The following is a 57,671-nucleotide window of genomic DNA, read 5'->3' as shown; positions in this document are numbered from 1 at the left end:
AATTGCGACAGTCCCCGCACGAAGCCGTCCGAGGTCGCACTCGGGACGTCGGGCCGGTCATCGTTGGGCGGTTGCGCGCTCATGTCTTGGCATCATGCCGCATGAAGCTCGGAGATCGGCGGCCACCCGGGCGCGGCACACCGATGGATAGTCAATGAAAAAACGGCGCCCACCTCAAGGAGGTGAGCGCCGTTCGAGCCGGGGGAGACATCAACCGCCGTTGTTGTTTCCGCCACCGTTGTTGTTGCCACCGTTGTCGGTGTTTCCGTTATCGGTGTTGCCGTTGCCGGTGTTGCCGTTGTCGGTGTTGCCGTTGCCGTTGCCGGTGTCGCCGGTGCTGTCCTGGTTCTGGCAGAGGAACGACAGATCGCTGTCACAGACCTTGCTGTTGTCCTCGACCGGCTGCTCCACGGGCGGGGGCGCCACACCGTTGCCAAGGGAGTCGTCACCGCCGGGGATACGGTCCGGGAACTTCTCCTCGTCCCACTTCTTCTTCTCGGCCACCGTGTCGATGAACTGCTTCCAGATGTCGGCCGGGGTGCCACTACCGAACATCTTCGAGTCGTCCGAGTTTTTCAGCGCGACTCGGTTTCCCTTGCCGCCGACCCAGACAGTCGCCGCGAGTTGCGGGATACCCCCGACGAACCAGGCGTCACCGTTGCCGGAGCTGCCATCGCCGAGTTCCCATGATCCACTCTTGGCGACGGCCTGGCGACCGTTACTCAGGGGGTGCTTGGCGTGATCCGGGATCTGCTCCATGACGCCGGCCAGGTCGCTCATCTTGTCCGCGTCAAAGACCCGGACGCCTTCCTTGGTGATGCTCTTCAGCGTGCTCATCTTGCCGGTTGCCGGGTCAACGGCCTTGATCGCTTTAATGAAGTGCGTCTGGTGCCGGACGCCGCCGGCCACGATGGTAGCGACGCCGGTGGCATGGTCCAACGGGAGCACCCGGTACTGGCCGAAGCCCACCTCGGGCTCGAACTTCTTTTTCCAGCTGGCCTCGTCGGACGCGTTCAGGTCGACCCGCTCACTCTTCTTCTCGGCCCCGGTCGCGTCGGTCCACATGTAGTTGATGCCGGCCTTTTTCGCCGCGGCGATCACCTTCTGCTCGCCAAGCTGGGATGCGATCCAGTAGAACGGGAAGTTGTACGACTTGACAGTGGCTTGCTCAAGATCACAGTGCGTGATTGCACCCTGACAAGTTTGCCCCGGGTCCTGGCCAGCGTTGCTGATCTTCCGATTACCGGGCCGCTTCAGCTCACCGTTCCAGATGGTCTTGAAGGAATAGTTCGCCTGCAGCGCTGCGGTCAACGTGTAGATCTTGAAGGACGACGCTGGCGACTGGCCGCCACCGCCGTCGTTCTGCACGCCGGTGCCCTTGCCGTCCATGTAGCCACCGAAGTCGGTGCCGTAGGGGTCGTCACCCCCGTAGTAGCCGAGCACCTCGCCGGTTTGCGGGTCGATACCGATCACCGCGGACTGATAGGTCTTTGGCAGCTTGTTCATCGGCGAGCTCTTGCTGGCACGGGAGCCGGCTGCTTCGGCCGCCTTCTGCACCACCGGGTCGATCGTGGTGGTGATCGTCAGACCACCCTTTTGGATCATCGGGTCGGTGATACCGAGCTGGTGCATCTCGTACGTGACATGCCGCGAGATGACCCCCGCCGGTTTGCCGTCCCAGCACGTAGCGCATTTTGTGCTGGCCTTGCCGGTCAGCGGCTTGGGCCACGCGCGCTTGTCGTAGACCTCCTGGGAGATCCAGTTGTGGTCGAGCATCTGCTTCATGGTGTATTCCCAGCGGACCTTGGAGTCCGTGGGGTTGGTCACCGGGTCGTAGCCCTGGTGCGTGGCCGTCGGGTACGGCTGCTTGATGATCGAGGCGATCACCGCGGCCTGGTACGGGTTGATCTCCTTGAGCTTGCCGTTGCCACCCTTGACGATCGTTACGCCGTAGTAGCCCTGAGCGGCGGCCTCCGCGCCCAGCCGACCCTGACCGAGGTCGATGTAGTTCAGGTACAGACCCATGATCTGGTCTTTGTCGTACTTGGACTCGAGCTTGCGGGCGATGACCGCCTCGCGCAGCTTCCGGCTGTAGCTGATCTCCTTGAGATCGGCGACGTGCCGGGCGTACTGCTGGGTGATCGTCGACGCGCCCTGCTTGTCGCCGCCGGTGAAGTTGTTCCACGCGGCGCGGGCGATGCCCTTCATGTCGATGCCGTTGTGCGTGTAGAAGTTGCCGTCCTCGGCAGCCGCCACGGCGTGCGACATGGTCAGCGTGATGTTCTGGTACGGCACGTTGACCCGGGCTTCACCGGTCTTCGCGAGGACCTGGCCCTTCGCGTTGTAGATGACGTTCATCTGCTCCTCCGCCTTGGGCGTGGGGAGCTCGACGTCGTCGAAGAAGTAGGTACCGCCGACGATGCCAGCGCCGATCATGATGACCAGCACGGCCGCCGCGGCGGTGAGGATGTTCGCGCGGCGGTACTTCTTGTCCGCCTTGGTGCGCGGGCGCTTGCCGGAGCCACCACCGCTCAGGTTGCTCGGACCACCGCCGGAACCGGGCGGGGGCACCGAGGCACGCCCACCGATCGGGGCGCCACCCACCGCGGCACGGCCTGGCACGGCCGCGCCACCCACGGCGGCGGAGCCGACCGAGGCACGGCCGCCGACCGGAGCGGCGCCGCCGACCGAGGCACGACCCCCGACTGGGGCCGCACCGCCGACCGAGGCACGCCCTGGGGAGACCGAGGCGCGGCCGGGAGAGGCGGAGCCGACCGACGCGGAGCCGGCCGGGCGCCGATAGGCATCCGGGCCGGGCCGTTGTTCCTCGTCGTCCGGTCCGGAAGCAGCGGACGGCCCGGGCACTCTGGCCCGGGCTCGTGCGTTCTGCGGATCGCCGTACGCGTTCATTCCTTCACACCTACCGTTCGCGGTGGCGCGGCCGGGCTGTCCGGGAAGGACTCCCGGAGACCGTGCCACGAGCGGGCGCTTTGGGCTGCGTTTCCGGCAGCCGCCTGTTCGGACGTCTGAAATGACCGATTGCGGCACTGGCTGCCCGAGTCGGCCTTAAACGTGCCTACGTTATCGACATCGATCCAGTTCATCGCCGGGCCTCCCCGGCTTGTGAAACCGAACCTGTTTTCCACTGCATCGGGGACTCGTCCTCACCCAACGCGTCCCGGCCGAGCACGTAGCGCTCGATCAAGTGATTCCACGAGCACGAGCGGCAGACCTCGACCACGAAGACCTGGCACTCACGGAGCGTCATCGCGAGCACCGGCAACTCAGCGGCCTTGTGGGCCTGGCCGGCGGAGTTCTTGAGCTCGTCGCCATAGACGTAGTGGACAAGTGTCAGGTTGTCCACGCGGCAGATCGGGCACCGCTCGTCGGTCGGCTCGCCGTGGAAGGTCGCTGCGTTCTTCAAGTAAGGAGACGCGTCACACACTTCCAGGGCGCTGATCTGGCCATTTCGCACGTCACGCAGGACTGACCGCCTCTGAAGCGAGTAGTCCACCACCTGCCGCTGCGTGCGCATGGCGAAGAGAGTACGCGGTCACCGCTCCCACGGCGACAGTCATCACAGAGCGTGGCGTGGCGATAGCGCAGGATGTCCGACTTGCACGATGCGGCGTCCCGATCTACGGTGACGATGTATCGAGCCGATACATCGGGACACACGCTCAGGGAGGTCGAGGTGCTGGAGTTGGCGATCCTCGGGCTCCTGCAGGAAGCCCCGATGCACGGCTACGAACTCCGCAAGGAGCTGGCCACCAAGCTCGGCACTCTGCGCGCCGCCATCAGTTACGGGACGTTGTACCCGACCCTGAAGCGGTTGAAGCTGGCCGGCTGGATCAGCGAAGCCGAAGCGAACAACAACGAAATTGTTCCCCCGATGACCAGCAAACGGGGTCGGGTTGTCTACAAGATCACGGCCGAGGGCAAGGAGCGGTTCGGCGAACTGCTCGCCGCCACCGGGCCGGAGACGTACGACGACGCCGGTTTCGGGGTGCACTTCGCCTTCTTCTCCCGCACCGACCAGGCCACCCGGCTGCGGATCCTGGAAGGTCGCCGGCGCCGGATCGAGGAGCGCCGGGAGGGGCTGCGGGAGATCCTGGCCCGCGCCGCCGACCGCCTGGACGCGTACACCCTCGAGCTGCAGCGCCACGGACTGGACGCGTGTGAACGCGAGGTCCGCTGGCTGGAAGAACTGATCACCAACGAGCGGTCCGGCCGTACTCCGGCCTTCCGCCAACGCGCCGGGGTCACCGGCACGCACCTGAACGCCGACGCCGCTCCCCCGGCGCCGGAAATGAACTCCGCGGCCCGACCGGCTGCGGAAACACCCCCGGAAACACCGCGTCCGCGAACGGACCGGCCGTGATCAACAAGGAGGCAAACGCGATGGGTTCCGTCCGCGTCGCCATCGTCGGTGTGGGTAACTGCGCCTCGTCCCTCGTGCAGGGCGTGGAGTACTACAAGAACGCCGACCCCACCGACCGCGTTCCCGGTCTCATGCATGTGACCTTCGGCGACTATCACGTATCTGACGTGAAGTTCGTCGCGGCGTTCGATGTTGACGCCAAGAAGGTCGGCATGGACCTCTCTGAGGCGATCGTCGCCAGCGAGAACAACACGATCAAGCTGACCGACGTGCCGCCGACCGGCATCACCGTGCAGCGCGGCCCGACCCACGACGGTCTGGGCACGTACTACCGCGAGATGATCGAGGAGTCCTCGGCCGAGGTCGTCGACATCGTCCAGGCGCTGCGTGACGCCGAGGTCGACGTCGTCGTCTCCTACCTGCCGGTCGGTTCCGAGCAGGCCGACAAGTTCTACGCGCAGGCCGCGATCGATGCCGGTTGCGCGTTCGTGAACGCCCTGCCGGTCTTCATCGCCTCCGACCCGGTCTGGGCGCAGAAGTTCACCGACGCCGGTCTGCCGATCGTCGGTGACGACATCAAGAGCCAGGTCGGCGCGACCATCGTGCACCGCGCGCTGGCGAAGCTGTTCGAAGACCGCGGTGTCGAGCTGCTGCGCACGTACCAGCTCAACTTCGGCGGCAACATGGACTTCATGAACATGCTGGAGCGCACCCGCCTGGTCTCGAAGAAGATCTCGAAGACCCAGTCGGTCACCTCGCAGATCCCGCACGAGATGATCAAGAGCGACGTGCACATCGGCCCGTCGGACCACGTGCCGTGGCTCGACGACCGCAAGTGGGCGTACATCCGCCTCGAGGGTCGCTCCTTCGGCGACACCCCGCTGGTCGCCGAGCTCAAGCTCGAGGTGTGGGACTCCCCGAACTCGGCCGGCGTGATCATCGACGCGGTCCGCGCTGCGAAGATCGCCAAGGACCGTGGCATCGGTGGCCCGATCCTGTCGGCGTCGTCGTACTTCATGAAGTCCCCGCCGGTGCAGTACAGCGACCACGACGCGCACAACGCCGTCGAGGCCTTCATCAAGGGCGAGGTCGAAAGCTGACCAGCGTCACACCATAAAAAAGGGCCGGCACACCACGTGCCGGCCTTTTTCTATACCCGCCCGGCCGGCTCCTCGATCTTGCGGGCCTCCGAACGATCGCCGCCGCGCGGCTGGACCGGCACCCGGGTGCGATCCGCGTCACGTGCCGATGCAATCCGCAGGTCGGCGAAGGCCTGCTTCAGTGCCTTCCGGAGCACCGCGGCGAGCGGTTTCTCGGCCAGGCGGTACACCAGCCAGGCCAGACCGAGGATCAGCACGATCGCGGTGGTCACCAGCAGCCAGGCCGGCAGCCCGGTCGCCTCGTGAGCGTGCCGGATGAACGCGTACCCGAGCCGCTGATGCAGCAGGTAGAACGGGTAGGTCAGCGCACCGGCGGTGGTCAGCCAGCGCCAGCGGATCCCGTCGGCCCAGCCCAGCGCGATCGCCAGGACCGCGGCGTACGCCAGTGTGATGATCAGAACGCCGGGCCAGGTCGGCACGGAGAAGCCGGGGTTGACGTCGGCGACCCGGTCGGTGACGTTCTTGATGCTGATCAGCCAGGCAAAGGCGACGATCCCGAAGAGCAGCGGCGACCGGCCGAACCGGTGGATCAGGAACATCGCGATGCCCGCGATGAAATACGGCGCGTACTGCGGGATCGCCAGCATCTCGACCATCCGGCTGTCCAGGGTCGGCCCGATCACCGCGACGGTCATCCAGACCGCGCAGAAGATCACCACCCTTCGGTACGTCAGGCCGAACGCGACCAGCGCCGCGAACAGCAGGTAGAAGCGCAACTCCACGAAGAGCGTCCAGTAGACGGTGTCGACCGAGCCCACGCCGAGCGGCTCCTGCAGCATCGTCAGGTTCACCGCGATGTCCCGCAGCCCCGGCACCCCACTGACCGGCACCCCGCCCGAGATCGGCACCAGCGCGACCACGGTCGCGGTGATCAGGATGCAGACCCAGTACGCCGGGTACAGCCGGCTCACCCGTGAGGTGAAGAAGTCGCCGAGGCTCCGGTTCCAGCTGCTCATGCAGATGACGAACCCGCTGATCAGGAAGAACAGCTCGACACCGAGAAAGCCGTAGATCGACACGTGTGACACGTGCGGCAGGAAGTACTCCGGCAGGTTGTGCCCGTCGATCCGCCAGGACACCGTCAGGTGGTAGGCCGCCACCGCGAGCGCGGCGGTGATCCGCAGCGCGTCCAGCGCGGCGAGCCGCGGCCTGCGCCCGGGCTCGGGGGCAGACCCGTTTCGCGGCGCGGTCGGCCGTTGGTCAGTCAGCATCGCGACGGACAATAGCCGCTGGAACCAACTCCCAGCAGGCCGCTTGTCCGTACGGGCATCGGCCGGATGACCCGTCGGCGCAGGTCGGCTCAGCCCCAGGCGCGGGTCAGCGACACTCGCGCTTCCAGTTCCAGCAGCTTGCGCTTGCGCTCCAGCCCGCCGCCGAACCCGACCATCTTGCCGCCGGCGCCGACCACCCGGTGACAGGGCACGATCACCGGCACCGGGTTGTGGTTGCAGGCCGTGCCGACCGCCCGGGCCGCTCCGGGATCACCGAGGGCGGTGGCTATCGCCCCATAGGTCAGCATTTCCCCGTACGGAATCTTGGCGATCTCGGCCCACACCGCCCGCTCGAACGCCGACCCGCCGGGCATCTCCACCGGCACACTGAAGTCGGTCAGCTCCCCGGCGAAGTAGGCCGCCAGCTGCTCAACAGCCGGATGCGTCACCGCCGAGGCCGGCGCGGCAGCACCGAAGCGCACCCCCACCACGACGTCCCCTTCAACAACAACCCCAAGCAGCCCGATCGGTGACTCGACGACGAACATCCGCCTATTGTCCCTCGCGGGTCCGACAAGTTCGCCACGCGACTATTGCGGCGGATTCTCGGCGAGCAGATCGCGGCGCCATCGCGCGAACCGGCTCCGCATCTCGTCGAGCTCTCGGCCGGCAATGCCGTACTGGGCGAAGTCCGCCTGGTCCAGCAGATCAGCCTGTCCCAGGGCGCCGGCGAAGATGTGACGCTCAAAGCCGGAATCGGCCCGTTCGGCGAGCCACAGAAGGTCCTCGCCGGAGTACTTGCCTGATCGCATTGCGGCATCGATATCGATGAAGTCGCGGGCGAACGCCCGGCCGTATAGCGCGCTCATCTTGTTCGCAACCGCGTCGTCAGGATGCAGAACCGGGCCGATGGACATCAGGATCGGATCGTTGGCACGCCAGTCGACGCCGAGTTCCACCTTTGCCGTATGGCTGTTATCGGTCACCATCAGCCGGGCGAAAGTGTCGTAGCGCCGCTCGACATCAACCGTGACGCCCTCATCGCGGTATGCCTGAATAACCGCGGTCACCGCCGAACCGAACTCGTCGCGGCGGTCCCATGCGGTAAACAGATCGACGTCCTCGCTCGGCCTTTCAAGAAGGCCGGCCGCCTGCACCGCGTAGCCGCCGGCAAGGGCAAAACCGTACCTACCGGCGGCGCCGAGCCCGACACGAGCCAGTCGTTCGTGAAACGGATCCATCACCTATGCGGCAACCGTGCGGGCGGCGAGTCCCGGAAAGCGTTCCTCCCAGCGCCGCCGAAGTTGCGGCGGCAACCACAGGGTGGGCCAGACCTCGAGAAGCAGCTCGCCATCGAGCCACGTGCACAGGTCCTGGACGGTGCCGGCCTCGCTGAGCACCACCTTGTACATGCTGGCCAAGCGGCTGGGCCGGCTCAGGTCATAGTCCGCACGGCCGGACCAGTCGAGATGACGTGGCAGCGAAACCACGCCACGGGTGGGCCCCTTCAACGCGGCAAGAGTGTCGGCTACGACATACGGCTTTCGATCGCCATACGGAAGGTAGCCCACCGGCGGACCAGGCACAGCCGTGTCCATACGCTCGGAAAACTCGCTCACGCCTCCAGCCTACTTCCCTATCCGCGGCCGGTCGGTGATGTTCCTCCGACGGCAAGACCGTGACCAGGTACAACTCTCGCAGGGGCAGGGCTGCAGAGCCTGACCCTGCCCCCGGAGTTCGCCGGGCGGTATCTCGCCTTCGGACAGTGATCGGGATCTGCGTGCAAGGGTTTCGATCGCTGGAGCGTCTGTTCCGGTGGAGGTGACCGGTGAAGCAAGCGCTCGAAGCGGAGTTCACCGCATTCGTCGCGGATCGGGGGCAGGCGCTGCTCCGGATCGCGCATGCCTTGACGGGGGACCGGGAGTCGGCCGAGGACCTGGTGCAGGGTGCGCTGGCCAAGGCGTACGCCCGCTGGCCGCGGATCCACGGCGAGGCGGAGGCGTACGTACGAAAAATCATCTACAACGACCGGATATCGGCCTGGCGCCGTCCCATGCGCCGCAACGAAGTGACCGTCGCTGACCTGCCGGAACGGCCGCAGGCCGGACGGCACGACCACGACGTGACCGAGCGCCTCGCCCTGCGCGACGCGCTGCTGTCCCTTCCGGCCCGGCAGCGCGCCGTGCTGGTGATGCGCTATCTCGAGGACCGCAGTGTCGAGGAGACCGCGCAGGTGCTGGGCTGCCGCCCCGGCACGGTGGCCAGCCAGGCCTCCCGCGCCCTGGCCAAGCTGCGCGAGCTGGTCTCCGGCGTCGACGAGTGGACCAACCGGACGGGGGTCATCCGATGAGGCATTTCGAGGACAACCTGCGCGCCGCCGTCGAGGATCTGGCCCGCGCCGCGCCGCCGATGAACGACATGGCAGTGGTGGCCCGGATCCGCGGGCGCCGGATCCGACGCCGCCGGCAGGCCGTCACGGGTGCGGCCGTGATGCTGCTCGCCGGGGCGGTCATCACGCCCTATGCGGTCCTGGATGGACACCGGGACGGCCAACGACCGCAACCGGTCGACTCGGTGCCGACCAGCAAGGCCCCGGCGGTCCCGCTGCCGAGCGGTCCGGTGACCGTGCCGGCGATCCGCGCGGATTGGTGGAAAGCGCCGATCGAGCTGCCCGGCGGCGTGGTGGTCACCTCGGTCAGCCGACCGAACACCTACAACGATGACGGCACACCGACGTTCACCGGGGACACACCGCGGGACGGCAACGTGGCCCTGAACCGCCTCACCGGCCGCTACCAGGTCTTCCCGGTCAAGTACCAGGTGTTCGAGGCCGCACCGAAGGGCCACTACGTCCTGGTCGAGGACGAGAGCATGGCGGGTGGCTACGTCCCGGTCGGCATCGTCGACGCGGCCTACAACGGCGCCCAGGTGCTCACCCACGGCTCCGGCCTCGGCACCGAGTGGTCACCGGATGGCAAGAAGGTCGCGCTGACCACGTCGCTCGGCAACCTGAGGATCATCGACGCGAAGTCGGTGACCGAGAAGGAGCGGGAGATTCCGGGCGGCCGGGAACTCTGCCCGGACACCTGCACGTTCACCTGGCTGCCCGGCAGCAAAGAAGTCGCGCTCCCGCAACGCGACCCGGACGTGGCCGAGTCCGAGTCCGTGCCGGACACGATAAAGGAGATCAAGGTGTTCTCCGCGGCGACCGGCAAACTGCTACGCACCCTGCCAATCCCGGGTGTCCCGACCGGTTCGGCGGCCTGGTCACCGGACGGCCGCTACGTCGCGCTCCGGCCGGACGCCACCGCACCGGACGGCACCCGGATCGCCGAGGTGGCGACCGGTCGGGTGGTCACCACGCTGCCACGGGCCGGCCAGGTCCGATTCCTCGCCGACGACCAGGTCCTGGCCTTGAACGGCCTGGACGTGACGGTCTACGACCTGACCGGGACCGTGCGGGCGACCAGCCGACTACCGGCGGACTTCAACAACCGCGAGGTCAGCCTGGGCATCAGCTGATCAAACGGCGTCAAGAAATGTGGCCCTGTTCCCGGGCCCACTTGAGGAGCTCCGTCTCGGCCTCGTCGTGATCCAGCGGCCCCCGGTCGAGCCGGAGCTCCTTCAGGTATCGCCAGGCCTGCCCCACGATCGGGCCCGGCGGCACCCCCAGCAGCTCCATGATCGCGTTGCCGTCCAGGTCGGGGCGGACCTTGGCCAGGTCCTCCTCGGCCTCGATCCGGGCGATCCGGTCCTCGAGCGCGTCGTAGTCGGCGGCCAGCGCGGACGCCTTGCGCCGGTTGCGGGTGGTGACGTCGGAACGGGTCAGCTTGTGCAGGCGGGACAGCAGCGGGCCGGCGTCGGTGACGTAGCGGCGCACCGCCGAGTCGGTCCACTCGCCCCGGCCGTACCCGTAGAAGCGCAGGTGCAGCGCGACCAGCCCGACCACGTCGGAGGTGACGTCCTTCGGGTACTTCATCGCTTTCATCCGCTGCTTGGTGAGCCGGGCACCGACCACCTCGTGGTGGTGGAAGCTGACCCGGCTGTCCCGGCCGACCGCCTTGGTGGCCGGCTTGCCGACGTCGTGCATCAGCGCGGCCATCCGCAACACGAAGTCGGGCGAGTCGTCGCCCTCGAGCCGCATCGCGTTGGTCACCACGATCAGCGTGTGCTCGTAGACGTCCTTGTGCTGGGCGTGCTCGTCGATCTCCAGCTTCAGCCCGGAGAGCTCGGGCAGGAAGCGGTCGGCCAGCCCGGTGTCGACGAGCAGCCGCAGCCCGGCGAGCGGGTCGGCGCTGCAGATCAGCTTGGTGAACTCGTCCCGGATGCGCTCCGCGGTGATCCGGTCCAGATCAGCCGCCATGTCCCGCATCGCCGAAATGACCGACTCATCCACAGTGAACTGCAGTTTCGCCGCGAAACGGGCGGCACGCAGCATCCGAAGTGGATCATCGCCGAACGACGCCTGCGGGGTGGCCGGCGTCCGGATCACCTTCGCGGCCAGGTCCTGCACGCCGCCGAACGGGTCGGTGAACTCGTGGCCGGGCAGCGACACCGCCATCGCGTTGATGGTGAAGTCCCGCCGGGACAGGTCGTCGAGCAGCGATGTGCCGTAGGACACCACCGGGTTGCGGGTCACCCCGTCGTACGACTCGGCGCGGAACGTGGTGATCTCGATCCGCAGGCCGTTCTTCTGGATGCCGATCGTGCCGAACTCGCGACCGGTCTCCCAGATCGCGTCGGCCCAGCCGTGCACCAGGGTGAGCGTCTGCTCGGGGCGGGCATCCGTACAAAAGTCCAGGTCGTCGCCAAGGCGACCGAGCAGCGCGTCGCGGACGGAGCCACCCACCAGGTGTAACTCATGGCCGGCGGCGCCGAAGCGGCGCCCCAGCTCGTCGGCGACGGGTGACACGCGGAGCAACTCGGCTACCGCGTTCTGCTGGGCATCGTTCAACAAAGACATGGGATGACCAGGATATCGGCCATCGGTCCCGATTCGGGCGGTGGGTCTCCGCCCGATGGCGGCCGGCGACGCCGCCGGGCAGGATGGGAACGTGCCAGTTCCCGAGGCGCTGCGCCGACTGAGCCTGGACGCCGGGTTCTGGACGGGCGAGATCAGCGACGCCGAACTCCTCCCCGACCTGCTCCGAGTGTCCTTCCCGGTGCTGGACGGCTACGCCCTCATCCTCGAGATCGAGCTGCCCTCCGGCGAGCGCACGCTCGGCCTGCGCCGGCCGTCGTCCAGCGAGCCGATCCAGCTGGGCTGGGCGCCGGCCGGTGGTCCGTACCCGGCCGCGCTGCGCTGGTGGGAGCTGGAGACGTGCGCCCGGGTGATCGCCCTGGCCGACCCGACCCTGCCGCACCCGGGGCTGGTGACCGCGCTGCTGTCGCCGTTCGCCCCGGCGACCGCCGACGACGACGTGCCGTCGGTGGCCGGGATCCGCGAGGCGGCGTACCGGTCGCTGCGCCGCCCGGTGCCGCCGCCCCCGCCCTCCGGTCCGGAGCAGGACCCGCTGCCGCTCTTCCGCGAGGACCGCTGGTGGCCGGTGCCGCCGGCGCCCTCACCGCAGGTGCTGGACGAGGCCGCTATCGCGGCACTGAGCGACCCGACGCAGGCGGTGGACCAGGTCCGCGCGGGCAAGCGGTTCCCGCACGAGGACCTGGCAGATTTGGTACGACGTGCCACCGCCCATCTGGACGCCCTGCCCCGGCGGGACTGGTACACCCTGACCCGCCCGCTGGCCCGGCAGATCACCGAGACCGGTGACCTGACTCCGGTGCGTGCCCTGCTCGGCGCGTTGACCGAGGCCGGGTGCGACCATCCCACCGTCCTGGACGCGCTGAGTGAGCCCCTGGTGGCGCTGGAGGCATGTTGGATGGTGGAAACCCTGGCCGGGGCCGAACCGGGCACCCTCCTGCGTCACCACGTGTGACGTTTTCTTCTATGGTGGCTCCAACATCGGTACGGCTCTGGAGGCAAGGGTGAGCGGCGGCCTGTACCGCAGTAACCACGCGGCGGACGGTTACCCGCGCCCGGAACAGGGCGTCACGGTCGTCTCCGTCGATGAACAATCCGCCACGGCCAGCGGCGATCAAGCCCTGCCACCGGAGAACATCCCGCCGGAGAACGGCGACAGTGGCGGGAGCACGGCCGGCCAGAGCGTCATCATGGCGATCGGCAGCATGGTCAGCCGGGTGATCGGTTTCGTCCGAACCGCCCTGATCGGCATGGCCGTCGGCAAGGTAGTCGGCGACGCGTACACCAGCGCGCAGTTCCTGCCGAACCAGATCTATGAGCTGCTGCTCGGTGGCATCCTCTCCAGTGTCCTGGTCCCGCTGCTGGTCCGCCGCCGAAAGAGCGACCCGGACGGCGGTCAGGCGTTCACCCAGAAGCTGTTGACCTTCGCCATCGTGTCGCTCGGCATCGCGACGCTGCTGGTGGTCTCGCTGGCCTCGGTGATCACCGCGATCCAGTCCGGCAGCGACAGCACCGCGGCCTACCGCGAACTGGTCACCAATTTCGCCTACCTGATCCTGCCGATCATCTTTTTCACCGGTCTGTCCGGGCTGGCCGGCGCGGTGCTCAACGTCCGCGGGCACTTCGCCGCGCCGATGTGGGCGCCGATCCTCAACAACATCGTGGTCATCGCCACCTGTGGTGTTTTCATCCTGGCCTACGGCAGCAGCGGCGAGCTGACCCCGGAGAACATCACCGGGGCGCAGATCGCGCTGATCGGCGGCGGCACCCTGCTCGGCATGGTGGTCCAGGCACTCGGGCTGCTCCCGGCCCTGCGCAAGGTCGGCTTCCAGTGGAAGTGGAACTGGAGCCCGCGCTCGCTGGGCCTGCGCGAGGTCGGCCAGCTGGCCGGCTGGATGCTCGTCTACGCGGGAGCCAACCAGCTCGCCGTCTTCCTGGTGGTCCGGATCCTCAGCGACGTGACCGGCAGTCCGAACAGCGCCAGCATCCTGGCGTTCAACTACGCCTTCCTGCTGACCATGATGGCGCACGGCATCATCGGCGTGTCGGTGATGACCGCCCTGCTGCCGAAGATGAGCGCGGCCGCCGCCGAAGGCCGGTTCGACGAGGTCAGCGCCGACCTGAGTCGTGGGATCAAGCTCACCACCGCAGCGTTGGCCCCGATCGTCGTGGTCTACGCGGTTCTGAGCGCGCCGATCGCGGTCTTCCTGTTCCAGGGCGGCCGGTTCTCCAACGCGAACGCGCTGGCCACCGGAACGGTGCTGACCGTGGCTGCGTTCGCCGTGATCCCGCTCTCGATCAGCTATCTCTGCACCTACGCTTTCTACGCGTTGCAGGGGAACAAGACCGTCGCGCTGATCAACCTGTCGGTGGTGACGGTCCGGATCGGCGCCTACTTCCTGCTCGCCGAGGTGCTCAAGCAGTCGTTGCTGGCCGCCGGCACGACCGCTGCGAACGCCTTCTCCTATCTGGTCTCAGCGCTGATCTCCCTGGCCGTGCTGCGCCGCAGGATCGGCCGGCTCAATCTCGGTTCAGTGGCCGGATCGTTGGTCCGGGTGCTGATCGCCGCCGGGCTGGCCGCCGGGCTCGGGCTGCTCGTGCTGCGCTTCCTGCCCGGCTCCGGCGCGCCCGACGGCCGGGTCCAGGCTCTGATCCAGCTGATCCCGACCGGGGCAGTCATCCTGATCACCTACCTGGCCGCGGCGTACCTGCTGCGGGTTCGCGAGATCACCCAGGTCGTCGGCATGGTCCGCCGCAAGATCGGCCGCTGAATCACCCCGAGATCCACCAGACCGGCCCTGAACAGGGCCTCTTCCGCTGGACTGCCCGAAAAACCACCCGTTCGTACGGGGCCGCGCCCATGCCGCGCCGGGGGGACGACCTGCCGGACCATGGCTCCGTACGGGTATGGTCGTTCTCGGCATGTGCTCGGGAGCACCTTGTCCTGAGCACCAATACATGCACCACCTAGGGAGGACTGGTGACCCAGGTCGGCGAAGGCCACGAGACCGCGGCCGACGAGGCCGGACCGGTCTTGACCTTCGGTGCCCCCAGCGCCGGCGAGATCCTGGCCGAGCGTTACCAGCTCGAGCAGCACGTCAACAACGACAGCGCCGGCCGTCAGGTCTGGCGCGGGATCGACGTTGTGCTGCGCCGGCCGGTCGCGGTCGTGCTCCGGCACCCGGGCGGCGATTCCGCTGCCGAAATGCTCCAGGCCGCGGTCGCGGCGAGCCGGGTGCTCCACCCCAATCTGGTCGGCGTCTACGACGCGATCGACGAGCAGCAGCGGGCGTATGTGGTTCGCGAGTGGGTCGACGGCGAGTCGCTGCGTGACCTGATCGCCGCCGAGGGCCCGCTGGACCCGTCGCGGGCGATCACCATCGCCCGCTCGGTCGCCGACGCCCTGACGTCGGTGCACGCCACCGGCATGATCCACGGCAACGTGCACCCCGGCACCACGCTGATCGGCGACGACGGCCGGGTGGTCCTGGCCGACGCGCGCGCCGACGAGGCGGACAGTGTCGAGGCGGACATCCGCGCGGTCGGCGGCATCCTGTATTTCGCGCTCACCGGTCGCTGGCCGCACGCCGAGGTCGGCAGCTCCGCGCTGCCGGACGCGACCCGCGACAGCGCCGGCAACCCGGCCGCCCCGCGGCAGGTCCGGGCCGGTGTCCCGGCCTATCTCGACGACCTGACGATGGACCTGCTGGACCGGCGGGTCGCCCCGCCGGCCGCCGAGGCACTCACCTCCGAGCTCGGCCGGCTCGACTCGGCCACCGAGGACGAGGAGTTCGAGGACGTCGGCCCGCTCCGCTTCGTGCAGGGCGGCGGCGGTTCCGCCGAGCCGACCCGCAGCGCGCGGAAGATCCTGATCGGCGTCGGCGCCCTCGTCGTCATCGCCATCATCGGCCTGGTCTTCGGCATCAACGCGATCAACAACTCCAGCAAACCGACGGCCTCGGCCTCCACGCCCGCGGGCACCGACGCGGGTGCCCAGCCCGGCGCGGACGGCGACCCGTCCGCCGCTCCGCAGGGCGACCCGGTCAAGATCCCGCTGACCGCGGACATGGTCCGGATCGTCGACCCGCCGAAGGGCGGCCGTGGCGACACCGGCAAGTCGCAGTACGTGGTCGACGGCGACAAGAACACCGCCTGGGAGATGTCGTACTACAAGCAGCCGAACTTCGGCGGCCTGAAGGACGGCATGGGCGTGCTGATCCACCTGCCCAAGGCCCGCACGCTCGCCTCGGTCAGCGTCGACGTCTCCACCCCCGGCGCGGCCATCGACATCCGGACCGGCACCACCGACCCCGGTGACACCTCCAACGGCGACAAGCAGATCGTCAAGACCTACACCAAGCTCAGCGACGCCGACACCGAGGCGAACCCGGGCACCAAGGTGAACCTGTCCGGTTTCGACCCGGACAAGCAGTACCAGTACGTGCTGGTCTTCCTGACCAAGCTGCCGCCGAACGAGGACGGCCAGGGCTTCAAGGTCAACGTCAACGAGATCGAGCTGTACGGGTACTGAGACACCAGCCAGAAAGAAGAACAGGGCCGCCCGGCGACAAGGGCGGCCCTGTTTTCTTGGCCCAGGCCTGACCACCACGGGCCGCGCTCGCATGGCATACATTGCTGGCGTGACTTTCCGGGACGTACCGCCCGGCGGGACCGGCGCGGATGTGCCGAGCGACGCCGAGCTGGTGCGTGCCCACGTCGAGGGTGATCCGCAGGCGTTCAACGAGCTGGTCCGGCGGCATCGGGACCGGCTCTGGGCGGTCGCGCTGCGCACCATCGGGGACCGCGAGGAGGCCGCCGACGCGGTGCAGGACGCGCTGCTGTCGGCGCACCGCGCGGCGGCGAGGTTCCGCGGCGACTCGGCGGTCACCACCTGGCTGCACCGGATCGTGGTGAACGCGTGCCTGGACCGGATCCGCCGGCGGCAGGCGCACCCGACCGTGCCGCTGCCGGACGGCTCCCGGTTCGACGACGACCGGTCGTCCGGTCCGGAGCCGGCCGCTCCCGCCCCGGATCAGGACACCGTGCTGCTGGTCCGGGACGCCCTCGCGGCGCTGCCGGTCGAGCAGCGGTCCGCGATCGTGCTGGTCGACGTGCAGGGGTATCCGGTGGCCGAGGCGGCCGAGATGCTCGGTATCGCCGAGGGCACCGTGAAGAGCCGCTGCGCGCGTGGCCGGGCCCGGATGGCCCTCGCCCTGCGGGACGTGCGCGGCGAGGTCACCGGCGCGCCGAGTGACCCCGGGCACGGTGGGAACCGGAGCGACGGCGGCGACGTCTCATCCAGGTCGCGCGCGGTCACGCCGCTGCCGACCGGGCGTGAACGGAGGGAACAACGGTGACCGGCGCCGAGTTCCACGGGATCGACATCGACCTGCTGGCCGACTACATCGGCGGCGCGCTGGACGGCACCCCCGAGGCCGATCGGGTGGCCGCCCTGATCGCCGTCGAGCCCGCCTGGCAAGAGGCGTTTTCGCTGCTCGCGCCGGAGATGGCCACGGTCGGCGCGCTGCTCGGCGACCTGCCGGGCGAGCCGATGCCGGACGACGTCGTGGCCAGGCTGGACTCCGCGTTCGCCGCCCTGGCCCCGTCCGGCACCGCTCTCGGCATCGCGCCGGACGACGGCGGCGAGCACGTCGGGACCGCTCCGGACGTACCCAAAACGGTTTTGGATCTTGAAAAACACCGCCGTAGGCGCGGCAACCGCCGCTGGTTGCGCTTCGCCGCGCCGATCGGCATCGCGGCGGGCGCGATCGGCTTTTTCGGGTACGCCCTGACCGCCCCGCAGAGCGCGCACGACGACAGCGGCTCAGCCGACTCGGCAGCGGCACCCGCGGCCGGTGGCGTGATGGTGGCCGGGACCCCGGAGACGACGCTGGACAGCGGCACCGACTACACCCTGGGCACCCTGACCCAGAGCCTGAAACGCACCGCTGACGCCCCGCTGAGCGCCTCCGCGGACGTCCCGCAGGTCTCCCCGGACATTGCCGGTGTCCAGGAGCTGGACGTGCTGGCCCGGCTGCGGCTGCCGGCCGCGCTGCTGGACTGTCTCAGCGCGATCGCCCAGGAGAACAGCGGTGGCACCCTGACCGCCCAGTCGGTGGATTACGCCCGGTTCGACGGCGCGCCGGCCCTCGTGGTGCAGTTCAGCGCGGACAACGGCGAGTGGGTCTGGGCGAGCGGCGCCGACTGCGGATTGCCCGGTGTCGGCGCGGACACCCTCGGCCAAGTCCCGGTACGCTGACGGACACCCCCTGGCGTGAGGTCGGACACGAGCCGGACCGGGGGGAATGGTGAATGCCTAGCATGACGTTCTAGCGTGCGACGTCGCCGTGCCCAACCGGCGTGCAAACAGACTTGAGGAGTCGGCAGTGGACGAGGTCCGCAATCTGATCATCATCGGTTCGGGACCGTCCGGCTACACCGCGGCGCTCTATGCCGCTCGTGCCGAGCTGAAGCCCCTGGTGATCGAGGGCGTGCAGTCCGGCGGTGCGCTGATGACGACCACCGAGGTGGAGAACTTCCCCGGCCACCGGGACGGGATCATGGGCCCCGAGCTCATGGACAACATGCGGGCGCAGGCCGAGAAGTTCGGCGCCGAGTTCATCACCGACGACGTCACCCGGGTCGAGCTGTCCGACAAGCCGACCGAGGCCGGCACCGAGGGCCTCAAGACGGTCTGGGTCGGCGACCAGCAGTACTTCGCCCGCGCCGTGATCCTGTCGACCGGCTCCGCGTGGCGCCCGATCGGCGTGCCCGGTGAGCAGGAGCTGCTCGGCCACGGCGTGTCGGCGTGTGCCACCTGTGACGGCTTCTTCTTCCGCAACCAGCACATCGTGGTGGTCGGCGGCGGCGACTCGGCGATGGAGGAGGCCACGTTCCTCACCCGGTTCGCCGAGACCGTGACGATCGTGCACCGGCGGGACTCGTTCCGGGCCAGCAAGGTCATGCAGAAGCGCGCGCTCGACAACGAGAAGATCAAGGTCGAGTGGAACTCGGTCGTCGAGGAGGTCCTCGGCGACGACGGCAAGGTCGTCGGCGTCCGATTGAAGAACGTGGTTTCTGGGGAAACCAAGGTTCTCGACGTGACCGGCGTGTTCGTGGCAATCGGCCACGACCCGCGCAGCGAGCTCTTCAAGGGCCAGGTCGAGCTGGACGACGAGGGCTACGTGAAGGTGCAGTCGCCCAGCACCCGGACCAACCTCTCCGGCGTGTTCGCCGCCGGTGACCTGGTCGACCACACCTACCGGCAGGCCATCACCGCTTCCGGCACCGGTTGTGCCGCGGCGCTGGACGCCGAGCGCTTCATCGCTTCATTCGTCGAGCTGTAAGACCGGGAGGACCTGTCGTGGGAGCAACCAAGGTGGTCACCGACGCCACCTTCGCCAGTGACGTGCTGCAGTCCAAGAAGCCGGTGCTGGTGGATTTCTGGGCCGAGTGGTGCGTGCCGTGCAAGAAGGTCGACCCGCTGCTGGCCGAGATCGCCAACTCCGAGCTGGGTGAGCAGGTGGAAATCGTCAAGGTCAACATTGACGAGAACCCGCAGACCGCGCTCGCCTACCAGGTGATGTCCGTGCCCACCCTGACCATCTTCAAGGACGGCGAGCGGGTCAACTCGGTGGCCGGCGCCAAGCCCAAGAGCTTCCTGGTCAACTTCATCGAGTCCGCGCTCTGATCGTTTTCGTCGTCTTTCGCAGGCCCCGCGTCCCCACCGGGACGCGGGGCTCTGTTTGTCCGCCGGAGTACGCTCCGGGAGGTCGTCCCTTTCTCGCCCCCAGGGAGTCGTGAGTGCGGTCCATTCGACGCGGAGACACCGGTCCTGCCGTTTCCGAGATCCGGTCAATTCTGGCCGGTCTGGAGTTGCTCGCCGACCGCGAGCCGGACCTCTTCGACGAAGCCGTGGAGAACGCGGTCCGTGCCTTCCAGCAGAGCCGCGGGCTCGGCGTGGACGGCATGGTCGGCGACGAGACCTGGGGGGCGCTGGACGGCGCCCGCTGGCGGCTCGGCTCCCGTGCCCTGTTCCACTCGGTGCCGGACGCACTGGTCGGTGAGGATGTCCACGCCCTGCAGGAGCGCCTGCTGGAGATGGGCTACGACTCCGGCCGCGCCGACTCCATCTACGGCGCCCGGACCGCTCGCGCGCTCGCCCAGTTCCAGCGTGAGGTGGGCCTGGCGCCGGACGGGTCCTATGGCCCGCAGACCATGAAGGCGCTGCGCCGGCTGGGCCGCAAGGTGGTCGGTGGCCGGCCGCAATGGCTGCGTGAGGCCGAGGCGTTCCGGCAGTCCGGTCCAAACCTGGTGGGCAAGACCATCGTGATCGATCCCGGCCACGGCGGCGGTGACGACACCGGCGTGATGGTGCCCGACGGGCCGCTGCGCTGGACCGAGGCCGACCTGGTGTTCGACCTGGCCGCCCGGCTGGAGGGCCGGCTGGCCGCGGCCGGCATGCGGGTGCACCTGACCCGCGGCCCGCAGCCGGCCGAGCCGATGAGCGGCGCCGACCGCGCCGCCCTGGCCAACAGCCTCGGGGCCGACCTGCTGATCTCGCTGCACCTGGACGGGCACCCCACCGACGCCGCCGAGGGTGTGGCGACGTACCACTACGGCACCGGCAACGGGCTGAGCAGCACGGTCGGCGAGCGGCTGGCGGCGCTGGTGCAGCGCGAGATCGTGGTGCGCACCGGCATGCACGACTGCCGCACCCACGCCAAGACCTGGGACCTGCTGCGGCTGACCCGGATGCCGACGGTCCGGGTCGACCTCGGTTACCTGACCTCGCCGGCCGACCGCGAGCGGCTGATCAACCCGTTGTTCCGGGAGCAGATCGTCGAGGCGATCCTGGCCGCGGTGCAGCGGATGTACTTCCCGGTCGAGCGGGACGTGCCGACCGGGTCGATCGACGTGCGGCAGCTCCGGATGGCGCTGGCCGAGCGGGCCTGATCTTCAGCTCTCGGGCCGCTTCTCAGGCGGCGCGGCTTCGAGCTCTTGGGCGGCGCGGTTTCGAACGGCTCGCTCAGTTCTCCATCGAGCTGGTCGCGGGCATCGGGCGGAGGAGCTTCTCCGGGCTCATCGAGCCGAGGAGCTTCTCCAGCGCGTATTCCACGTCCGACTTCCAGGACAGCGCGGTGCGCAGCTCGAGCCGCAGTCGCGGATAGCGCGGGTGCGGCCGGACGGTCTTGAAGCCCACCGACAGGAAGAAGTCGACCGGGGCGACACAGCCACCCTCGGAGTCCTCGTCGGGCTTGGCGTCACCGAACGCCTCGATCGCCTTCACCCCGCGCTTGGTCAGGTCACGGGCCACGCCCTGCACCAGCATCCGGCCCAGGCCGCCACCGGCGAACGCGGGCACCACCTTGGCCGTGGTCAGAATCGCGGCGTCGGCGCTCACCGGTGAGGTGGGGAACGCCATCGACCGCGGGACGTAGGCCGGCGGGGCGAACATCACGAACCCGGCCGGCATGCCGTCGACGTAGACCAGCTTGCCGCAGGAACCCCACTCCAGGAGGGTCTGTGACACCCAGGCCTCCTTGTCCAGACCCGGGTCACCGCTGGCGCAGGCGCGCTCGGCGGAGACCGGATCAAGCTCCCAGTAGACACACTGGCGGCACGGGCGAGGAAGGTCCTCGAGGGTGTCGAGGGTGAGATTGACCAGGCGGCGCGACATGGCGAACCCCTTGCGCTGGACTCGGAGCGGACCGGTGGGTAAGCACGGTCGCTCGTCCGCGCCCTGGGAAATCGTACGTCGCAACCCCCATGAACGGGAGCAGGTCGGACAACAGCTGACCCGTACGGACGGGTTCCGCCAATGTCCGCGCCGTTTAGGCTGGTCCCGAGCTGGTCGCAGAGATCAGCCGTTTCGTAGTGAGGTGAGAGCCGAATGACCGGTACTACCCAGGACGATTACACCGATCGGTACGCGCGCCGGGTGAGCGGGATGACCACGTCCGAGATCCGGGCCCTGTTCGCCGTCGCCAGCCGCCCCGAGGTGGTGTCGCTGGCCGGCGGGTCGCCGTACATCGCCGCGCTGCCACTGGACGCGGTCGGCGAGATGATGCAGAAGCTCGCCGCGCAGCAGGGCACCACGAGCCTCCAGTACGGCATCGGCCAGGGCACCGTCGAGCTCCGTGAGCGCATCTGCGAGGTGATGGCCCTCTCCGGCATCACCAACGCCTCCCCCGACGACGTGGTCGTCACGGTGGGCGGGCAGCAGGCCCTCGATCTGCTGGCCCGGCTGTTCCTGGACCCGGGTGACGTGGTGCTCGCCGAGGGGCCGACCTACGTCGGCGCACTCGGCGTTTTCCAGGCTGCCCAGGCACAGGTGCACCACGTGGCCATGGACGCGGACGGCCTCATCCCGGAGGCACTCGAGGAGGCGATCGCGTCGCTGGCGCTCGCTGGACGCCGTGTGAAGTTCCTTTACACGATCCCGACGTACCAGAACCCGGCCGGCGTCACGCTGTCCGAGGAGCGTCGCGAGCGGGTGCTGGACATCTGCGAGCGGGCCGGGTTGCTGGTGGTCGAGGACGACCCGTACGGAATGTTGTCCTTCGAGGGCGAGGCCCCGCTGCCGCTGCGAGCCCGGCGCCGGGACGGGGTGTTCTACTGCAGCACGTTCTCCAAGACCTTCGCGCCGGGGCTGCGGGTCGGCTGGATCCTGGCGCCGCACGCCGTACGGGAAAAGCTCGTGATGGCGAGCGAGGCCAACATCCTGTGCCCGAGCGCGTTCGCGCAGGGCGCGGTCACCCAGTACCTGACGACGATGCCGTGGCAGGAGCAGATCAAGGTCTACCGCGAGGTCTACCGCGAGCGCCGGGACGCCCTGCTAAGCGCGCTGACCGACCTGATGCCGGCCGGCACCACGTGGACCCGGCCGGCCGGTGGCCTGTTCGTCTGGGCCACCCTGCCCGAGGGGCTGGACTCGAAGGCGATGATGCCGCGGGCCATCGCGGCGCGGGTCGCCTACGTGCCAGGAACGGGCTTCTACGCCGACGGGACCGGGCGGGGCAACATGCGCCTCAACTTCTCGTTCTCCGCGCCGGACCGGCTGCGTGAGGGCGTGCGGCGGCTGGCCGGGGTGATGGAACAGGATCTCGCCATGCGCGCTGTCTTCGGCGGCTCCGCCGCCATCTCGTCCCAGCGCCGCCGTGGTCCGGCCGCCGGCGACACTCCCGGCCCCGACTTGGCATGATCAACCACATGGGTACGCGTGACGAGTTGCGAGTGCTGGTGCTGGCGGGCGGACTTTCGTACGAACGAGACGTCTCCCTGCGGTCCGGCCGCCGTGTGTTGGACGCTCTCCGGTCCACCGGCATGACCGCCGAACTGCATGACGCCGACGTTGCACTGCTGCCCGCGCTGCAGGCGGACCCGCCGAACGCGGTGGTGATCGCTCTGCACGGGGCGACGGGTGAGGACGGTTCGCTGCGCGGGGTGCTCGACCTGTGCGGCGTGCCGTACGTCGGCGCCGACGCGCGGACCGCCCGGATGGCCTGGGACAAGCCGTCCGCCAAGTCCCGGCTGCGCGAGGCCGGCATCCCGACGCCGGACTGGGTGGCGCTGCCGCACGACCGGTTCTCCGAGCTGGGCGCGGTGGCGGTGCTGGACCGGATCGTGTCGCGGCTCGGTCTGCCGCTGATGGTCAAGCCCGCGCAGGGCGGGTCGGGGCTGGGCGCCGCCGTGGTCCAGGAGGCCGCGGATCTCCCGGCCGCGATGGTGGGTTGCTTCGCGTACGACTCCACGGCCCTGGTCGAGCAGTACGTCGCGGGCATCCGCCTGGCCGTCTCGATCATCGACCTGGGGACGGGGCCGGAAGCGCTGCCGATCGTGGAGATCGTCCCGCGGGACGGGGTGTATGACTACGCGGCTCGGTATACGGCTGGTCTGACCACGTGGCACGTGCCGGCTCGCCTGGAGGATGCGGTGGCCTCGAAGGTGACTGCTACGGCGTTGGCGGCGTATCGGGCTCTGGGGCTGCGGGACCTGTCGCGGATCGACGTGATCGTGGCGGAGGACGGGGAGCCGCAGGTGCTCGGGTGCAACGTGTCGCCGGGGATGACGGAGACGTCGTTGCTGCCGTTGGCGGTGCAGGCCGCTGGGGTGGATCTCGGGGCGGTGCTGGGGGCGTTGGTGGAGCGGGCGGTGGCTCGGTAGGGGTGGGTTCGGCTTGGGGCACGGATTCTTCGGGATCCGTGCCCTTTGTTTTGCGCTTCTTCTGATCGCGGGCGGCGCTGGGGCCGGGGGCGGTGTGCCGATGCCGATGGGTCGAACGGCTCGCTTGAGCTGGCTCGTTTGAGTCGGCTTGTTTGAGTCGGCTTGCTCGCGCGCGGTTTGCTCGCGCGCGGTTTGCTCGTGGCCGGCTCACTGGTGCCCGGCTGCTCGTGCGCGGTTGCTCGTGCGCGGTTTGCTCGCGCGCGCGGCTTGCTAGTGCTCGGGTCGCTTGGTCGTGTCGGGCGGGCCGGTTGCGGGTTTGCCGTTTCGTTTCACGTGAAACGGCGCGGCCGCCGGAGGGGTTCTCGGGCGCTCGACGCGTTGTATCGGCTTCGGGGTGCGACGGGGTCGGGCTACAGGTCGGTGCTTCCGGAGCCGGCTGCGGCGCTGCCCGCACCCGTGCTGAGCACTCCGGTGCCGACGTAGCCGGGGCGACCTTCAGCCGTCTGCACAATGGGGTCATTTTCGTCGGAGGTGGTGCCGGTGGCCGCCGGATCGGTGCCGCCCATGGGGTCGGTGCTGCTCGTTGGCGTCACCGTGTTTGTTGGTGCCACGCTGGAGTTCCCCGGATCGGGGGATCCTCCGAAGAAACCCGACCCTGGGGCGGCAGCATCCGCTACGAGGCTGGATGCCGGGGCGCCTTCGGACGGCGAGGAGAACTCGTGGGCGGTGTCCCCCGGGGCGGGTGTGCCGGGCAGGCTGCCGGCCGTGGGTGCGTCGCTGTGTCGTACCCACGAATCCGCCGGAGGCGAAGCGGCCTGGACGTCGCCCAGCGTCGTCGGACGACGGGCCTCATCGCGGTCCTCTTCCGGGCCGGCCGGCGGGACCACAAAAGTCGACGGTGACTCCCACTGGATGTGGGCGGGCTCCGCGTTGGCCTGGCCGCCGAAATCGGCCAGCCAGGCGGCGACGAGTGCCAGATTTTCCCGCCACTGGGGCTCGGGGATGACGGGGAGGATGTCGTCCCAGAGCGAGAGGAACGTCCCGCGGAGCTGCAGCCGGCCGTAGGGCCGCGCCAGGAACCACATGTGCAGGTGCGCCGAACCGTCGCCCCACCGGTTGACGTGCACCCGCGCGACGCCGTCAAGTGAACGGATCGCGCGTTCCAGCCGAACCGTCATCACGCCGAGCTCGGCGGCCAGGAGGTTGGGCAGGTCACCCATGTCGAGGTGTGACCGGCACTCCAGGATCAACACCATCGGCAGGCCGGTCGGGCGGTCCATCGCCCGCACCCGCCACCGCTCGGAAACCCAGATGTACGCGTCGTCGGGTGTAGCGCAGGCCACACAGTCGAGCCCGTCCTCACCACTCCGCGGCGGCTCGACATCCACCGGCGGCGCTAGCTTCTTGACCCGCATGTCGCCCTCGAACGGAAACGACGGCCAGCGAGTGAAGTCGGGCAGAGGTGCGGGGTTCTCGGGCACGACGTGACCTTAGCCCAGGTCAGGACGGGCTGTCCCGACCCAATTTCGCACGATCGTGGACGCACCGCGAAGGGCTCCGCGCACCCGGGTCCACAGCACACTTTCCGGGCCCAAAACGTCGACGACAGTGAGCCTGCGACTCTCCACACACTTGACCCAAAGTTATCCACAGAAGTTATCCACAGGCACTCCCGTTTCACGTGAAACTCGACGTAGAACGCCTACACCCCCTGTGGATAGCGCAGTGGACGAGGCGCAGCGCATCGGCGTCGTTTCACGTGAAACGGGCCCTTCCCCATCTTCAACAGGCGTCACACACAGGTTGTGGATAGTGGCGTCCACCCATGCGCATGTGGCCCTGAGGTGGGCCTGTTCGGGGGTCGGCGGGAGGTGGTTTCAGCGGTGCCTGACCGTGCCAGGTCCGGGCGATCGCCGGCTGGCGGATTCACGTGAAACCAGCGGGTTTCGCGGGGTTGGGCCCACAGCGTTCACGGGTTCGCGTTCGGCGTTCGCGGCGGGCGGGGGCATCGGGTGGTCATCACTTTGGGCCCAAGGTCGGGGCTTAGTGAGGGCTCAGTGCGTGGCGCCCCTGGGAGGCCGCAGCAGTGTTCGGAGCCGCGGTAGAACAACGCGGGGTCGGGCACTCGCTGCTGGACTCAGAGGCTGCTCGCGGCTTGCCCACATGCCCTTCCATGCCTGACCTGAATGTCTTTCGCTATTGGCCTCGTCGTCGGGAACTCGGTGCGTGCCCTGCGCCGCAGGCGAGCCTGGGGGTCGACTCCTGCTTTTGGGCTCAGGGCCGACACCTCAAGTCCGGGCTCAGGGCTCGAGTCTCAGAGCTCGAGACTCCAAGGCTCAGGGCTCAGGGCTCAGGGCTCAGGGCTCAGGGCTCAGGGCTCAGGGCTCAGGGCCGACCCCTCCCGAAGTCCGGGCTCAGGGGCTCCGGGCCCCGCGGGTCGGCTTAACAGCAGAAGCTCGGCGCTGGCTCAACCTCCGGGCCCGGGTCGACCCAACCTCTTGGACGCCGGCCGCACGCTCACCCACCAGGCGCGGGCCGGCTCACCCTTCAACACCGGGCCGACTCACAGTCCAAGCGCGGGCCGACTCACAGTCCAAGCGCGGGCCGACTCACAGTCCAGACGTGGGCGGGGCCAATCTTCCAAGGAGACAGGCCGGGTCATTCTTCGGGGCGCGTGGGCCCAGCCAGTTTCGAAGCTTGGGGAAGCCCAGCGTCTGGGGCTCGAGGACCGGACCCATCTACGGTCCTTATAGAACCGCCAACCTTCGACACTTCTGGCTAACCCGCTGCCGGGCGTCTGGCTGACCGCTGCCGGGCGCTCGTGGCTGGTCCAGCTCACGAGAATCGGTACTGAACCACATTCAGTTCAGGGTCAGCTTGGACCCAGGCGCGGAGGCCTGCGCCAACCGGGCTCGCTAGGTGCAGGCCAGGAAGGGCACCGCGCCGGCCCCCGAAATCCAGCGGGCCAGGAAGCCCAACCCCGGGAAGCCGACCCGGGGGCCGAGCGTGCTGCTCCACCCAGGTCTGTCAGGCGCCGCAGTTCGATTCGAAGCCGTTGCAGGCGGGCACAAGAGGCCCGCCGCGCACGGAGCCACTCAGTAGCCCGCAGCACACCGGCTCTCAGCCAGACGGCCCAAACTTCAACAGTCTGCCGGAATCGAACCGCCCGGGTAGAACGCTGCTCGCGGGCCCTGCCTCCTATCCACAGTCGCCGGCGCTCCCCCTATCCACAGACAGCCAACCCTCGCCCCGAGGCTGCCCGCGCTGCAGGCGAGCAACCAGGCTGCCCACGCTGCAGGCGAGCACCAGTCGGTCGGAAACCTGGCCGCTCAGAGTGGCCTCGCCAGGAAGCAAAGGCCAACTGGCCCAACATCAGACGACCGCACTCGGATCGAAGGCCAAGGAATCAGGGCCAGACCAATGCCTGATTCGCGCGAGACCCGGATGCGTCTCCGAGGCCGAATCTGAAGCAGGCAAATGCCGAAGCTGGAGTGGCAAAGACCTCGGCCCGGCCGGCACAAGCCACCGCCCCTGCCGACGTTCGTGTCGAGATCCAGAAGCATCCGTGAGACACCTGCTCTCAGCTCCCGGACCACAGAATCGGATGCCAGTACCGCAGCGTCCCCAACTCGGATCCAATTCGGTCATGCCGAGCATCCCCTGCTCAGCCTCAGCTCGGGTTAACCAAAGCCCCGACCGACCCCAGCTGAGCCCAGCTCCTCAAATCAGGTCCGAGCTCTTCCCCATTCGGCCCAGACCTCGACTCGACTTGGACCTTGGCTCGGCTCGGGCATGGGTCTCCGCTCGGGCATGGTCTCGAGGTTTGGCTCGGCTCGGCTCGGCTCGGACACCAGACGTCTCGGCGAACGGCGCCACTCCGCGCCTCAAACAGTGAACACAACAGGCAAGCGGGCGGCGCTTGCTCGTGCCCGACAGCACTGACACTCAAAGGTCAGAAGGGCACCAGCCTCATCTTCCGGCGCAGTCCGGACCCTGGAGCCGAGAGGCGCCCGTTTCACGTGAAACACATCGTGACGCCAGCCACTGATCCGAAGCGAAGTTCAACTCCGCCCCCTTGTTCGACCACCACCGCAGGCGACCCGGCTCGCTATTCGTATTGCCCGGCACCCCCGGCAGACGCTCCCCCCATGTCCGGTTTTCCACTTCTTCCCCGCGTCTTGTGTCCGCACGCCGCACGCCGCACGCGGCAGCCTCGGCCAACCGCCAATCGTCCTCCCTCCCGTTTGGCCGGGGACCTCACGCCTGCTGCCGTCTCTCAGCCACGACAGTCCCGACAGGCATCACACGCAAGGCCCTTTGCCGCCAGCAATTCGGGGGTCTCCTGCGGATCAGTACATGCCGCAGTTGCTCGCACCTAGACCATGCTCTGCAGACCAAGCGAGGGGCCCCTAGCCATCAGCTGTCGACCGAACCCCTCGTCGTCTCCACGGAGAAATCCGATCCGGCGCGATACGAGTTCACCGCGTCCGACCACCGCCTGATAGAGCGCCGTATTTCCTGTGTTCGCGCCTGTCTTCATACCGTTGCCAACTCGGCAGAAACGAACCCGCTTTGGGCTCAGGCACCTGCGTTGGATCACGCGCCAACCGCGTGGTCGAGTACATAAACCGTTCAGCACAGCGCTCCCAGATCCGGATTCTCAGATGTACTCGCATCGGGCAGGACGAGCTAGCCACGGTGACCGACCTGAACTGAACCCGCCCCCAGACGAACAAAGTCGGGCCAGGGCGTGTGAGACCCCAGACCAAGCACGGCCGAGCCAGACAGCTTCTTCGCTCGGCCAAGCAATCCAAGCAAGCCGAGGAAGCCGGGAGCCGGGAGCCGGGCAGCCAGGGACCGGGCAGCCGGGCGCGGATAGCCGGCAAGTCGGAGCGGGCAGCCGGAGCGGGCAGGGGCGTCGCGGGCATGCGGGCGAGAGACCCATCCTGCGGTGCGAAAAATCGGGCTGCAGCACGGCGAAATCATCGAGCCGCATTCCACCGACTTTGCCTCGCCTTGCTCACTGACTCATCGCTGCGCACAACAGCCGGTCACTGCCAAGAAGGATTGAGCGGCGTCCACGATCTACGACAGACGACCGGCTACCCCCGGCACGGATACCAGCCGTTCCCCAGGACTCTCAGACAGATGCGGGAGTTGGTCCGCGCCCGGCATCGAGAGCCAGTGGCGCGAGGGCCCTCATGGTCCAACCCACCAAACAAGGCTCTACTCAACGAACTGCAGGACCACTCACCGCGGACCGAAACGACCTGAGCTCACTAGACCCGGGGCTGGGAGCCAGAGTCCAATACGCCTTCCGTAAGGATCGAGCCGCCCAAAAAACCTTTGACCTCAATGGTGGTCGACGACCCCTACTCAGCCGGCTTCGCCCTCCAGCACAACAACAGAGAGGCGAACTGATCCCGAGCCGGGCGCACGGTTCGCACTAGCCAACTCGCGGCCGGAGGGGGTTCTGGCTTCCTCGGACAACAGCCTTGGAGGAGCAGGGCACCACGCCCTATCCCGCCGACAACGGTCCTTGCCCCCGGAAAGGGAAGGCGCTCGGAGCATGCAGAACCCGCGCAAGTCGACCTCGGGCACACAACGTCGACGACGACTGGTAGGGATACCTCACTAGCGCCGACGTATCCCACAAGCCTGGGTGGGGCGATTGGGCCAGCGGGTTCGCATCGGGCGCAACGGCACTTCCGTCTGCACTCCGCAAATAGGTTCGCCGAGCCACTCTGCACCCAAGAGGCCGAAATCTGCGCCCGCCTGTCCCTAAAATCCGGGCACGCCGTTTCACGTGAAACACCGGCCCGACGGGCGTTCAGCACTCCACGACGAAGCGACCGACACCGAGCCTGCGCCGGCCGACTGGGGCCATGCCAAGCCAACTGATCACTCGAACCTCGGAACTCGACGAAAGCCTCTTCAGCCGTCGGCCACCGGGCATCACGCCGGCCCAGGCCGCCCCTGACGACATGCGCGCCTTCCGCTCGCACCAAGCCACGCCGACGCAGAGCGGGCCTGCCTAGCCCGCCGTATCCATCAACTCCCCGCAGGCCCGCTTCGCACATCTCTGACCGCAAATGCAACTCGCCGGAAGGCCTCACGCGGAATGCGCGAACATCATCTAGGCGACAGCGCCAAGCAGGATCGAGACATCAAAACAGAGTCGGCCGCAGGCCCAGCCGGCGCCCCGCCAAACGCAGAAGTCAGCACACGGTCAAACCCCTAGCAAGATCGCACTCGCCTCCCGGGCACCGGGCACCGGGCACCGGGCACCGGGCACCGGGCACCGGGCACCGGGCACCGGGCAGAGTTCCAATGCTGCCCCCAGAACCGCCATGCGTCAGCATGGTCTCCAAAACGACATCCGGAGAGCAGTCTCGGGGCATAGGCCAATGCCAGCGTCGGAACGGGTACGACCCGTTTCACGTGAAACATCGCCGGAGGATCCTCCGACTGGACGTCCGGACAAGCCGTCAAACGCGCTGGCACCGTCAGACCTAGACACACTACGCCGGTTCGGCATGCGCCCTTCAACCAAGGAAATACCGCCAGTCGACCTCCGACCTGACCACCGAACCGATCACCAGCCGAACGCAAATACATCTACCGCGGCCTCCGGCAGGAACGACACGCGACCGGGCGGCGGGCGACATGCAGCGGGCGGGCGGCAAGCGGTGCGCGACGGGCGACATGCAGCGGGCAGCGGGCAGCGGGCAGCGGGCAGTAACAACTAGAACCATCTCTGACGGATCGCCTTGGGTAGAGACCGGCAGCGAGCCCACCGCTCGCTGACCCCAACGCGACTCCCTTCCATCGGCGAGCCCCGAGCGCCGACTGAACGGCGTCCGCAGATTCGGCCAGCCGACAGATCCAGCATGCCTCGCGCTTGCGAGCCGGCTGGCGTCCCGGTTCAACCGCCCTACCGACGGGTCTGCACAACAGGCGGTCCAGTCAGGGTGCCAGCCTTGCTTCCGCAGGGGCTTCTGACTGAGCTACCGAACGCGGTGATGCGATGTGCCGCAACGGTTCCTGAGGGTTGCCGGCTTGAGCACCGAGGCCAATTTGGGTCACGAAGGCAGCGCGGTTGGCGGCCCGGATCGGCAAAGCTTGCTCGACGCTCGACGCTCGACGCTCGACGCTCGACGCTCGACGCCCGACGACGCCCGGTGTCCCGACGCCCCCGGCTGCCCGGCTGCCCGGATGATCGGTTGCTCGGAGGCGCCGGGACACCGGGACACCGGGACACCGGGACACCGGATGCCGGATGCCGGATGCCGGATGCCGAAGCCCTAGGCCGAAGCCCGAAGCCCACGATTCGAACCCCCAAGACCTAAGGTCCGAGACCCGAAGCCCGAAGGCCCAAGCGCCTGGGACGGATGCGGGACACCGAGCACCGAGCCAAGCCTGCCTGACTTCCCCAGTGTCCAGAAGCGAAGGCGCAGGCCCAACCGCGACCAAAACAAACACCTCGCCAACAGGCAACCATCAAAAGGCTCGAACCCCGCCAAACAAAAGCAGGCCAACCGCAGATCATCCGCAGGCTCGGACGACACCGCACATAGGGACGCAGCATAAAGGGCGGGCAAAAAAGCCCGCCCACCAAGCGCTAAACGATCAGCACGAACCCAGACCCGCACCCCGCACAGGCCGCCGAGATCCGACTGGCGCACCGCCCCGGCAGGACGGCAAGCACCAACCGATCAAGCAGCGACAAGAGCGCTCCCCGCAGCCCGCTCGCGCCGGGCAACATAGCGACCGTTCCAAGCGATCAACAAACCGAAGGTGACAACAGTCAACCCCGTGGAAAGACCGACCATGACGTCGACCGGAAGAAGAAAAACAAGAACAACCCGGAGTACGGCCTCAGCCAGCAACCCACCACCCCAAACCACCGAAGCCACCCGGTGCCCCCGCCGGACGTCCGCACTACTCGCATACGCAGCGGCAAGCTCCTCCGCCTTCGCCGGCATGAAGCTCTGCTGCGCCGACAAAGTCAACGGCTTGGTCCCCCGGAACGCAGTCACCAGGAACAGCACCCCGATCACTGCCGCCACGGCCGAATGCTTGATCAGCAAGAATCTCGGGTCCCCCGTCAGCAGGGTGAAGAGAAGCCCCACCCCGAAGACCGCTCCCATGACCATCGCGAAGGGGCTGAGTGCCCGGCTCCGAACAGCGACCCAGACGATCCGGACGCCGGCAGCCACCGTGCCGGCCAGAAGCGCCGTGGTGTCGTCCGCCGACAACGCGTGCAGACCGTAAAACGTGATCAGTGGAAGACCGAGGTCGGCAGCCATCGAGCGGACCATGGCACCCATGCCGGAATCGAGTCGCATCGCAGAACTCCTCTGAAGCGGCCGCTCCTCATCGGCGGCGATACATCGATCTTCGCCGCCAGGACGTCACCCACGGGACGACTAAACCACCGAGACCACCTGTCCACCATTCGACGGACACTATTCGACGGACACCACTCGATGGCACCACTCGACGGCACCACTCGACGGCACCATGCCCCCGCAGCCGTCGCGGGACTACCGAGCCGATCCGTCGAGGGCCACCCGACCCACAAAAGCAAAGCTACGAAGGGCGACTCACCTCCAACCCCTCAAAAGCGATAAAACCTCCCATCCCAAACCCGCTTCGCCCAACACACGCCCCCACCCAAAACCCCAGGAGAATGGCTCTCACAGAACCCGAAAAAGCAAAAAGGCACGCGCCAAAACGCGTGCCTTTCTCATCCCGACCAAAAGCCAGGGCCCAAAGAGCCGAAAACCCAGTCCACCCCGAAAAGTAGGAACCCCTACTCCTCCGCAGTATCCGACCGAGCCCCCTCCTCCTCAACCCCGATCATGCCCACTATCCGCTCAAGATCATCAACGGTGGCGAACTCGATCGTGATCTTGCCTTTGTTCCGTCCGATGTCAACCTTCACCCGAGTGTCGAATCGATCCGACAACCGCTCCGCCAAGTCGCTCAGCGCCGGAGCATGCACCTTGGCCCGTCGCGTCGGCGGCGTGGTCGTCTTGGCCGGCCCGTCAAGCTCGGCCATCTTGACGATCTCTTCGGTCGACCGAACCGACAGCCCTTCCTTGACGATCCGGATCGCCAGATCCTCCTGGGCCTGTGCGCCCTCGAGACCGAGCAACGCGCGAGCATGCCCCGCGGAGATGACTCCGGCAGCGACCTTCCGCTGCACCGTCGCCGGCAGGTTCATCAGCCGGATCGTGTTGGAAATCTGCGGCCGGCTGCGACCGATGCGCCGGGCGAGCTCCTCGTGCGAGACCCCGAACTCCTCGAGCAGCTGCGAATACGCCGCGGCCTCTTCCAGCGGGTTCAGGTTTGCCCGGTGGATGTTCTCGAGCAGCGCGTCCCGCAGCATGGCGTCATCGGGCGTGTTCCGGACGATCGCCGGGATCGTCTCCTTGCCCACCGCCTGCGCGGCCCGCCACCGGCGCTCGCCCATAACCAGCTCGTACCGGCCGTCGCCGAGCTCGCGGACCACGATCGGCTGCAGGAAGCCGACCTCCTGGATCGAGGTCTTCAGCTCCTCCAGGGCCTCTTCGTCGAAGACGTGCCGTGGCTGCTTGGCGTTCGGCTCGATCGACGACACCGGCAGCTCGGCGAAGTACGCCCCCGGAACCGGCGCGAACTCGTTCTCGCCGAGAGGCGCGAGAGGCGCGACAGCCGCCGGTGCGGGTGCGGGCACCAGGGCCACCGGCGACGGTGAGGCAGCCGCCGGCAGGCCGTCAGGGGCCACTACAACCGCTGCAGTGGGTGCCGAGGCGACAGCCACGGAAGCACCGTCCGAGCCGTTCTCGACCGGCTCAGCGGCAGGCGCCGTGGGGATCAACGCGCCTAGGCCGCGGCCCAAGCCACCCCGCGGACGGTTCTTCATGCCGTTCCTCCTGTGTTGACCCCGCGCACCGCGATCTCCAGCGCCGCCTCGAAATAGCTGGTGGCGCCCCGTGATCCCGGATCGTAGGTCATCACCGACTGGCCGTAGCTCGGAGCCTCCGAGACTCGCACGTTCCGGGGAATGACCGCGTTCAGAACCTTGGTTCCGAAGTGGTTCCGCACGTCCTGCTCCACCGCGTCGGCCAGGCGGGTACGCCGGTCGTACATGGTGAGCAGGATGGTGGAGACGTCGAGGGTCGGGTTCAGGTGCTGCCGTACCAGATTGATGTTGTTGATCAGCTGGTTGAGGCCTTCCAGCGCGTAGTACTCGCACTGGATCGGAATCAGCACCTCCTGCGCCGCGCAGAGCGCGTTGACGGTCAGCAGACCGAGCGACGGCGGGCAGTCGATGAAGACATAGTCGAACTTCTCCGGGTGGCCACTGATCGCGCGCTGCAGCCGGGACTCCCGGGCCACCACCGAGACCAGCTCGATCTCGGCGCCGGCCAGGTCGATCGTGGCCGGCACGCAGTACAGGTTGGGGATGCCCTCAACCTGCTGGGCCACCTCGGCCAGCGGCACGTTCTCGATCAAGCAGTCGTACACATCCGGGACGCCGGCGTGGTGTGGCACGTTGAGGCCGGTCGAGGCGTTGCCCTGCGGGTCCAGGTCGACAACCAGCACCCGATTGCCGTGAAGCGCGAGCGCCACCGCGAGGTTCACCGTGGTGGTCGTCTTGCCGACGCCACCCTTCTGGTTGGCGACGCAAATCACCCGTGGGTGGTCCGGGCGCGGCATGATGATCTCGCCGCTCGGGTTGAGGATCTGCACAGCTCGCAACGCTTCCATGGCCAAGGGCGGATCGTCCTCATCCCCGCTCGGCGTTTCACGTGAAACATGCTCGTCGGGCTGTACTGATGCACCGGAAGTGGGTGCGCCAGGGCCCGCGGCAGCCGAAAGTGACCCCGCAGACCCGACTGGGGGACCCGACCGGGGTGCTGGCGCGGGACCACGGAAATCGTCCGATCGGGGTGGCACTGGCGTGCCGTAGCCATAGTTGCCGGATGCTGCTGGACCGTAACCGCCCGGCCGGGGCAAAGGAACGCCCTGCTCACCGAGGTTCGGGCCGCCAGCGTTCACTTCCGACGACCGGTCGAGAGGCGACTCGGTTTCACGTGAAACACCGTACTCATGCACCGCTTTATCCCTGTTGGCTAGGAACGGGTCGGCCGGCGAAACGTGTGTTCCGGCGGGAGGAATCCGGTCCACACTATCGACGCCTGGCCAGCCTACGGCCGTCGGGCGACCGTCGCCATTCCCGTGCACAGGATGAGTTGTGCGCAACGCCGCATCGTCATCGTCCGCCGACCCCACAAAAACCATTACGCCTGACACAAGGCGCAAAGTGCCGCCATACCCGCCGACACCATCGGGGTCAGGGCCGTCCCACCCGTCACTGTCCGTCTCCGAAAAACCCTTTCCGGTACGACCATCGCCCACGCCAGACGGCACTAATCCGGTCGTATCGACGGTCTCGGCCGTGGTTTCCCGTGAAACATCACCCGTCGACAACACCGGTTCGAGGGACAACGCCGCCACAGGAGTGTGCAAACCGGAGTTCCCCCGGCGCCCACCTCTATCGGCAAACCGCTCCTCGTCCGGAACGTTCCGGGACGACTCCGCCGTGACAGCACGCCGCGCATTCCGAGTCGCGCCAAGCCCGGCCGACAGCGGCCGCTCGCCGGCCGACGGCGGGGAATCCCCAGCCGCCGGCTCCCGTCGTACCTCAAAGGTTTCTGACGCCACGGGGTGCGCCTTGCGCGCATTCCGCTTCTTCGCAGCACCCCGTCTGGCCATCTAACCCCTCCGTGTAGTCCCCCGCCCGCGATCACGGTCCCGGGATCGCGCATCACCGGATTTACGCCCAGTCTTCTTCGGAGCCTTCAACTCCCGCTCCTTGACGATCTCCACCACCCTCGCGGGCGGGTCGATCAGGCCTACCCCGCACAGCCGGACCTCCGGCTCCCCGCCACCGGCCCGCGTAATCGCGGCTCGATGCTCTTCGACCTCCTCGGCCGCCAACGCCCCCTTGAGCGCCAGCAGCCTGCCCCCGACCTTGGCCAGCGGCAGACACCACCCGGCCAGCTTGTCCAGCGACGCCACCGCCCGAGCGGTGACGATGTCCGCACCGCCGGCCTCCCCCACCACGTCCTCGGCCCGGCCGCGCAGCACCGTGACGTTGTCCAGGCTGAGCTCGGCGACCACCTCGTCCAGGAACGCGGTACGCCGGGCCAGCGCTTCGACCAGAGTGATGCGGAGATCCGGTCGTGCCACTGCGAGCACGATACCGGGCAAACCGGCACCAGAGCCCACGTCAACCACCGAAGCGCCGATAGGGAATAAGTGGGACACAACCCCACAGTTGATCAGGTGACGTTCCCAGAGCCGGGGCGTCTCCCTCGGTCCGATCAGCCCGCGCACCACCCCGTCGGTGGCGAGCAGCTCGGCGAACCGCCCCATCACGCCGAGACGGTCCCCGAAAACCTCGGTCGCCACCGCGGCGAACTCCTCCGGCGGCCGGGAGACGTCCTCCACCACCGACGACGAATCCACCGGTGACGAATCCACTGGCGAGGGATCCATCGGTGACGGATCAGAAACGGGCGAGGAAGAACTCAAGCTGTGCTCCGGGTGAGAACCGACAGAGGAACGAGAACCGACAGGGGAACGAGAACCGACAGAGACGTCAGGTCCGGCAGAAAAAGCAGGGGCGGCAGGCGAATCAGGGGCGGGGAAAGACGACGGCCCGGGCGTTGTGACGCCCGGGCCGAGGTCACCCGCGCCGAAGCGTGGGTCTGTCATGTCAGTCGGCCACGCGAACCACGATGCGCCGGCTCGGCTCCACACCCTCGGACTCGCTCTGCACGCCCGCGATCGCGTTCACCACGTCGTGCACGCACTTGCGCTCGAAGGCCGACATCGGCTCCAGGCGGACCGGCTCGCCGTGCTCCTTGACCTTCTCAACGGCGTTGCGCGCCACCGCGGCCAGTTCCTTGCGCCGCGACGCGCGGTACCCGCCGATGTCCAGCAGCAGCCGGCTCGGCGACCCGGTGGCCCGGAAGATCGCCAGACGGGTCAGCTCTTGCAGCGCCTCCAGGGTGGCGCCGCGCTGACCGACCAGCGGCTGCAGCCGCCCGCCGACCACCTCGACCATCGGACGGCCCGCGGAGACCAGCTCGTCGATGTCACCGTCGTAGTCGAGGATGTCGAGCAGACCCTCGATGTAGTCCGCGGCGATCTCGCTCTGCCGGAACAGGTCGCTGTCCGTGGTGACGCTCTCCGACTTCTTCGTCTCCGCAGCCGGCTCGGAAGCGGCAGCGCCGGCCTCGACGTCCGCGGTCAACGAAACGGCAGCCTCGGGGGCCACCGATTCGGCGACAGCGGCAGGGGCCTCCGCGGATGCGTCGGAAACAGGGGGAGTACTGGTGTCGGTCACGGTCTCATCTCCGTTGTCACTCGGGCCGAACCGAATCGGTCCGCTGTTTCCCGCGCCAGCAAGGTGCGCACGTGTCGCGGGGAGGTCTGTAGCAAGGGGAGCGCGCGGGGCCGGGTGACCCGGCCCCGCGCCGCGATCATCCCTTGGGTTTGTTCGCCGGCCGGGCGCCCTTCTTCGGATTCACCGGTTTGGCACCGGGCTTCGGGGCAAGCGCCTTCGTGTCGACCACCGGGGTGACCGGCTCCGGAGCGGCACTCTTGCGGCCGAACAGGCCACCGGTACGGCCCGGCTGCACCGGGTTCTTCAGGTCACCCGAGGTCGCGTTCGCCGCGCGGGTGGCCGAGGTGCTCTTGTTGCCGGCCATCGGCGGCGGCGGGAACTTCCGCAGCACCCACTGCTGCTGGCCCAGGGTGAACAGGTTGTTCGTCACCCAGTAGATGACCACACCGATCGGGAACAGCGAGCCGGAGATCAGCAGCGAGAACGGGATCCCGTAGAGCATCAGCCGCTGGATCATCTTCTGCTGCGGGTCCTCGGCCCAGCCGGTCTTCAGGATCATCTGGCGGCTGGTCAGGAACGTCGTGCCCATCATGACCAGGACCAGGACGCCGGCCAGGATCTTGACCGTGGTGCCGTCCGCGCCGAGAACGGCCAGCTCCGCGTCGGTCGAGCCGAACTTGGCGCTGATCGGGGCGTTGAACAGGTGCGCACCGGACGCGCTGGTGAACTGCTCGAGCGACCAGCCGTAGATGGTCTTGAGCCGCTCCGGCAGGTCGGGCTGCAGGTGGCGCAGCACGTGGAAGAGCCCCAGGAAGACCGGGATCTGCAGCACCATCGGAAGGCAGCCCATCAGCGGGTTGGCCTTCTCGACCTTGTACAGCTCCATCATTTCTTTCTGGAGCGTCTCCCGGTCACCCTTGTGCTTCTCCTGCAGCGCCTTGACCTTGGGCTGCAGCGCCTGCATGGCGCGCTGGCTCTTGATCTGCTTGACGAAGACCGGGAAGAGGATGACGCGCAGCGTCACCACCAGGAAGAAGATCGAGAGGACCCAGGCCCAGTTCGTCCCGAGCACGCGACCGTCGGGAACCCCGATCGCGTCCCAGAGGGCATGCCAGCGAAGGAGGATCCACGAAATGGCGTAGTAGATCCAGTCGAGACTCAATCTAAGCTCCAGTCACATCGGCAGGACGGTGACGGATCGGGTTAGGCACCGGGTCGTACCCGCCAGGGTGGAAGGGATGACAACGCAGGAGCCGCCAGATCGCCAGGCCCGTCCCTCGCAAGGCGCCGTGCCGCGCCAGTGCCTCCTGGGCGTACGCGCTGCACGAGGGGTAGAACCGACAGCGGGCCGGCAGCGCCGGACTCAAGTATCGACGGTACGCGACGACCACGGCCGTCAGGAGCCGGGCAGCCAGGCTCATCGCGGCCGCCGAGGACGGCGGGCGGATGCGATCGCGCCCTCCAAATCGGTCGCGAGATCTGCATATCCGGCCTGAGCGGCCGGCGGCAGAGCCCGCACCACCAGAGAGGCTCCCTGGGGAAGATCAGCGAGCAACGGCCGGACGAGGTCACGCAATCGGCGTCGAACCTTGTTCCGGACCACCGCGTTGCCCACGGCTTTGGATACGACGAAGCCGGCGCGCGCCGTGGAGGCGTGCGCCGGCTCCTCGATAAGCAGGTGAACGACCAGAGTTCCGCGGCCGGCACGACGGCCACCACGGATCGCTGCGGCGAAGTCCGAACTACGCCGCACTCGTTGCGTCGCGGCCAGCACGGCTACCTGGACATTCTTACCGGGCTAAGTGTCGGCTCAGGCCGACAGCGTGCCGCGGCCCTTGGCCCGGCGGGAAGAAAGGATGGCGCGCCCGGCACGGGTGCGCATCCGCAGCCGGAAGCCGTGGGTCTTGGCGCGCCGGCGGTTGTTCGGCTGATAGGTGCGCTTGCTCACGTCAGAACTCCGTCTTCAACTACGTCAGGGGGCATCCAGCTGCAAGACGCCACTTTATCAGAGTGCGGCGGAGCAACCGCTCAACCCTACGCAGGGCGGTTGCAGCGGTCAACCATATCCTGGGTCGGCACGCCGACATGGAGGAACCCCCCTACAACCACCTGGTCTTTCCACGCACAAAGTGAATCTTTTCCTGCGGACGAGCAGGGGATGGCGCGGGCAGCGGTTGTAGTCCCCCGGCAGGCGCTGTTAGCGTGCGCGGTTGCCGGTCCTACCTGGTCGTTCATTTACCGCGAAGCAGCGGCCAAAACCGGACAAGCAGGTGGATCGTTCGCCTCGGTGAGCCTGTTTCAAGCCCGCGCCGCTACAGGCTCCGGTGAGTCTGCCGTCCATCCGGCCGGGAGCGCCATCGGTCTCGTCATGGGTTGTGGATAACCTGTGGATAGCCGGTGGCGCCGTGCGTGTTCAGCGCGTTAACTGTGCTGGGTTGGGGGAGCCGCTCGGACGCCTGGCACAGGCGCCGACGGGCACAGACGGAAGGCCGGACACAAGGTCCACCGGGGGTCGGTGGCGATGGGGGTGGCACGGCGGTGGCCGATCAGGTCGACCTGGGCTTGCTGTGGCAGGACACGCTCAGCGAGTTGTCCGAGGAGATCGCTTCCCGGCAGCAGCGTGCCTATCTCCGTTTCACCCGCTTGCGGGCGATCGTCGAGGACACTGCTCTGCTGTCGGTTCCGGACGCCTATACCCGGGACGTGATCGAGCTGCGCCTGCGGCCGGCGATCACCGAGGCACTCACCCGAAGGCTCAACCGGCCGATACAGGTCGCTGTCACGGTCCGCCCGCCGGAGGACGGCTCCGGCATGCCCGGCACCGTCTACGGCACCCCGGTCGAGTCCGACTCGGCGCCGCATGCCGAGCCGCAGCCGCTGCACTACGCCGAACCGCCGCGCAACCCGGATCCCCGGCCGTACCAGCCGGAGCTCCCGGCCTACCAGCCCGAGCAGCAGCAGTACCAGCAGCCCGCGTTCGGGCCGCCGGACCGCGCTCCCGAGCCGTACCCGACGGGTTCCGCGCAGCATTCCGGGCCGCCCCCGTCGTACATCCGCGACGGGTCCGCGTCCCGGGCCGGCCAGGAAGCGCTCTTCGCCGACCCGATGCCGCCGCAGGCCAACCGCTCGGCCGCGAACCGCACGGACAAGGGTCCGGAGCGCGACGCCCCGTCGGCACCGAACGAGGCCGCCGTGCACCGGATGCCGGCCGACCAGTCCCAGATGCGCGACAACCAGCGCCGTCAGGACGACCGCCGCGACGACTCGATGCCGATGCGCCCCGGCGACAACGGTCCCGGCCGCCCTCAGGTCGACCTGCGCGGGCCCGGTTCGTCACCGCGGCCGGGCGGCAACGACGGCAACCGGCTCAACCCGAAGTACATGTTCGAGACGTTTGTCATCGGCTCGTCCAACCGCTTCGCGCACGCCGCGTCGGTCGCGGTCGCCGAGTCGCCGGCGAAGGCGTACAACCCACTGTTCATCTACGGCAGCTCCGGGTTGGGCAAGACGCACCTCCTGCACGCGATCGGTCACTACGCCACCACCCTGGGGCACGCGCGCTCGGTCCGCTACGTGTCGACCGAGGAGTTCACCAACGATTTCATCAACAGCCTGCGGGACGACAAGACGCAGGCGTTCCAGCGCCGCTACCGGGACGTCGACATCCTGCTGATCGACGACATCCAGTTCCTGGAGAACCGCGAGCGGACCCAGGAGGAGTTCTTCCACACGTTCAACACGCTGCACAACGCGAACAAGCAGATCGTGATCAGTTCCGACCGCTCGCCGCGTCAGCTCGCCACGCTGGAAGACCGGATGCGCACCCGCTTCGAGTGGGGCCTGCTCGCCGACATCCAGCCGCCGGACCTCGAGACGCGGATCGCGATCCTGCAGAAGAAGGCCGCGCAGGAACGCATGTACGCCCCCGCCGACGTGCTCGAGTTCATCGCGTCCCGGGTCTCCAACTCGATCCGCGAGCTCGAGGGCGCCCTCATTCGGGTGACCGCTTTCGCCAGCCTCACCCGCGCCACGGTCCAGCTGTCCCTGGCCGAGGAGGTCCTGCGCGACTTCATGCCGGACGGCGCCGGCCCGGAGATCACCGCCGACCAGATCATGGTCTCCACCGCGGACTATTTCGGCGTCTCCCTGGAAGACCTACGCGGACATTCCCGCAGCCGGGTGCTCGTCAACGCCCGCCAGGTCGCCATGTACCTGTGCCGCGAGCTGACCGATCTCTCCCTGCCCAGAATCGGTCAGGCCTTCGGCGGCCGCGACCACACCACGGTCATGCACGCCGACCGCAAGATCCGCCAGCACATGGCGGAGCGACGCTCGCTCTACAACCAGATCGCCGAACTCACCAACCGCATCAAACAAAACACCTGATTTCGTACGACCTACGCCTGCACCAACCGCAACGCCCCCGCACCGCCGAGCACACCTGACGCCGGCGGTGCGCAAGACCGCTTCCGGCCGCCGGGGTGTATCCCCACTCCCGGCAGGCGCTCCCACCCAGGCCACCAGCCGCTCCGCGCCCACCCGGCCCGCCGGATCCGCGGCCCGCAACACGCGTGACCTCGCCGCCTCGCCAGATGCTCTAGCGGTCACCCGCTCATCCGGACGACGCCGCCCATCGGCAGCGAGTTCCCCCGTCGGCTGCGGCCCCGCATCAACAGCAAGCTCCCCAGCCGGCCGTGGGCCCGCATCAACAGCAAGCTCCCCAGCCGGCCGTGGGCCCGCATCGACAGCGAGCTTCCCCGCCAGCTGTGGCTCCCGCTGGCTATGGCCCGCATCGGCCACTCGCGGGCCCGCCGACCAGGCACGCCGTTGGACCGAACCCCACAGGCCATGGCACCCCCTCTGAGCAGCTCACATTCCGCCCAGCACCGAGTTATCCCCAGCGCTGGGCCGGGAAGGTCAGCCAGGCGGCTCGGCGCGGGTTCGGGTTCGGCGGCGCAGCGGGACGATTTTCGCGTTACCCACAGGTTGGCCGAGTTTCCTCACAGGCAGGTGACAAGGGCATTGAACTGGGACAACACGGGATCCGCACACGTTATCCACTGCTTTTACACGGGGTTGTCCACAGACTTACCCCCAGATTCGCCGCTGACCTGCATAAATCGACGAGACCCGATGTCAACTTTTTAGGGCGGAAAACCAAAAGTTGTCAACGTCGGGACGGGTCAGTTTCGTGCCAACGTTGTCCACACTCGTCCACAGGCATCCACAGGCTCTTTCCCCAGACAGTGGATAACTTTTGCCCCGTACACCACAGATGTGGACAACTCCTGGGGATATCGATGTGGACAGACACGGAGAGTGAACCCATTAGTCAGCTGCCTGTGGACGCCTGTGGATTACCTGTTGAAGGTTCTGGGGACGACGAGCCCCGGGCCTCCGCCGGTTGTCCACAGGTCGGGGGACAAACCCGGTGGACAACCGGTGGATATCCGGTGGACAACGGTGGACAACCGCTGCGAACTCCGAGACTGTGGACGCAGACCCCCGTTTATACCCCGGTTTCCCACATGTGAATCACCGGTGGATAACCCTGTGACCTGCAGAAACGTTGGTTTTCCACAGTATGCACAGGTGCTATGAAGACGACTAGTTATCTCTTTAAGAGAGAAAAGAACAATCATCAGGGTGTGGAAGGTCTGCCGCTTCGCTCCGGGAGGGCAGAGGGGCACGGCAAGAGCAGGCACCAGAAGCAAGGCTCGGAACGACCTGAGGAGCCATCGCAGGCTCGGCGCCCCTGAGGGCTGAACCGGGAACCGAACCTGAGTCACCGGCTTGCCTCCGCGCTCACGTCCGGGCATGGTTCAGCGGTCGCCGGACTGGACCGCGGAGGCATCGAACCGGAAAGCTGAGCGGGATCCGCCTCGCCCCGGTGATGCGGCTCGTTGAGCCGTTGGTGATCGGCCGGTGATTCGGTTGGCGCTTCGCTCCCGGTGGCGCCTGCCGATGATGCGTCCGAGCCGCGAAGCCGACCGGGATCCGCCTCGTCCCGGCCATCCGGATCGGACCCCACCCGCGGGCCCGGCCCGGATCACCCGGGGTCGGGCACACGTGAGCACCAGCAGCGCCATAGAGTTTCGGTGGGGTCGACACCCCGTAGAGGAAGCATCGCGGAGGACAGCATGAAGTTCCGGGTGGAGCGAGACGCGCTCGCCGACGCCGTGGCCTGGACAGCCAAGAGCCTGCCCAGCCGGCCGTCAGTGCCGGTGCTCGCCGGTGTCCTGCTGCGAGTCACCGACGGCCGCTTGCAGGTCTCCGGCTTCGACTACGAGGTCTCCAGCCAGGTCTCGGTCGAGGTGCAGGCGGACGCGGACGGCGCCGCGCTGGTCTCCGGCCGGCTGCTCGCCGAGATCACCAAGGCACTGCCCGGCAAGCCGGTGGACATCGCCGCGGTGGGTTCGCACCTCGAGCTGGTCTGCGGCAGTGCGCGTTTCACCCTCCCCACGATGCCGGTGGAGGACTATCCGACCCTTCCGGATATGCCATCCAGCGCGGGCACCGTCGACGCCGCTACGTTCGCCTCAGCGGTTTCCCAGGTCGCCATCGCCGCGGGCCGGGACGAGACGCTGCCGATGATGACCGGTGTGCGCCTCGAGCTGAACGGCACCACGATGGCGATGCTCGCCACCGACCGGTACCGGCTGGCGATGCGCGAGATCGAGTGGAACCCGGACGACCCGGAGATCAGCCTGAACGCTCTGGTCCCGGCGAAGACCCTGAACGACACGGCGAAGGCGCTCGGCCCGCTCGGCGGCTCGGTCACCCTCGCCCTGGCGCAGGGCAACGCCGGCGAGGGCATGATCGGCTTTGCCGGTGGCACCCGGCGTACCACCAGCCGCCTGCTCGACGGTGCGAACTACCCGCCGGTGCGCTCGCTGTTCCCGACCTCGCACAACGCCGAGGCCCGGATCGCTGTCTCCGCGCTGGTCGAGGTGGTCCGCCGCGTCGCACTGGTGGCCGAGCGCACCACGCCGGTGCTGCTCAGCTTCAGCGAGGACGGCCTGGTGGTCGAGGCCGGTACCACCGAGGAGGCGCGCGCCAGCGAGGCCATGGAGGCCGAGTTCACCGGTGAGGCGCTGACCATCGGCTTCAATCCGCAGTACCTGATCGACGGGCTGCAGAACCTCGGCGCACCCACCGCGGTCTTCTCGTTCGTCGACGCGTTCAAGCCAGCTGTGATCTCCCCCGCTGCCGAAAGCGCCGAAATCATCCCGGGATACCGCTATCTGATCATGCCGATCCGGGTAACCCGCTGATACTGAGCGAGGAACATTCGCACTTCTAGGGGGAAGACCATGCAACTCGGCCTGATCGGTCTCGGCCGGATGGGCGGCAACATGCGGGAACGTATCCGCGCTGCCGGGCACGAAGTTGTCGGATTCGACCACAACGCGGACAAGTCCGACGTTGGTAACCTGGCCGAGCTGGTGGAGAAACTGGCGACGCCGCGCGTCGTCTGGACCATGGTGCCGGCCGGCCAGATCACTGAAGACACCATCAACGAGCTCGCGGGGCTGCTCTCCGAGGGCGACATCATCATCGACGGCGGGAACTCCAAGTTCACCGACGACGGCCCCCGGGCCGAGCGGCTCAAGCCGAAGGGCATCCACTACCTGGATGTCGGCGTCTCCGGTGGTGTCTGGGGCATCACCAACGGATACGCGCTGATGGTGGGCGGCGACGCCGAGATCGTCGAGCACTGCAAGCCGATCTTCGAGGCGCTCAAGCCGGCCGGTGAGTTCGGTTTCGCGCACGCCGGCCCGGCCGGTGCCGGCCACTACGCGAAGATGATCCACAACGGCATCGAGTACGGGATGATGCAGGCGTACGGCGAGGGGTACGAGATCCTCCTGGCGTCGGAGCTGGTCCACAACGTGCCGGCGGTCATCAAGAGCTGGCGCGAGGGCAGCGTGGTCAAGTCCTGGCTGCTCGACCTGCTCGACCGGGCGCTCGACGAGGACCCGACGCTGGAGAACCTCAAGGGCTACGTCGAGGACACCGGCGAGGGCCGCTGGACCGTCGACGAGGCGGTCCGTCTCGCCGTTCCCGCCCACGTCCTGGCTGCTTCGATCTTCACGCGCTTCGAGTCGCGTCAGGACGACTCGCCGGCGATGAAGGCCGTCGCCGCACTGCGTCAGCAGTTCGGCGGCCACGCCGTCAAGCGCTGACCCATGCACGTACGCCGGGTCGAGCTCGTCGACTTCCGTTCCTACGAGCGGGTGGCCGTCGACCTCGATTCCGGCGTGACCGTGCTGGTCGGCCAGAACGGCATGGGCAAGACCAACCTGATCGAAGCGCTCGGGTACGTGGCCACTCTGGACAGTCATCGGGTGGCCACCGACGCGCCGCTGGTCCGCTTCGGCGCCACCTCGGCGGTGATCCGCTGCGCGATCGTGCACGACGGCCGGGAGCTCCTGGTCGAGCTGGAGATCGTGCCGGGCAAGGCGAACCGGGCCCGGCTCAACCGGTCCCCGGTGCGCCGGCCCCGCGAGGTGCTCGGCGCCCTGCGGATGGTGCTGTTCGCACCGGAGGACCTCGAGCTGGTCCGCGGTGACCCGTCCGAGCGCCGCCGCTACCTCGACGACCTGCTCGTCGCCCGGCAGCCCCGCTACGCCGGGGTGCGCGCCGACTACGACCGGGTGGTCAAGCAGCGCAACGCCCTGCTGCGCACCGCGTACCTGACCCGCAAGGTGGGTGGCACCCGCGGCCAGGACCTGTCGACGCTCGCGGTCTGGGACCAGCATCTCGCCCACCACGGCGCGGAGCTGCTGGCCGGCCGGTTGGAGCTGGCCGCGGCGCTCGGCCCGCACCTGACCAAGGCGTACGACGCGGTGGCGGCCGGCCGGTCGTCGGCCACGATCGGGTATTCGTCCCGGCTCGGCGAAGATCTGACCACCGACCGCGCGGTCCTGGAGGCCGCGCTGCTCGAACGGATGCGGGAGCGGCGCCCGGCCGAGGTCGAGCGGGGCACGACGCTGGTCGGCCCGCACCGCGACGACCTCCAGTTGTCGCTGGGCGAGCTGCCGGTCAAGGGCTACGCCAGCCACGGCGAGTCGTGGTCGTTCGCGCTGGCGCTGCGCCTGGCGGCGTACGACCTGCTGCGCGCGGACGGGATCGAGCCGATCCTGGTGCTCGACGACGTCTTCGCCGAGCTGGACGCCGGTCGGCGTGACCGGCTGGCGGCCCTGGTCTCGGACGCCGCCCAGCTGCTCGTCACGTGCGCGGTGCCGGAGGACGTGCCGGCCGCGCTGCGCGGCGCCCGGTACGACGTGACCACCGGCTCGGTGACGCGTGCCGGCTGACCGGTGCCCCGGCGTCGATCTCGTCACCGTCCCGGGGCCTCAGCGGGCCGTGGAGCGCGCCCGCGGGCTTGACGGTGGGTCGGGTTCGGGTCGACAGTGCTGCGGGGGTTGGCGCGGTTGTCGGCGGGTCGTCGGCCGCTGACGCGGACAACGGTTATCCACAGGGGGTGTCGCGGTGCCGCGTGAGGCGAGCAGGGCGAACGGCGGGGCGGCGGCGAAGCAACCGTCGGCGCGTCAGCCCGCGGGCGGTCCGGCCACGGGTCAGCCCGCAGGTGGTCAACCGGCCGCGGGTCAACCGGCCGCGGGTCAGCCCGCGAGTGGTCAACCGGCCGCGCCGGACGGCTGGGACGACGGGAAGGCCGGCCCGGAGCTGGCCCGGGCGGTGCTGGACGCGGCGCTGACGAAACGGCGCGAGGCGGCCCGGCAGCCCCGCAAACGGATCGGCGCGACCGGAGAGAAGCGGTTGCGCGGGTATTCCGGGCCGGGTGTGGATCCGCGGGATCCGCAGCTGTTCGGTTCGATGCTCGAGCGGCTGATGAAGGCGCGCGGGTGGGAACGGCCGAAGGCCGAGGCCACCGTGTTCGGATCCTGGGAGAAAGTGGTCGGCGCGGACATCGCTGCGCACAGCAAGCCGGTGAAACTCGACGCCGGGGTGCTGACCGTGGAGGCCGAGTCGACCGCCTGGGCCACCCAGCTGCGGATGCTGACCGGCCGGCTGCTGAAGCAGATCGCCGGCGAGATCGGCCACAACGTCGTGATCAGGCTGAACATCCACGGTCCGGCCGCGCCGTCGTGGAACCGGGGACCGCGCCGGGTGCAGGGCCGTGGACCCCGCGACACCTACGGCTGAGCTGCCCGGATCGCTGCTTTGATCGCGCGGCTGGGCGACGGAGGGAACCTGTTTCGGGTTTCGTGCGTCCTTATCAGTATGGCCTTGCTGCGTCGCTCGCTGGTTCTGCTCGTTCTCGTTCTCGGCACCCTCGGTCTGTTCCCGCCTGCGGCGGCTCCGGCCTGGGCGAGTGCGGGGCCCGGCGAGGCTTTGGCGTTCGCCGAGGAGGTACCCAGCGGGCTGCGGTGGCCGATGATCCTGGCGGCCGCGTCGGCGGTGCTGCTGCTGGTGATCGGTGGCGAGATGTGGTGGCTGTCCCGGCGGCCGGAGCCGGCCCCGATGGTGGCCGGCTCCGAGTCCGAGGTGACCCAGCGGGTGAGCAGCCGGGTCTGACCGGCGGGTTGTCCACAGGTCTTGTGGGTGACCGCGACCACCCACGGGCAATGAAGGGTGCGGCGATCGTTCTGGACGCGCCAGCGGCCAGATCGCCGTGCCCGGCCCCCGCGGGAGCGGCGATCCGAACCCGGCAGCCACATGGGACAAAAGGCTCTTGATCTTTTAGAAGAGCAGCAGCGGTGACCGCTCAGTAATCCGCGAAGACCGCGAACCCGCGCTCCGCGCAGCGGCGGTAGAAACCGGCCAGGACGGCCAGTTCGGTGCGGGCGAAGCTCCAGTGCGGCGCGTTGCCGGCCTCGTCGCGGAGTGCCGCGAGCCGCTGGTCCAGCCAGCGCAACTGTTGGTCGGCGAGCCGCCCGTTGGCGATCGCGGTGCGCATCACCTCGGCGACGGTGTCGAAGGTGACCAGGTCACCGAACTTGTCGTGGCCCTCGACGAACCGCTCCAGACCGCCGGCGATCCAGGCGCAACCGTCCGGGTCGATCACCGGGTCCTCGTCCTCGGCGGCCGCGTCGGTCGCGTAGAGCACACCTTCCAACCCGAGCAGTAGGTCGACCAACTCCGTGTACGCGGTCGCTCGCACCGTGCCGGTCTTGGCGACGTGCAGTGCGAGCGCGCCGGTGGGCGCGGCGATCTCCGGGGCGTCGGCGATCGCGCCGAAGTCGACGAACTCGGCGGGAGCCACCGGGTCGTAGTACTGGTTCGTCCGCGGCCAGTGCACCGCGACGTTGTCCAGGCCCTTGTCGTGCGCCATCGGGGCAACCCTTCCTCGACCTGTCCAAGCGGTCCGTTGGGCCATGCACGGCCCGCGCGGGCGAGGTTACGACACCACCGCCTGCCGCTGACAGGCAGTGTCGCAGCGAGGGTCAGCCGGGGGCGGCAGGCGCGCCCGGCCCGAGCGTTTGCCATTGTGTGGAGGGGCTGTGCCGTGTAGGGGGAGACGCGGGAGGCATCCTGAATCGCGCTACGGGACTCTCAGGCACCCGGAAGGGGTGCCGGACCCTCGCCAACTCGCCTCGGCGGAGTAGAATCGACGGTGACCGGGAAAACTGTGCTTGTCGGTGGTGGCGCGGTCACACGCAGCCACTTTCGTCACGCTACGCGGTTTTTCCAGCCGATCACGATCCGCGGGTTGTCCGCGGCGGCCGGCGAGCACGGTTCCACCGGTGGTCCGCTCCTCTCGCGGTGTCATCTGTGGTGCTTCGTGCGCGCTCACAGCCGCTGGTCACCCGCCAACCCCCGTGTGGGGCTCCACCTGGGGTCCCGTGCGAGAAAGCGGCCGAGGGTGTCAGAGAACAATCAGCAGTATGGTGCCGATTCGATCACCGTGCTCGAAGGCCTTGAGGCGGTCCGGAAGCGCCCCGGTATGTACATCGGGTCCACCGGCGAGCGGGGTCTGCACCACCTGGTCTGGGAGGTTGTGGACAACGCGGTCGACGAGGCGCTCGCGGGGTACTGCGACACCATCGACGTGGTCCTGCTCGCCGACGGCGGCGTCTCGGTCACCGACAACGGCCGTGGTTTCCCGGTCGACATGCACCCCCAGCTGAAGAAGCCGGGCGTCGAGGTGGCACTGACCGTGCTGCACGCCGGCGGCAAGTTCGACGGCAAGGCCTACGCGGTCTCCGGCGGTCTGCACGGCGTCGGCGTGTCCGTGGTGAACGCGCTCTCCATCCGGATGGCCGTGGTCATCCACAAGGACGGCTTCGTCTGGCGGCAGAAGTACAACGCCTCGAAGCCGGAAGAGCTGATCAAGGGTGAGCCCACCGAGGGGACCGGGTCGACGGTGCAGTTCTGGCCGGACCCGGCGATCTTCGAGACCACCGAGTTCGACTTCCAGACGATCTACCGCCGGCTCCAGGAGATGGCCTTCCTGAACCGCAACCTGGCGATCAACTTCACCGATGAGCGCACCGATTCGCTCGACGAGAAGGGTGAGCCGCGCCGGGTCGAGTTCCTCTACGAGGGCGGTATCGCGGACTTCGTCCGGCACCTGAACGCCACCAAGAGCGCGATCCACAAGACCGTGATCGAGTTCGGCACCGAGGACTCCGAGGCCGGCATGGCCGTCGAGATCGCGATGCAGTGGAACGAGTCCTACGGCGAGTCGATCTACACGTTCGCCAACCGGATCAACACCCACGAGGGTGGCACCCACGAGGAGGGCTTCCGGGCCGCTCTGACCGGCATCGTGAACCGGTACGGCGCCGAGAAGAAGTTCCTCCGCGGCGACGAGAAACTGTCCGGTGAGGACATCCGGGAGGGCCTCGCCGCGATCATCTCGGTGACGCTGACCAACCCGCAGTTCGAGGGTCAGACCAAGACGAAGCTCGGCAACACCGACATGAAGAGCTTCGTGCAGAAGGTCGCGAACGAGCAGATCGCCGACTGGTTCGACCGCAACCCGGCCGACGCCAAGCAGATCATCACGAAGGCGTCGCAGGCCTCCCGCGCCCGGATCGCCGCGCAGCAGGCCCGCAAGCTGGCCCGCCGCAAGTCGCTGCTGGAGTCCGGTTCGATGCCGGGCAAGCTGGCCGACTGCCAGTCCACCGACCCGCGCGAGACCGAGCTGTTCATCGTCGAGGGCGACTCGGCCGGCGGTTCGGCCAAGCAGGGCCGGTCCAGCAAGTACCAGGCGATCCTGCCGATCCGCGGCAAGATCCTGAACGTGGAGAAGGCCCGGATCGACCGGGTGCTGAAGAACAACGAGGTCCAGGCGCTGATCACCGCGCTGGGCACCGGCATCCACGACGAGTTCGACATCGGCAAGCTGCGCTACCACAAGATCATCCTGATGGCCGACGCCGACGTCGACGGCCAGCACATCCAGACGCTGCTGCTCACCCTGCTGTTCCGCTTCATGCGGCCGCTGGTCGAGCAGGGGCACGTCTACCTGGCCTCGCCGCCGCTCTACAAGCTCAAGTGGAACAAGCGGGGCGACGACGCGCAGTATGCGTACTCGGACCGCGAGCGTGACGGCCTGATCGCGTTGCGTCAGCAGAAGAAGGCGAACGCGAAGCCGGACGACATCCAGCGGTTCAAGGGTCTCGGCGAGATGAACTTCCAGGAGCTGTGGGACACCACTATGGACCCGGACACCCGGACCCTGCGTCAGGTGACCCTGGACGACGCCGCGGTCGCCGACGAGTTGTTCAGCGTGCTGATGGGTGAGGACGTCGAAGCGCGGCGGTCCTTCATCCAGCGCAACGCGAAGGACGTCAGGTTCCTCGACATCTGACCCTCGGCGGGCGCGCCGCTGGTCACGTGTCCACAGCGTAGGGCACCTTTCCACAGTGTTATCCACAGCGATTTGCGGGCTTTGGCCGAATTTGTCTGGCTTCACCTTGAGTAAGGGTTAACAGTGACTGACATTCCCGAACCGCCTGACGGCGACGTTCCCCAGGACGAGACCGGCGGCGGTGTGAGCCAGCGCGTCGAGCCCGTCGGCCTCGAAGTCGAGATGCAGCGCTCGTACCTCGACTACGCGATGAGCGTCATCGTCGGCCGCGCCCTGCCCGACGTGCGGGACGGTCTCAAGCCGGTGCACCGCAAGATTCTGTACGCGATGTACGACGCCGGCTTCCGCCCCGACCGCGGGTACGTGAAGTGCGCGCGCGTCGTCGGCGACGTGATGGGCAACTACCACCCGCACGGCGACTCGTCGATCTACGACGCGCTGGTCCGGATGGGCCAGCCGTGGTCGCTGCGGTACCGGCTGATCGACGGCAACGGCAACTTCGGCTCGCCGGGCAACGACCCGCCGGCCGCCATGCGGTACACCGAGGCGAAGCTGTCCCCGCTGGCGATGGAGATGCTGCGGGACATCGACGAGGACACCGTCGACATGCAGGACAACTACGACGGCCGCACCCGGGAGCCGACGATCCTGCCGGCTCGCTTCCCGAACCTGCTGGTGAACGGGTCCGAGGGCATCGCGGTCGGCATGGCGACCAAGATCCCGCCGCACAACCTGCGGGAGATCGCCGCCGCCGTCCAGTGGTGCCTGGACAACATCGACGCGGACGAGCCGACCACGCTCGAGGCGCTGCTCGAGATCGTCAAGGGCCCGGACTTCCCGACCTACGGCCTGATCGTGGGCCAGCAGGCCATTCAGGACGCGTACCGGACCGGGCGTGGCTCGATCCGGATGCGCGCGGTGGTCGAGGTCGAGGAGGACTCGCGCGGCCGGCCGTGTCTGGTCGTCACCGAGCTGCCGTACCAGGTGAACCCGGACAACCTGGCCGAGCGGGTCGCGGAGCTGGTCAAGGAGGGCAAGCTCACCGGGATCGCCGACATCCGGGACGAGTCGTCCGGTCGTACCGGTATGCGGTTGATCCTGGTGCTCAAGCGCGACGCGGTCGCCAAGGTGGTGCTGAACAACCTCTACAAGCACACCCAGCTGCAGGAGACGTTCGGCGCCAACATGCTGGCGCTGGTGGACGGCGTGCCGCGCACGCTGAACCTGGCCCAGTTCATCAGGTACTACGTCGAGCACCAGATCGAGGTCATCCGCCGGCGGACCGCCTACCGCCTGCGCAAGGCCGAGGAGCGCGCGCACATCCTGCGCGGTCTGGGCAAGGCCCTGGACATGCTCGACGAGGTCATCGCCCTGATCCGGCGCTCGCCCACGGTGGAGGACTCGCGCCAGGGCCTGATGTCGCTGCTCGACGTCGACGAGATCCAGGCCACCGCGATCCTCGACATGCAGCTGCGCCGCCTGGCCGCCCTGGAGCGGCAGCGGATCATCGACGAGCTCGTGAAGATCGAGCTCGAGATCACCGACTTCAAGGACATCCTCGCGAAGCCGGAGCGGCAGCGGGCGATCATCTCCGAGGAACTCGGCGAGATCGTGCAGAAGTTCGGGGACGACCGGCGCACCCAGATCATCCCGTTCGACGGCGAGGTCTCCATGGAGGACCTCATCGCGCGCGAGGACGTTGTGGTGACCATCACACGAACTGGTTACGCGAAGCGCACCAAGGTCGACATGTATCGATCGCAGCACCGCGGCGGCAAGGGCGTGAGCGGCGCGACCCTGCGCCAGGACGACATCGTGTCGCACTTCTACGTGATCTCCACGCACGACTGGATGCTGTTCTTCACGAACAAGGGCCGGGTTTATCGGGCGAAGGCGTACGAACTGCCCGAAGCCAGCCGAACCGCCAAGGGACAGCACGTCGCGAACCTGCTGGCCTTCCTGCCGGACGAGCACATCGCGCAGGTCATCCAGATCCCGAACTACCAGGTCGCGCCGTACCTTGTGCTCGCCACTAAGAATGGTCTCGTGAAGAAGACCCGCCTCGACGAATTTGACTCCAACCGCAGCGGTGGCATCATCGCCATCAACCTGCGGGAGGATGACGAGTTGGTTGGCGCGGCCCTGGCGGCTTCTGAGGACGATCTGTTGCTGGTGTCCAAGAAAGCCCAGGCCATTCGCTTCAACGCGACCGACGAGGCGCTCCGTCCGATGGGACGAGCGACGTCGGGCGTGATCGGCATGCGCTTCGGCGACAACGACGAGCTCCTGGCCATGGAGGTCGTCCGCGAGGGTCTGGATGTGTTGGTTGCCACCGACGGTGGGTATGCCAAACGGACACCGATCGAGGAGTATCCGGTACAGGGGCGCGGCGGCAAGGGGGTACTCACCGCGAAGATCACTGAACGTCGTGGTGGACTTGTCGGCGCCCTGGTGATCAGCCCGGAGGATGAACTGTTTGCCATCACCAGCAATGGTGGTGTCATCCGGACTCCCGTGAAGCCTGTACGGCGCACACGGGATCGGAACACAATGGGGGTCAAGCTGATGGACCTCCCTGAAGGTGTAACCATCGTGGCGCTTGCTCGCAATGCCGACGAGCCTGACGAACAGGACTAGTTGATGCCGGAGACACAGGCGAAGTCGGGGGGCCCCGGGAGCTCAGCGGCACCGGGCGATGCGGCGAAGAACGACGGCGCCGCAACGCCCGGACGCGAGACCGCTGGGCGCGCCGCTGTCCCCGCCGAAGCCCCGTCCCCGCCGAAGTTCACCAGGGCGCCGGGCATGGCCCCGCCGCCCGGTGAGCCCGCTGCCGGGCCGGATGCCGCTGACCCGAAACGGCCCGGCGCACCCGCTGTGGCCAAGGCGTCGGCTGCGGTGCCGGTCGTGACCAAGGGCAAGGGCGCCGCGCCCGGGGTCGCTTCGGCGCGCCCCGGTGGTGCGCCCGGCACGGTCACGGGTTCCGCACGCCCGGCGGGCAGTGTGCCCACGGTGACCCCACCCGGCGCCGCCAAGCAGCGCACCGCGCCGCCGGCGGCTCCGGCCGGTCCGGGTGGCACGTCGGCGGTCGGGGCAGCCCGAGTCTCCGAAGCGGTCCGCTCGGCCCGTTCCACGGTCTCCTCGGCCGCGGCGCGTGGTCCGCGGCGGGCCCGGCTCAACCTCAAGCGGATCGATCCCTGGTCCGTCATGAAGTTCGCGTTCGCGGTCTCGATCGTGCTCTTCATCGTGGTGGTCGTCGCTACCTCGGTGCTCTACCTCGCGCTGGACACCATGGGTGTCTGGAGCTCGATCAACGACAGCCTCAAGGACCTGGTCAACGCGAGCGGTGGAGCGGACACCTCGTCCGGTTTCCGGATCACCGCGTGGGGCGTGATCGGCACCTCGATGCTGATCGGCGCGGTCAACGTCGTGCTGTTCACGGCGCTGGCCACGCTCGGCGCTTTCGTCTACAACGTGTGTGCCGACCTGGTCGGCGGCATCGAGCTGACGCTCGCCGAGCGGGACTGACGACCTGATCGGGTTGTGAGCCACCCCCGTTTTGGAGGCTCACAACCCGATGCGGTAAAGTTCTGTCTCGCAGGTGAGGGGCTATAGCTCAGTCGGTTAGAGCGCAGAGCTGATAACTCTGAGGTCGATGGTTCGATTCCATCTAGCCCCACGAGCGAATCGGGCGATCCCCATCCGTACATGTTGCGGATCAAGGGTCGCCCGTTTCTCTCTGACGGTGTTTCATTGCTTCTGTCGCGGTTCCCGGCCTTTGGGGGTAGTTGATGCTGAAGAAGCTTCTGATCGTGGCAGCCGTTGTCGGTGCTGCCGCGCTGGTGGTCAAGAAGGTCAAGGCGTCCAGCGACGAGCGTGCGCTGTGGCACGAGGCGACCACCGCGCCCGACCTGCGCTGAGGCGCTAGCCGGGGCCCTAGCTCAATTGGCAGAGCACCGCCTTTGCAAGGCGGGGGTTAGGGGTTCGATTCCCCTGGGCTCCACCGAGGTTCTCTCTTAGCCGTCCGCACCCGCGGGCGGCTTTTTTTGATCTACTGGCGCGGTGAAACGGCGGGTTCTTCTGGCGGCGCTGGCTCTGCTGGCGCCCGTGTCGGGGTGTGCACCATCCGAAGCGGCGCTGCCTCTGCGGGATGACGACGACGGATACCGCTGGGCCAGCCCCAGCGGGCCGCTGGGGCGCGGATTCTGTCTCACCCTGGTCCGAGGTCGCCGGCCGAGCCAGGTGGTCCCGGTGATCGGCGGGAAGAGCTTCGAATGGGTCGACTGGGCCCAGCTGGTCGGGCCGGGAGACGGCGAAGAGGGCGGGTCGCGGTACTTCGCCGGGATCGCGTACCTGGGCGACTGGACGGTGATCCTGGAGGACCGGGGCGGGCTCGGGATGGACGGCCTGATCGCCGGGCCGCTGTCGGCCGGGACCGAGGTGGTGGCGTACCAGTGCGGTGCCGACCGGCATGCGCACACTCGGATATATCGCGACGGCCGGATCGAACTGGACCAGAACACCGCCGAACAGGGTGCGGACGTGACGGATCCCACCGAGGCGGCGATCACGTTCGTCGAATCACAGGTCGGCTTCAAGCTGACCGGGGCATTGCTGGAGTCGAAGAGATATCTGCTGGTCACCGTTCCGAAGACGTAGCAACGCATATGCCCGATCTGCGTGCTGCGAGTTATCCACAGAGGAATGAAGAAGACTGCGCGAGGTGATGGCGCCGGTTAGCCTGCGACTCGTGAGCGAACGAAGACGGGCCGCCGCTGTGATCGTGCGGGACGGCCGTGTGCTGATGGTGCACGAGCGAAGCCGGCGATCCGGTGGCGGCGAGTGGTGGACTCTGCCCGGTGGCGGGCTGGAGCCCGGCGAGACGGCCGAGGAGGCCGTGCGGCGCGAGGTCTTCGAGGAGACCGGGCTGATCGTCAGCGACCTGCGGTATGTGCTGGAGATGCCGTATCCGTCCGGCATGACATCGGTCTTCGCGGTGTCGGTGGCCGTCGGCGAGCCACGTGCCGGGCACGACGACGGCAAGGGCCCGGAACCGCTCGGCCTGGACTGGCTGCCGGTGCCGGAGCTCCCGATCGAGACGAGTGGGGTGCCGGTCCCACCGCTGATGGTGGTGCTGCCGACGATGGCACAGGCCTCGGCCGGCTCATCGGTTTCGGTCACGCCACCGGTCTCCGCGCGGGCCGACCGTCAGACCGGCGACGACTCCGACATCACCGAAGCCGATGGTGCCGGTGCCCGGACCGCGCCGGCGATGGCCCGCCGGCGCTCCGCGACGAAGTAGGCGCAGGCCGCGGTGTAGCTGAACGTCAGCAGCAGGCTCAGGACCCGGACCGAGAAGGACGGGTAGGGCAGGGCGGCGATCGTCAGGGCCACGAACGCCCAGCCGGCGAGCAGCGCAATGTTGATCACGTCGTGCCGGTCCCAGCGGCCGGTGCGCCGGTGTGCCTGGCGCTGGATCTCGACGGTGAAGGCGTGCGCCATGCCGAGCGCCAGGAGGGCGAGCAGGATGGTGGCGAACACCGAGTGGTGTCCGCCGCCGACCGCGGCCATGGCGGTGGCGCCGGTCATCAGCGCAAGGCCGCTGACAGTGCCGGTACGAGCCTTACGACGCTCCGGAATGAACCCCTCCTCCACAACCACAGACATTCGGCATGATCCGCCTGAATCTGAGTAGCCCGGCGGTGCCGGTCGATGAGGAGGTCGTCAGTGGATGGTGGTCATTCTCGGCCAGAGCCGAGGATCAAAATCTTGATGTCGTGCGTCCGCCGGGGTTCAGATCGTCGCTCCCGCCGGGACCCCTGCGGGCTTCGCTGGCCGCTGGCGCGTCCATGACGCAAAGCCCTCCGGGGCGACGTCCGCGGGTGGTCACGGTCACCCCAACCCCAAGCGAGCGTGTGAAGTTGTGGTGCGTTCCGCACCGAAAGTCCCCACGCAACGCCCGCCGCGGTCGTGTGTGTGAAGTTTGGGTGCGCTCCGCACCGAAAGTCCCCACGCAGCGCTTTGCGCCGGCGTCGGTCGGGTCGTGTCTTGTGGTTGCGGGGCGGGTTTGGGGTCATGATGGCGGGCGTGATGGGAAGCCTGCAGACCGAACCCGCCCAGTCCCGATCTGACCTGCTCGCCGTGCCGGTGGCGAAAGCGCTCGCGGTGTGGCCGGTGGACGCGCCGGTCGACGTCGATCAGGTGCTGGTGGCGCCGATCGATCCGACCCTGGCCGACACCGCGGCGTTCTGCGAGGCGTATGGGGTGACCCTGGCCGAGTCCGCCAACTGCGTGATCGTGGCGGGCCGCCGGGGCGAGGTGACGAAATACGCCGCGTGCATCGTTCTGGCCACCACCCGGGCCGACGTGAACGGGATGGTCCGGCGGCTCCTGGACGTCCGCAAGTGCAGCTTCGCGCCGATGGACGAGGCGGTGTCGCTGACCGGGATGGAGTACGGCGGGATCACCCCGATCGGACTCCCCGCGGATTGGCCGATCCTGGTGGACTCCCGGGTGATCGCCGCGCCGCACGTGATCATCGGGTCCGGCGTCCGGCACAGCAAGATCGCGGTGCCCGGACCGGCCCTGGGT

48 protein-coding genes and 2 tRNA genes (2 of these 50 cut by a window edge) are annotated in these 57,671 nt (G+C 68.1%); 29 read left to right on the top strand and 21 right to left on the bottom strand.

Annotation, left to right across the window (positions count from 1 at the left end; genetic code table 11):
* From ADL15_RS38280 to ADL15_RS38270, 3 genes are all read right to left on the bottom strand, one after another.
* Nucleotides 1-83, bottom strand: partial view of a glycosyltransferase family 87 protein gene (locus ADL15_RS38280; protein WP_067702080.1) — the start only. Its footprint begins 1,438 nt before the window's first position; only the first 83 of its 1,521 coding nucleotides appear in the window; its start codon is at nt 81-83; its stop codon lies beyond the left edge, outside the window.
* A gap of 127 nt (nt 84-210) precedes the next feature.
* Entirely contained in the window at nt 211-2,637 is a 2,427-nt protein-coding gene (locus ADL15_RS38275; protein WP_232344797.1) for a transglycosylase domain-containing protein, read from the bottom strand.
* A gap of 463 nt (nt 2,638-3,100) precedes the next feature.
* Nucleotides 3,101-3,535 carry a DUF5318 domain-containing protein gene (locus ADL15_RS38270; RefSeq protein WP_067702077.1) on the bottom strand — a complete coding sequence of 145 codons (435 nt, stop codon included), beginning with the start codon at nt 3,533-3,535 and terminating at the stop codon, nt 3,101-3,103.
* 159 nt (nt 3,536-3,694) lie between these two features.
* Here ADL15_RS38270 and ADL15_RS38265 point away from each other — a divergent pair, with 159 nt between their 5' ends.
* Entirely contained in the window at nt 3,695-4,381 is a 687-nt protein-coding gene (locus tag ADL15_RS38265; protein ID WP_067702073.1) for a PadR family transcriptional regulator, read from the top strand.
* Between the two features lie 20 nt (nt 4,382-4,401).
* A complete protein-coding gene (locus tag ADL15_RS38260; protein ID WP_067702199.1) occupies nt 4,402-5,481 on the top strand; it encodes an inositol-3-phosphate synthase in 1,080 nt (359 codons plus the stop codon).
* A 50-nt stretch (nt 5,482-5,531) separates the two neighbouring features.
* Here the strand turns inward: ADL15_RS38260 and ADL15_RS38255 are convergent, their stop codons facing one another.
* The 4 genes from ADL15_RS38255 to ADL15_RS38240 form a co-directional block, all read right to left on the bottom strand.
* A complete protein-coding gene (locus tag ADL15_RS38255) occupies nt 5,532-6,752 on the bottom strand; it encodes an acyltransferase family protein (protein WP_067702196.1) in 1,221 nt (406 codons plus the stop codon).
* An 89-nt stretch (nt 6,753-6,841) separates the two neighbouring features.
* Nucleotides 6,842-7,300: a methylated-DNA--[protein]-cysteine S-methyltransferase gene (locus ADL15_RS38250; RefSeq protein WP_067702070.1), complete on the bottom strand. Its 459-nt coding sequence runs from the start codon at nt 7,298-7,300 to the stop codon at nt 6,842-6,844.
* 42 nt (nt 7,301-7,342) lie between these two features.
* Entirely contained in the window at nt 7,343-7,993 is a 651-nt protein-coding gene (locus ADL15_RS38245) for a nucleotidyl transferase AbiEii/AbiGii toxin family protein (protein WP_067702193.1), read from the bottom strand.
* A 3-nt stretch (nt 7,994-7,996) separates the two neighbouring features.
* Nucleotides 7,997-8,371: a hypothetical protein gene (locus tag ADL15_RS38240; RefSeq protein ID WP_232344796.1), complete on the bottom strand. Its 375-nt coding sequence runs from the start codon at nt 8,369-8,371 to the stop codon at nt 7,997-7,999.
* 209 nt (nt 8,372-8,580) lie between these two features.
* On the opposite strand from ADL15_RS38240, the gene ADL15_RS38235 reads away from it, so the two are divergent.
* Both ADL15_RS38235 and ADL15_RS38230 read left to right on the top strand, forming a co-directional pair.
* Complete coding sequence (locus tag ADL15_RS38235) at nt 8,581-9,102, top strand: SigE family RNA polymerase sigma factor (protein WP_067702068.1); 522 nt, start codon at nt 8,581-8,583, stop codon at nt 9,100-9,102.
* Nucleotides 9,099-10,274 carry a WD40 repeat domain-containing protein gene (locus ADL15_RS38230; RefSeq protein WP_067702065.1) on the top strand — a complete coding sequence of 392 codons (1,176 nt, stop codon included), beginning with the start codon at nt 9,099-9,101 and terminating at the stop codon, nt 10,272-10,274. Before ADL15_RS38235 ends, ADL15_RS38230 begins: the two co-directional genes overlap by 4 nt.
* A gap of 10 nt (nt 10,275-10,284) precedes the next feature.
* Here the strand turns inward: ADL15_RS38230 and ADL15_RS38225 are convergent, their stop codons facing one another.
* Nucleotides 10,285-11,715, bottom strand: coding sequence for a CCA tRNA nucleotidyltransferase (locus ADL15_RS38225; protein ID WP_067702062.1), 1,431 nt, complete (start codon nt 11,713-11,715; stop codon nt 10,285-10,287).
* Between the two features lie 91 nt (nt 11,716-11,806).
* Between ADL15_RS38225 and ADL15_RS38220 the strand changes: the two genes are divergently transcribed.
* The 8 genes from ADL15_RS38220 to ADL15_RS38185 all read left to right on the top strand — a co-directional run bounded on the left by ADL15_RS38220 (nt 11,807) and on the right by ADL15_RS38185 (nt 20,685).
* A complete protein-coding gene (locus ADL15_RS38220) occupies nt 11,807-12,685 on the top strand; it encodes a hypothetical protein (protein WP_232344795.1) in 879 nt (292 codons plus the stop codon).
* A 49-nt stretch (nt 12,686-12,734) separates the two neighbouring features.
* A complete protein-coding gene (gene murJ, locus ADL15_RS38215; RefSeq protein WP_067702056.1) occupies nt 12,735-14,501 on the top strand; it encodes a murein biosynthesis integral membrane protein MurJ in 1,767 nt (588 codons plus the stop codon).
* Nucleotides 14,502-14,710: 209 nt separating this feature from the next.
* The gene (locus ADL15_RS38210; RefSeq protein ID WP_067702053.1) at nt 14,711-16,261 is read left to right on the top strand and encodes a protein kinase family protein; all 1,551 of its coding nucleotides are present in this window, start codon (nt 14,711-14,713) and stop codon (nt 16,259-16,261) included.
* A 91-nt stretch (nt 16,262-16,352) separates the two neighbouring features.
* Nucleotides 16,353-17,087, top strand: a complete 735-nt coding sequence (gene sigM, locus ADL15_RS38205; protein WP_067702050.1) for an RNA polymerase sigma factor SigM — start codon at nt 16,353-16,355, stop codon at nt 17,085-17,087.
* Nucleotides 17,084-17,989 carry a hypothetical protein gene (locus ADL15_RS38200; RefSeq protein ID WP_067702047.1) on the top strand — a complete coding sequence of 302 codons (906 nt, stop codon included), beginning with the start codon at nt 17,084-17,086 and terminating at the stop codon, nt 17,987-17,989. Before sigM ends, ADL15_RS38200 begins: the two co-directional genes overlap by 4 nt.
* 127 nt (nt 17,990-18,116) lie before the next feature.
* Nucleotides 18,117-19,076 carry a thioredoxin-disulfide reductase gene (gene trxB / locus ADL15_RS38195; protein WP_067702044.1) on the top strand — a complete coding sequence of 320 codons (960 nt, stop codon included), beginning with the start codon at nt 18,117-18,119 and terminating at the stop codon, nt 19,074-19,076.
* A 17-nt stretch (nt 19,077-19,093) separates the two neighbouring features.
* Complete coding sequence (trxA, locus tag ADL15_RS38190) at nt 19,094-19,420, top strand: thioredoxin (protein WP_067702040.1); 327 nt, start codon at nt 19,094-19,096, stop codon at nt 19,418-19,420.
* 113 nt (nt 19,421-19,533) lie between these two features.
* Nucleotides 19,534-20,685, top strand: coding sequence for an N-acetylmuramoyl-L-alanine amidase (locus ADL15_RS38185; protein ID WP_067702037.1), 1,152 nt, complete (start codon nt 19,534-19,536; stop codon nt 20,683-20,685).
* Nucleotides 20,686-20,758: 73 nt separating this feature from the next.
* Here the strand turns inward: ADL15_RS38185 and ADL15_RS38180 are convergent, their stop codons facing one another.
* Nucleotides 20,759-21,409, bottom strand: coding sequence for a GCN5 family acetyltransferase (locus ADL15_RS38180; protein ID WP_067702034.1), 651 nt, complete (start codon nt 21,407-21,409; stop codon nt 20,759-20,761).
* A 213-nt stretch (nt 21,410-21,622) separates the two neighbouring features.
* Between ADL15_RS38180 and ADL15_RS38175 the strand changes: the two genes are divergently transcribed.
* Both ADL15_RS38175 and ADL15_RS38170 read left to right on the top strand, forming a co-directional pair.
* A complete protein-coding gene (locus tag ADL15_RS38175) occupies nt 21,623-22,933 on the top strand; it encodes an aminotransferase-like domain-containing protein (RefSeq protein WP_067702031.1) in 1,311 nt (436 codons plus the stop codon).
* An 8-nt stretch (nt 22,934-22,941) separates the two neighbouring features.
* Nucleotides 22,942-23,895: a D-alanine--D-alanine ligase family protein gene (locus ADL15_RS38170; RefSeq protein ID WP_232344794.1), complete on the top strand. Its 954-nt coding sequence runs from the start codon at nt 22,942-22,944 to the stop codon at nt 23,893-23,895.
* Between the two features lie 410 nt (nt 23,896-24,305).
* Here ADL15_RS38170 and ADL15_RS56005 read toward each other — a convergent pair whose 3' ends face one another.
* From ADL15_RS56005 to rpmH, 10 genes are all read right to left on the bottom strand, one after another.
* On the bottom strand, nt 24,306-25,151 hold the full coding sequence (locus ADL15_RS56005) for a hypothetical protein (protein WP_232344808.1): 846 nt from the start codon (nt 25,149-25,151) through the stop codon (nt 24,306-24,308).
* A gap of 6,459 nt (nt 25,152-31,610) precedes the next feature.
* Nucleotides 31,611-32,243 carry a VC0807 family protein gene (locus ADL15_RS38160; protein WP_083972277.1) on the bottom strand — a complete coding sequence of 211 codons (633 nt, stop codon included), beginning with the start codon at nt 32,241-32,243 and terminating at the stop codon, nt 31,611-31,613.
* A 467-nt stretch (nt 32,244-32,710) separates the two neighbouring features.
* Nucleotides 32,711-33,805 carry a ParB/RepB/Spo0J family partition protein gene (locus ADL15_RS38155; RefSeq protein ID WP_067702024.1) on the bottom strand — a complete coding sequence of 365 codons (1,095 nt, stop codon included), beginning with the start codon at nt 33,803-33,805 and terminating at the stop codon, nt 32,711-32,713.
* A complete protein-coding gene (locus ADL15_RS38150; protein WP_394326974.1) occupies nt 33,802-34,842 on the bottom strand; it encodes an AAA family ATPase in 1,041 nt (346 codons plus the stop codon). The genes ADL15_RS38155 and ADL15_RS38150 overlap by 4 nt, the downstream gene beginning before the upstream one ends.
* A gap of 819 nt (nt 34,843-35,661) precedes the next feature.
* Nucleotides 35,662-36,324 (bottom strand): 16S rRNA (guanine(527)-N(7))-methyltransferase RsmG, encoded by a 663-nt coding sequence (gene rsmG / locus ADL15_RS38145; RefSeq protein ID WP_232344807.1) that lies wholly within the window; start codon nt 36,322-36,324, stop codon nt 35,662-35,664.
* 343 nt (nt 36,325-36,667) lie between these two features.
* On the bottom strand, nt 36,668-37,300 hold the full coding sequence (locus ADL15_RS38140) for a Jag family protein (RefSeq protein ID WP_067702015.1): 633 nt from the start codon (nt 37,298-37,300) through the stop codon (nt 36,668-36,670).
* Between the two features lie 136 nt (nt 37,301-37,436).
* The gene (gene yidC, locus ADL15_RS38135; protein WP_067702013.1) at nt 37,437-38,462 is read right to left on the bottom strand and encodes a membrane protein insertase YidC; all 1,026 of its coding nucleotides are present in this window, start codon (nt 38,460-38,462) and stop codon (nt 37,437-37,439) included.
* Between the two features lies 1 nt (nt 38,463).
* Nucleotides 38,464-38,721, bottom strand: a complete 258-nt coding sequence (yidD, locus tag ADL15_RS52105) for a membrane protein insertion efficiency factor YidD (RefSeq protein WP_083972273.1) — start codon at nt 38,719-38,721, stop codon at nt 38,464-38,466.
* Complete coding sequence (rnpA, locus tag ADL15_RS52100; protein WP_083972272.1) at nt 38,718-39,074, bottom strand: ribonuclease P protein component; 357 nt, start codon at nt 39,072-39,074, stop codon at nt 38,718-38,720. Before rnpA ends, yidD begins: the two co-directional genes overlap by 4 nt.
* A gap of 36 nt (nt 39,075-39,110) precedes the next feature.
* On the bottom strand, nt 39,111-39,248 hold the full coding sequence (gene rpmH, locus ADL15_RS38130; protein ID WP_067702010.1) for a 50S ribosomal protein L34: 138 nt from the start codon (nt 39,246-39,248) through the stop codon (nt 39,111-39,113).
* Nucleotides 39,249-39,838: 590 nt separating this feature from the next.
* On the opposite strand from rpmH, the gene dnaA reads away from it, so the two are divergent.
* From dnaA to ADL15_RS38095, 6 genes are all read left to right on the top strand, one after another.
* Entirely contained in the window at nt 39,839-41,686 is a 1,848-nt protein-coding gene (gene dnaA, locus ADL15_RS56670) for a chromosomal replication initiator protein DnaA (RefSeq protein WP_067702007.1), read from the top strand.
* 1,754 nt (nt 41,687-43,440) lie between these two features.
* Entirely contained in the window at nt 43,441-44,574 is a 1,134-nt protein-coding gene (dnaN, locus tag ADL15_RS38115) for a DNA polymerase III subunit beta (protein WP_067702001.1), read from the top strand.
* A gap of 39 nt (nt 44,575-44,613) precedes the next feature.
* On the top strand, nt 44,614-45,486 hold the full coding sequence (gene gnd, locus ADL15_RS38110) for a phosphogluconate dehydrogenase (NAD(+)-dependent, decarboxylating) (protein WP_067701998.1): 873 nt from the start codon (nt 44,614-44,616) through the stop codon (nt 45,484-45,486).
* 3 nt (nt 45,487-45,489) lie between these two features.
* Complete coding sequence (gene recF / locus ADL15_RS38105; RefSeq protein WP_067701995.1) at nt 45,490-46,620, top strand: DNA replication/repair protein RecF; 1,131 nt, start codon at nt 45,490-45,492, stop codon at nt 46,618-46,620.
* 175 nt (nt 46,621-46,795) lie between these two features.
* Complete coding sequence (locus ADL15_RS38100) at nt 46,796-47,470, top strand: DUF721 domain-containing protein (RefSeq protein WP_083972271.1); 675 nt, start codon at nt 46,796-46,798, stop codon at nt 47,468-47,470.
* A gap of 78 nt (nt 47,471-47,548) precedes the next feature.
* On the top strand, nt 47,549-47,842 hold the full coding sequence (locus ADL15_RS38095; RefSeq protein ID WP_067701992.1) for a hypothetical protein: 294 nt from the start codon (nt 47,549-47,551) through the stop codon (nt 47,840-47,842).
* A gap of 190 nt (nt 47,843-48,032) precedes the next feature.
* On the opposite strand, the gene ADL15_RS38090 is transcribed toward ADL15_RS38095, so the two are convergent.
* Nucleotides 48,033-48,599: a hypothetical protein gene (locus ADL15_RS38090; RefSeq protein ID WP_067701989.1), complete on the bottom strand. Its 567-nt coding sequence runs from the start codon at nt 48,597-48,599 to the stop codon at nt 48,033-48,035.
* A gap of 531 nt (nt 48,600-49,130) precedes the next feature.
* On the opposite strand from ADL15_RS38090, the gene gyrB reads away from it, so the two are divergent.
* From gyrB to ADL15_RS38055, 8 genes are all read left to right on the top strand, one after another.
* Nucleotides 49,131-51,083 (top strand): DNA topoisomerase (ATP-hydrolyzing) subunit B, encoded by a 1,953-nt coding sequence (gene gyrB / locus ADL15_RS38085; RefSeq protein ID WP_067701986.1) that lies wholly within the window; start codon nt 49,131-49,133, stop codon nt 51,081-51,083.
* Nucleotides 51,084-51,206: 123 nt separating this feature from the next.
* Entirely contained in the window at nt 51,207-53,720 is a 2,514-nt protein-coding gene (gene gyrA / locus ADL15_RS38080; RefSeq protein WP_067701983.1) for a DNA gyrase subunit A, read from the top strand.
* 3 nt (nt 53,721-53,723) lie between these two features.
* Nucleotides 53,724-54,608 carry a DUF3566 domain-containing protein gene (locus tag ADL15_RS38075; protein ID WP_067701980.1) on the top strand — a complete coding sequence of 295 codons (885 nt, stop codon included), beginning with the start codon at nt 53,724-53,726 and terminating at the stop codon, nt 54,606-54,608.
* A gap of 77 nt (nt 54,609-54,685) precedes the next feature.
* Nucleotides 54,686-54,759, top strand: a tRNA-Ile gene (locus tag ADL15_RS38070).
* A 112-nt stretch (nt 54,760-54,871) separates the two neighbouring features.
* Nucleotides 54,872-55,000, top strand: a complete 129-nt coding sequence (locus ADL15_RS55995; RefSeq protein WP_212847121.1) for a DLW-39 family protein — start codon at nt 54,872-54,874, stop codon at nt 54,998-55,000.
* Between the two features lie 10 nt (nt 55,001-55,010).
* A tRNA-Ala gene (locus tag ADL15_RS38065) sits at nt 55,011-55,083 on the top strand.
* Nucleotides 55,084-55,142: 59 nt separating this feature from the next.
* Nucleotides 55,143-55,739 (top strand): DUF6461 domain-containing protein, encoded by a 597-nt coding sequence (locus ADL15_RS38060; protein WP_338025599.1) that lies wholly within the window; start codon nt 55,143-55,145, stop codon nt 55,737-55,739.
* 91 nt (nt 55,740-55,830) lie between these two features.
* Nucleotides 55,831-56,382, top strand: coding sequence for an NUDIX domain-containing protein (locus tag ADL15_RS38055; protein WP_269748421.1), 552 nt, complete (start codon nt 55,831-55,833; stop codon nt 56,380-56,382).
* Here ADL15_RS38055 and ADL15_RS38050 read toward each other — a convergent pair.
* Nucleotides 56,289-56,747 (bottom strand): hypothetical protein, encoded by a 459-nt coding sequence (locus ADL15_RS38050; RefSeq protein WP_232344793.1) that lies wholly within the window; start codon nt 56,745-56,747, stop codon nt 56,289-56,291. The two genes, ADL15_RS38055 and ADL15_RS38050, sit on opposite strands and share 94 nt — an antisense overlap.
* 423 nt (nt 56,748-57,170) lie before the next feature.
* Between ADL15_RS38050 and ADL15_RS38045 the strand changes: the two genes are divergently transcribed.
* A protein-coding gene (locus tag ADL15_RS38045; protein ID WP_067701970.1) for a YbaK/EbsC family protein crosses the window boundary here: on the top strand, nt 57,171-57,671 show its 5' portion. Its footprint extends 51 nt past the window's final position; only the first 501 of its 552 coding nucleotides appear in the window; it begins with the start codon at nt 57,171-57,173; its stop codon lies beyond the right edge, outside the window.

It is taken from the genome of Actinoplanes awajinensis subsp. mycoplanecinus (assembly GCF_001509495.1).
Classification (GTDB): Bacteria; Actinomycetota; Actinomycetes; order Mycobacteriales; family Micromonosporaceae; genus Actinoplanes; species Actinoplanes palleronii.
The sequence above is the reverse complement of the archived record's forward strand: the minus strand, read 5'-3'. Positions and strand labels throughout refer to the sequence as shown.

Excerpts from the sequence above, each read along its gene's own strand:
- ADL15_RS38270 (WP_067702077.1), bottom strand. The coding sequence starts at position 3,535 with ATGCGCACGCAGCGGCAGGTGGTGGACTACTCGCTTCAGAGGCGGTCA.
- ADL15_RS38260 (WP_067702199.1), top strand. The coding sequence starts at position 4,402 with ATGGGTTCCGTCCGCGTCGCCATCGTCGGTGTGGGTAACTGCGCCTCG.
- ADL15_RS38255 (WP_067702196.1), bottom strand. The coding sequence starts at position 6,752 with ATGCTGACTGACCAACGGCCGACCGCGCCGCGAAACGGGTCTGCCCCC.
- ADL15_RS38250 (WP_067702070.1), bottom strand. The coding sequence starts at position 7,300 with ATGTTCGTCGTCGAGTCACCGATCGGGCTGCTTGGGGTTGTTGTTGAA.
- ADL15_RS38245 (WP_067702193.1), bottom strand. The coding sequence starts at position 7,993 with ATGGATCCGTTTCACGAACGACTGGCTCGTGTCGGGCTCGGCGCCGCC.
- ADL15_RS38230 (WP_067702065.1), top strand. The coding sequence starts at position 9,099 with ATGAGGCATTTCGAGGACAACCTGCGCGCCGCCGTCGAGGATCTGGCC.
- ADL15_RS38225 (WP_067702062.1), bottom strand. The coding sequence starts at position 11,715 with ATGTCTTTGTTGAACGATGCCCAGCAGAACGCGGTAGCCGAGTTGCTC.
- sigM (WP_067702050.1), top strand. The coding sequence starts at position 16,353 with ATGGCATACATTGCTGGCGTGACTTTCCGGGACGTACCGCCCGGCGGG.
- ADL15_RS38180 (WP_067702034.1), bottom strand. The coding sequence starts at position 21,409 with ATGTCGCGCCGCCTGGTCAATCTCACCCTCGACACCCTCGAGGACCTT.
- ADL15_RS38175 (WP_067702031.1), top strand. The coding sequence starts at position 21,623 with ATGACCGGTACTACCCAGGACGATTACACCGATCGGTACGCGCGCCGG.
- ADL15_RS38170 (WP_232344794.1), top strand. The coding sequence starts at position 22,942 with ATGGGTACGCGTGACGAGTTGCGAGTGCTGGTGCTGGCGGGCGGACTT.
- ADL15_RS56005 (WP_232344808.1), bottom strand. The coding sequence starts at position 25,151 with ATGGTGTTGATCCTGGAGTGCCGGTCACACCTCGACATGGGTGACCTG.
- ADL15_RS38160 (WP_083972277.1), bottom strand. The coding sequence starts at position 32,243 with ATGCGACTCGATTCCGGCATGGGTGCCATGGTCCGCTCGATGGCTGCC.
- ADL15_RS38155 (WP_067702024.1), bottom strand. The coding sequence starts at position 33,805 with ATGAAGAACCGTCCGCGGGGTGGCTTGGGCCGCGGCCTAGGCGCGTTG.
- rsmG (WP_232344807.1), bottom strand. The coding sequence starts at position 36,324 with ATGGGGCGGTTCGCCGAGCTGCTCGCCACCGACGGGGTGGTGCGCGGG.
- yidD (WP_083972273.1), bottom strand. The coding sequence starts at position 38,721 with ATGAGCCTGGCTGCCCGGCTCCTGACGGCCGTGGTCGTCGCGTACCGT.
- dnaN (WP_067702001.1), top strand. The coding sequence starts at position 43,441 with ATGAAGTTCCGGGTGGAGCGAGACGCGCTCGCCGACGCCGTGGCCTGG.
- gnd (WP_067701998.1), top strand. The coding sequence starts at position 44,614 with ATGCAACTCGGCCTGATCGGTCTCGGCCGGATGGGCGGCAACATGCGG.
- recF (WP_067701995.1), top strand. The coding sequence starts at position 45,490 with ATGCACGTACGCCGGGTCGAGCTCGTCGACTTCCGTTCCTACGAGCGG.
- ADL15_RS38095 (WP_067701992.1), top strand. The coding sequence starts at position 47,549 with ATGGCCTTGCTGCGTCGCTCGCTGGTTCTGCTCGTTCTCGTTCTCGGC.
- ADL15_RS38090 (WP_067701989.1), bottom strand. The coding sequence starts at position 48,599 with ATGGCGCACGACAAGGGCCTGGACAACGTCGCGGTGCACTGGCCGCGG.
- ADL15_RS38075 (WP_067701980.1), top strand. The coding sequence starts at position 53,724 with ATGCCGGAGACACAGGCGAAGTCGGGGGGCCCCGGGAGCTCAGCGGCA.
- ADL15_RS55995 (WP_212847121.1), top strand. The coding sequence starts at position 54,872 with ATGCTGAAGAAGCTTCTGATCGTGGCAGCCGTTGTCGGTGCTGCCGCG.
- ADL15_RS38050 (WP_232344793.1), bottom strand. The coding sequence starts at position 56,747 with ATGTCTGTGGTTGTGGAGGAGGGGTTCATTCCGGAGCGTCGTAAGGCT.